45 protein-coding genes and 1 other RNA gene (1 of these 46 running past the window's edge) are annotated in these 57,671 nt (G+C 59.7%); 28 read left to right on the forward strand and 18 right to left on the reverse strand.

Annotation, left to right across the window (positions count from 1 at the left end; translation table 11 throughout):
- Nucleotides 1-113 precede the first annotated feature (113 nt).
- Nucleotides 114-905, forward strand: a complete 792-nt coding sequence (locus tag AC1RQB_RS14715) for a CPBP family intramembrane glutamic endopeptidase (RefSeq protein ID WP_063343039.1) — start codon at nucleotides 114-116, stop codon at nucleotides 903-905.
- A gap of 104 nt (nucleotides 906-1,009) precedes the next feature.
- The gene (locus tag AC1RQB_RS14720; protein ID WP_008072983.1) at nucleotides 1,010-2,575 is read left to right on the forward strand and encodes a methyl-accepting chemotaxis protein; all 1,566 of its coding nucleotides are present in this window, start codon (nucleotides 1,010-1,012) and stop codon (nucleotides 2,573-2,575) included.
- Nucleotides 2,576-2,781: 206 nt separating this feature from the next.
- Here the strand turns inward: AC1RQB_RS14720 and AC1RQB_RS14725 are convergent, their stop codons facing one another.
- Entirely contained in the window at nucleotides 2,782-3,459 is a 678-nt protein-coding gene (locus AC1RQB_RS14725; RefSeq protein ID WP_063343038.1) for an alpha/beta family hydrolase, read from the reverse strand.
- Nucleotides 3,460-3,567: 108 nt separating this feature from the next.
- On the opposite strand from AC1RQB_RS14725, the gene ccoN (AC1RQB_RS14730) reads away from it, so the two are divergent.
- From ccoN (AC1RQB_RS14730) to ccoP (AC1RQB_RS14765), 8 genes are all read left to right on the forward strand, one after another.
- Nucleotides 3,568-4,992, forward strand: a complete 1,425-nt coding sequence (ccoN, locus tag AC1RQB_RS14730; RefSeq protein WP_008072986.1) for a cytochrome-c oxidase, cbb3-type subunit I — start codon at nucleotides 3,568-3,570, stop codon at nucleotides 4,990-4,992.
- Nucleotides 4,993-5,002: 10 nt separating this feature from the next.
- Nucleotides 5,003-5,611, forward strand: a complete 609-nt coding sequence (gene ccoO / locus AC1RQB_RS14735) for a cytochrome-c oxidase, cbb3-type subunit II (protein WP_008072989.1) — start codon at nucleotides 5,003-5,005, stop codon at nucleotides 5,609-5,611.
- A gap of 21 nt (nucleotides 5,612-5,632) precedes the next feature.
- Nucleotides 5,633-5,833 (forward strand): cbb3-type cytochrome oxidase subunit 3, encoded by a 201-nt coding sequence (locus AC1RQB_RS14740; protein WP_032830511.1) that lies wholly within the window; start codon nucleotides 5,633-5,635, stop codon nucleotides 5,831-5,833.
- Nucleotides 5,830-6,783, forward strand: a complete 954-nt coding sequence (ccoP, locus tag AC1RQB_RS14745; protein WP_063343037.1) for a cytochrome-c oxidase, cbb3-type subunit III — start codon at nucleotides 5,830-5,832, stop codon at nucleotides 6,781-6,783. Before AC1RQB_RS14740 ends, ccoP (AC1RQB_RS14745) begins: the two co-directional genes overlap by 4 nt.
- A gap of 483 nt (nucleotides 6,784-7,266) precedes the next feature.
- Nucleotides 7,267-8,709, forward strand: coding sequence for a cytochrome-c oxidase, cbb3-type subunit I (ccoN, locus tag AC1RQB_RS14750; protein ID WP_007905436.1), 1,443 nt, complete (start codon nucleotides 7,267-7,269; stop codon nucleotides 8,707-8,709).
- A complete protein-coding gene (gene ccoO, locus AC1RQB_RS14755) occupies nucleotides 8,709-9,317 on the forward strand; it encodes a cytochrome-c oxidase, cbb3-type subunit II (protein WP_007905434.1) in 609 nt (202 codons plus the stop codon). The genes ccoN (AC1RQB_RS14750) and ccoO (AC1RQB_RS14755) overlap by 1 nt, the downstream gene beginning before the upstream one ends.
- Before the next feature lie 5 nt (nucleotides 9,318-9,322).
- A complete protein-coding gene (locus tag AC1RQB_RS14760; RefSeq protein ID WP_003175465.1) occupies nucleotides 9,323-9,508 on the forward strand; it encodes a CcoQ/FixQ family Cbb3-type cytochrome c oxidase assembly chaperone in 186 nt (61 codons plus the stop codon).
- Nucleotides 9,505-10,488, forward strand: coding sequence for a cytochrome-c oxidase, cbb3-type subunit III (ccoP, locus tag AC1RQB_RS14765; protein WP_008075160.1), 984 nt, complete (start codon nucleotides 9,505-9,507; stop codon nucleotides 10,486-10,488). The genes AC1RQB_RS14760 and ccoP (AC1RQB_RS14765) overlap by 4 nt, the downstream gene beginning before the upstream one ends.
- Nucleotides 10,489-10,568: 80 nt before the next feature.
- Here ccoP (AC1RQB_RS14765) and AC1RQB_RS14770 read toward each other — a convergent pair whose 3' ends face one another.
- Nucleotides 10,569-11,564, reverse strand: a complete 996-nt coding sequence (locus AC1RQB_RS14770) for a metallophosphoesterase family protein (protein WP_241824478.1) — start codon at nucleotides 11,562-11,564, stop codon at nucleotides 10,569-10,571.
- An 891-nt stretch (nucleotides 11,565-12,455) separates the two neighbouring features.
- Between AC1RQB_RS14770 and ccoG the strand changes: the two genes are divergently transcribed.
- The 8 genes from ccoG to AC1RQB_RS14810 all read left to right on the forward strand — a co-directional run bounded on the left by ccoG (nucleotide 12,456) and on the right by AC1RQB_RS14810 (nucleotide 20,978).
- On the forward strand, nucleotides 12,456-13,871 hold the full coding sequence (gene ccoG, locus AC1RQB_RS14775; protein WP_207267369.1) for a cytochrome c oxidase accessory protein CcoG: 1,416 nt from the start codon (nucleotides 12,456-12,458) through the stop codon (nucleotides 13,869-13,871).
- Between the two features lie 11 nt (nucleotides 13,872-13,882).
- A complete protein-coding gene (locus AC1RQB_RS14780; RefSeq protein WP_008007039.1) occupies nucleotides 13,883-14,422 on the forward strand; it encodes a FixH family protein in 540 nt (179 codons plus the stop codon).
- A 135-nt stretch (nucleotides 14,423-14,557) separates the two neighbouring features.
- Nucleotides 14,558-17,008, forward strand: a complete 2,451-nt coding sequence (locus tag AC1RQB_RS14785; RefSeq protein WP_063343035.1) for a heavy metal translocating P-type ATPase — start codon at nucleotides 14,558-14,560, stop codon at nucleotides 17,006-17,008.
- 22 nt (nucleotides 17,009-17,030) lie between these two features.
- Nucleotides 17,031-17,249 carry a cbb3-type cytochrome oxidase assembly protein CcoS gene (gene ccoS / locus AC1RQB_RS14790; RefSeq protein ID WP_008075166.1) on the forward strand — a complete coding sequence of 73 codons (219 nt, stop codon included), beginning with the start codon at nucleotides 17,031-17,033 and terminating at the stop codon, nucleotides 17,247-17,249.
- Nucleotides 17,242-17,925, forward strand: coding sequence for a sulfite exporter TauE/SafE family protein (locus AC1RQB_RS14795; RefSeq protein WP_063343034.1), 684 nt, complete (start codon nucleotides 17,242-17,244; stop codon nucleotides 17,923-17,925). The genes ccoS and AC1RQB_RS14795 overlap by 8 nt, the downstream gene beginning before the upstream one ends.
- A 214-nt stretch (nucleotides 17,926-18,139) precedes the next feature.
- The gene (hemN, locus tag AC1RQB_RS14800) at nucleotides 18,140-19,522 is read left to right on the forward strand and encodes an oxygen-independent coproporphyrinogen III oxidase (protein ID WP_063343033.1); all 1,383 of its coding nucleotides are present in this window, start codon (nucleotides 18,140-18,142) and stop codon (nucleotides 19,520-19,522) included.
- 93 nt (nucleotides 19,523-19,615) lie between these two features.
- Complete coding sequence (gene fnr / locus AC1RQB_RS14805; RefSeq protein WP_008075169.1) at nucleotides 19,616-20,350, forward strand: fumarate/nitrate reduction transcriptional regulator Fnr; 735 nt, start codon at nucleotides 19,616-19,618, stop codon at nucleotides 20,348-20,350.
- A 79-nt stretch (nucleotides 20,351-20,429) separates the two neighbouring features.
- A complete protein-coding gene (locus tag AC1RQB_RS14810) occupies nucleotides 20,430-20,978 on the forward strand; it encodes an adenine phosphoribosyltransferase (protein ID WP_063343032.1) in 549 nt (182 codons plus the stop codon).
- Nucleotides 20,979-21,115: 137 nt separating this feature from the next.
- On the opposite strand, the gene AC1RQB_RS14815 is transcribed toward AC1RQB_RS14810, so the two are convergent.
- The 4 genes from AC1RQB_RS14815 to dnaX all read right to left on the reverse strand — a co-directional run bounded on the left by AC1RQB_RS14815 (nucleotide 21,116) and on the right by dnaX (nucleotide 26,010).
- Nucleotides 21,116-22,264: an acyl-CoA dehydrogenase family protein gene (locus tag AC1RQB_RS14815; protein WP_063343031.1), complete on the reverse strand. Its 1,149-nt coding sequence runs from the start codon at nucleotides 22,262-22,264 to the stop codon at nucleotides 21,116-21,118.
- A gap of 189 nt (nucleotides 22,265-22,453) precedes the next feature.
- Nucleotides 22,454-23,056, reverse strand: coding sequence for a recombination mediator RecR (recR, locus tag AC1RQB_RS14820; RefSeq protein WP_008075173.1), 603 nt, complete (start codon nucleotides 23,054-23,056; stop codon nucleotides 22,454-22,456).
- Nucleotides 23,057-23,516: 460 nt separating this feature from the next.
- Complete coding sequence (locus AC1RQB_RS14825) at nucleotides 23,517-23,855, reverse strand: YbaB/EbfC family nucleoid-associated protein (protein WP_007905413.1); 339 nt, start codon at nucleotides 23,853-23,855, stop codon at nucleotides 23,517-23,519.
- Between the two features lie 67 nt (nucleotides 23,856-23,922).
- On the reverse strand, nucleotides 23,923-26,010 hold the full coding sequence (gene dnaX / locus AC1RQB_RS14830) for a DNA polymerase III subunit gamma/tau (protein WP_063343030.1): 2,088 nt from the start codon (nucleotides 26,008-26,010) through the stop codon (nucleotides 23,923-23,925).
- A gap of 144 nt (nucleotides 26,011-26,154) precedes the next feature.
- Between dnaX and AC1RQB_RS14835 the strand changes: the two genes are divergently transcribed.
- Nucleotides 26,155-26,898 (forward strand): substrate-binding periplasmic protein, encoded by a 744-nt coding sequence (locus AC1RQB_RS14835; protein ID WP_063343029.1) that lies wholly within the window; start codon nucleotides 26,155-26,157, stop codon nucleotides 26,896-26,898.
- Nucleotides 26,899-27,021: 123 nt separating this feature from the next.
- Here the strand turns inward: AC1RQB_RS14835 and AC1RQB_RS14840 are convergent, their stop codons facing one another.
- Nucleotides 27,022-28,731 carry a putative bifunctional diguanylate cyclase/phosphodiesterase gene (locus AC1RQB_RS14840; RefSeq protein ID WP_008072450.1) on the reverse strand — a complete coding sequence of 570 codons (1,710 nt, stop codon included), beginning with the start codon at nucleotides 28,729-28,731 and terminating at the stop codon, nucleotides 27,022-27,024.
- Nucleotides 28,732-29,128: 397 nt separating this feature from the next.
- On the opposite strand from AC1RQB_RS14840, the gene AC1RQB_RS14845 reads away from it, so the two are divergent.
- Entirely contained in the window at nucleotides 29,129-29,449 is a 321-nt protein-coding gene (locus AC1RQB_RS14845) for a helix-turn-helix domain-containing protein (protein WP_008072451.1), read from the forward strand.
- Nucleotides 29,450-29,620: 171 nt separating this feature from the next.
- Here the strand turns inward: AC1RQB_RS14845 and ffs are convergent.
- The 6 genes from ffs to AC1RQB_RS14875 form a co-directional block, all read right to left on the reverse strand.
- An RNA gene (gene ffs / locus AC1RQB_RS14850) (signal recognition particle sRNA small type) lies at nucleotides 29,621-29,717 on the reverse strand.
- A 286-nt stretch (nucleotides 29,718-30,003) separates the two neighbouring features.
- Nucleotides 30,004-31,167, reverse strand: coding sequence for a zinc-binding metallopeptidase family protein (locus AC1RQB_RS14855; protein WP_063343028.1), 1,164 nt, complete (start codon nucleotides 31,165-31,167; stop codon nucleotides 30,004-30,006).
- Nucleotides 31,168-31,351: 184 nt separating this feature from the next.
- Complete coding sequence (gene ligA / locus AC1RQB_RS14860; protein WP_063343027.1) at nucleotides 31,352-33,709, reverse strand: NAD-dependent DNA ligase LigA; 2,358 nt, start codon at nucleotides 33,707-33,709, stop codon at nucleotides 31,352-31,354.
- A 156-nt stretch (nucleotides 33,710-33,865) separates the two neighbouring features.
- Nucleotides 33,866-34,717, reverse strand: a complete 852-nt coding sequence (gene zipA, locus AC1RQB_RS14865; RefSeq protein WP_008067907.1) for a cell division protein ZipA — start codon at nucleotides 34,715-34,717, stop codon at nucleotides 33,866-33,868.
- A 258-nt stretch (nucleotides 34,718-34,975) separates the two neighbouring features.
- Nucleotides 34,976-38,464 carry a chromosome segregation protein SMC gene (gene smc / locus AC1RQB_RS14870; protein ID WP_063343026.1) on the reverse strand — a complete coding sequence of 1,163 codons (3,489 nt, stop codon included), beginning with the start codon at nucleotides 38,462-38,464 and terminating at the stop codon, nucleotides 34,976-34,978.
- A 2-nt stretch (nucleotides 38,465-38,466) separates the two neighbouring features.
- Nucleotides 38,467-39,126, reverse strand: a complete 660-nt coding sequence (locus tag AC1RQB_RS14875) for a GntR family transcriptional regulator (RefSeq protein ID WP_063343025.1) — start codon at nucleotides 39,124-39,126, stop codon at nucleotides 38,467-38,469.
- Nucleotides 39,127-39,392: 266 nt separating this feature from the next.
- Here AC1RQB_RS14875 and xdhA point away from each other — a divergent pair, with 266 nt between their 5' ends.
- The 4 genes from xdhA (at nucleotide 39,393) to guaD (ending at nucleotide 45,564) form a co-directional block, all read left to right on the forward strand.
- Nucleotides 39,393-40,847 carry a xanthine dehydrogenase small subunit gene (xdhA, locus tag AC1RQB_RS14880; RefSeq protein WP_063343024.1) on the forward strand — a complete coding sequence of 485 codons (1,455 nt, stop codon included), beginning with the start codon at nucleotides 39,393-39,395 and terminating at the stop codon, nucleotides 40,845-40,847.
- Complete coding sequence (gene xdhB, locus AC1RQB_RS14885; protein ID WP_063343023.1) at nucleotides 40,840-43,236, forward strand: xanthine dehydrogenase molybdopterin binding subunit; 2,397 nt, start codon at nucleotides 40,840-40,842, stop codon at nucleotides 43,234-43,236. Before xdhA ends, xdhB begins: the two co-directional genes overlap by 8 nt.
- Before the next feature lie 136 nt (nucleotides 43,237-43,372).
- Nucleotides 43,373-44,218, forward strand: a complete 846-nt coding sequence (gene xdhC, locus AC1RQB_RS14890; RefSeq protein WP_063343022.1) for a xanthine dehydrogenase accessory protein XdhC — start codon at nucleotides 43,373-43,375, stop codon at nucleotides 44,216-44,218.
- A 41-nt stretch (nucleotides 44,219-44,259) separates the two neighbouring features.
- Nucleotides 44,260-45,564, forward strand: coding sequence for a guanine deaminase (guaD, locus tag AC1RQB_RS14895; RefSeq protein WP_063343021.1), 1,305 nt, complete (start codon nucleotides 44,260-44,262; stop codon nucleotides 45,562-45,564).
- A 179-nt stretch (nucleotides 45,565-45,743) separates the two neighbouring features.
- Here the strand turns inward: guaD and AC1RQB_RS14900 are convergent, their stop codons facing one another.
- Entirely contained in the window at nucleotides 45,744-46,508 is a 765-nt protein-coding gene (locus AC1RQB_RS14900; RefSeq protein ID WP_063343020.1) for a GntR family transcriptional regulator, read from the reverse strand.
- Between the two features lie 357 nt (nucleotides 46,509-46,865).
- On the opposite strand from AC1RQB_RS14900, the gene AC1RQB_RS14905 reads away from it, so the two are divergent.
- On the forward strand, nucleotides 46,866-48,056 hold the full coding sequence (locus AC1RQB_RS14905) for a benzoate/H(+) symporter BenE family transporter (RefSeq protein ID WP_008074079.1): 1,191 nt from the start codon (nucleotides 46,866-46,868) through the stop codon (nucleotides 48,054-48,056).
- A 148-nt stretch (nucleotides 48,057-48,204) separates the two neighbouring features.
- Here the strand turns inward: AC1RQB_RS14905 and AC1RQB_RS14910 are convergent, their stop codons facing one another.
- Nucleotides 48,205-48,549 carry a YggL family protein gene (locus AC1RQB_RS14910; protein WP_007896965.1) on the reverse strand — a complete coding sequence of 115 codons (345 nt, stop codon included), beginning with the start codon at nucleotides 48,547-48,549 and terminating at the stop codon, nucleotides 48,205-48,207.
- Nucleotides 48,550-48,783: 234 nt separating this feature from the next.
- On the opposite strand from AC1RQB_RS14910, the gene dacB reads away from it, so the two are divergent.
- Nucleotides 48,784-50,244 carry a D-alanyl-D-alanine carboxypeptidase/D-alanyl-D-alanine endopeptidase gene (dacB, locus tag AC1RQB_RS14915; protein ID WP_008074080.1) on the forward strand — a complete coding sequence of 487 codons (1,461 nt, stop codon included), beginning with the start codon at nucleotides 48,784-48,786 and terminating at the stop codon, nucleotides 50,242-50,244.
- Between the two features lie 169 nt (nucleotides 50,245-50,413).
- Here dacB and AC1RQB_RS14920 read toward each other — a convergent pair whose 3' ends face one another.
- Together AC1RQB_RS14920 and rlmKL are read right to left on the reverse strand one after the other, a co-directional pair.
- Complete coding sequence (locus tag AC1RQB_RS14920) at nucleotides 50,414-52,804, reverse strand: sensor domain-containing diguanylate cyclase (RefSeq protein ID WP_063343019.1); 2,391 nt, start codon at nucleotides 52,802-52,804, stop codon at nucleotides 50,414-50,416.
- Between the two features lie 142 nt (nucleotides 52,805-52,946).
- Nucleotides 52,947-55,217: a bifunctional 23S rRNA (guanine(2069)-N(7))-methyltransferase RlmK/23S rRNA (guanine(2445)-N(2))-methyltransferase RlmL gene (gene rlmKL, locus AC1RQB_RS14925; RefSeq protein WP_063343018.1), complete on the reverse strand. Its 2,271-nt coding sequence runs from the start codon at nucleotides 55,215-55,217 to the stop codon at nucleotides 52,947-52,949.
- Between the two features lie 530 nt (nucleotides 55,218-55,747).
- Between rlmKL and rmf the strand changes: the two genes are divergently transcribed.
- Nucleotides 55,748-55,963 carry a ribosome modulation factor gene (gene rmf / locus AC1RQB_RS14930; protein ID WP_003223300.1) on the forward strand — a complete coding sequence of 72 codons (216 nt, stop codon included), beginning with the start codon at nucleotides 55,748-55,750 and terminating at the stop codon, nucleotides 55,961-55,963.
- Nucleotides 55,964-56,265: 302 nt separating this feature from the next.
- On the opposite strand, the gene AC1RQB_RS14935 is transcribed toward rmf, so the two are convergent.
- Nucleotides 56,266-57,285 carry a quinone-dependent dihydroorotate dehydrogenase gene (locus AC1RQB_RS14935; RefSeq protein WP_008074083.1) on the reverse strand — a complete coding sequence of 340 codons (1,020 nt, stop codon included), beginning with the start codon at nucleotides 57,283-57,285 and terminating at the stop codon, nucleotides 56,266-56,268.
- 230 nt (nucleotides 57,286-57,515) lie between these two features.
- Between AC1RQB_RS14935 and AC1RQB_RS14940 the strand changes: the two genes are divergently transcribed.
- Nucleotides 57,516-57,671, forward strand: partial view of a CmpA/NrtA family ABC transporter substrate-binding protein gene (locus tag AC1RQB_RS14940; RefSeq protein WP_063343017.1) — the 5' end (the start) only. The gene runs 1,056 nt beyond the window's last position; 156 of the gene's 1,212 nt are visible here — the first part of the coding sequence; the start codon lies at nucleotides 57,516-57,518; its stop codon lies beyond the right edge, outside the window.

Raw genomic sequence — 57,671 nt, forward strand, 5'->3', positions numbered from 1 at the left:
CCCCCCCCCCCCCCCCCCCCCCCCCCCCCCCCCCCCCCCCCCCCCCCCCCCCCCCCCCCCCGCTCCCACAGGGAATGAGGCAATCCGCAAAATTTCGGACACAAGGACTTCAAATGATCGCTCTGCCATGGACTTATCTGGCACTTCTCTCCATTGGCTACGGCCTGGCGTTGATCTACGGCCATCTCGGTTGGCTGTCCGCTATCTCTTTTGCGTTGCTGCTGTTCGCCGGTTTCGCCGTTCGCCAGCAACAGGTTCCCGTTGGCCGTTACCTCGGCCACGGTCTGTTCATTGTCATGGCGGTGGCGCTGGCAATGCACTGGCTTCCCGGTTTCTTCAACGGTCGCGCGATTGATCCCCAGCGTTTTACCGACGATGCCGTGCCGTTTGCGATGTACCTGAATCAGGACAAACCCCTGATCGGTTTCTGGCTGTTGCTGATTTGCCCATGGATTGTCCGCCGGCGCTCGTTGCGGCTGTCCGTTTATGCCACCGCCCTCGCCCTGATCGTAAGCGCCGTACTGGCCTTGGGCGGTGCGCTGTTGCTGGGCGTGATCAGTTGGGCACCGAAGTGGCCGGATCAGGCCTGGTTGTGGGTACTGAACAATCTGTTGCTGGTGACGCTGGTGGAAGAAGCGTTGTTTCGCGGCTACATCCAGGGCGGTCTGAGCCGGCAGTTCAAACACCTGTCTTACGGCGACAACCTCGCGTTATTGCTCGCCTCAATGCTGCTCGGCCTCGCTCATCTGGGTGCCGGTTGGCAATGGGTGTTGTTGGCGGGCCTCGCGGGGGTCGGTTATGGCCTGGCTTACCGTTTCGGCGGATTGGGCGCGGCCATCGCCACCCACTTTGGTTTGAATCTGCTGCATTTCGGACTGTTCACTTATCCGATGCTCGCTGGCTGACGCAATGGTCGTTTTGCGACGCGCCACTGATCCATGAAAAAAACATTTCAATAAATGCCTGACGATGCCGACAACCTTTCAAAGCCTTGCGGATTGAAAAAGCCATGCGTAACAACCAGCCCATTACCCAACGCGAACGGACCTTCCCGGCTCAGCAACGGTTGATTTCCACCACCGATGCCAAGGGCGTGATCACCTACTGCAACGACGCTTTCGTCGAAATCAGCGGGTTTTCTCGTGAGGAACTGATCCGTGCGCCGCATAACCTGGTCCGTCACCCCGACGTCCCGGCTGCGGTGTTCGCGCACATGTGGGACACACTGAAACAAGGCTTGCCATGGATGGGCATTGTCAAGAATCGCTGCAAGACCGGTGACCACTACTGGGTTAACGCCTATGTCACACCGGTGTTCGACGGCAATCAGCTGGTCGGTTACGAGTCGGTGCGGGTCAAACCCACCGCCGAGCAGATCCGCCGCGCCGAAGCACTCTACCAACGCATCAACCAAGGCAAGTCAGCCATTCCTCAAAGCGACAAATGGCTGCCGGTACTTCAGGACTGGCTGCCGTTCATTCTGGTCAGCCAGTTGAGCTTCATGATCGGCGCCACCCTGACGTCCCAATGGGGCTTCGCCCTCGCCGCCGGCCTTTCGGTGCCGTTGGGCTTGATGGGCTTGAGCTGGCAACAGCGCGGTATCAAGCGTTTGCTGCGCCTGGCCGAGCAGACCACGTCCGACCCGCTGATCGCGCAGATGTATACCGACAGCCGTGGCGCCCAGGCACGCTTGGAGATGTCGATCCTCAGCCAGGAAGCACGCCTGAAAACCTGCCTGACCCGCCTGCAGGACACCGCCGAACACCTGACCGAGCAAGCGAAACAGTCTGACACCCTGGCCCACAACAGCTCCACCGGCCTGGAACGTCAACGCGTGGAAACCGAGCAAGTGGCGACCGCTGTGAATCAGATGGCCGCCACCACTCAGGAAGTCGCCAGCCACGTGCAGCGCACCGCCGACGCCACTCAGGAAGCCAATCGCCTGACCGGTCGCGGTCGCGACATCGCCGGGGAAACCCGCGAAGCCATTCAGCGCCTGTCGGTAGTGGTCGGTGAAACCGGCCTGACGGTCACGCAACTGGCCAAGGACAGCGACGAAATCGGCGGCGTGGTCGATGTGATCAAAGGCATCGCCGACCAGACCAACCTGCTGGCCTTGAACGCTGCGATTGAAGCCGCGCGTGCCGGCGAGATGGGCCGTGGTTTTGCGGTGGTGGCCGACGAAGTGCGTCAACTGGCGCAACGCACCAGCGAATCCACCGGGCAAATCCATGCCCTGATCGCCAAGCTGCAGCAAACCGCCAGCACCGCGGTGCAAACCATGGAAACCGGGCATCGCCAGGCCGAAGAAGGTGTGGCGCGGGTATTGGAAGCGGATCAGGCGCTGGTGGGCATCAGCGAAGCGGTGGCCAACATCACCGACATGACCACCCAGATCGCTGCCGCCACCGAAGAGCAAAGCGCCGTCGCCGAAGAAATCAGCCGCAACATCAGCAACATCTCGCAACTGGCTGACCAGACCTCGGAACAGGCACAGCACTCGGCGCTGTTGAGCGAAGAACTGACCAAGACCGCGAATACCCAGTATTCGTTGGTGGAGCGGTTTAATCGCTGATTTATGCTGGAAAGACAAAAACCCGGAAGGTGAATACCTCCGGGTTTTTTATTGCCAATGAGAAAGTGATGTTGTCCGGTAGACCGCTTTCGCGAGCAAGCCCGCTCCCACAGTAGATCTCAGTCGTTCACGGCATTTGCGTACGCCTACGATCAAATGTGGGAGCGGGCTTGCTCGCGAAGAGGCCCTGACGACCACTGCAAATTTCACTGGAGAAATGCCGCAACCTTCCCCGCCGCAGCCGCCAAATGCTGCTCATGAGTAAACCCCGAAGCCTTCAACGGCTTCAAATCATGATCCGCTGCCTCAAGCCAGAACACCTCGATACCCGGCGCCAACTCATACCCTTCGACCGCAGCCCGATTACCCAGCGCATCCCGCTCCCCCTGCACAATCAACGTGCGAGTCTTCAGCGCCGCCAAATGCTCGACCCGCGGTTTTTCCGGTTTGCCCACCGCATAAAACGGATACCCCAGGCACACCAACGCATCCGCGCCCGACTCATCGGCCAACAAACTCGCCATCCGCCCGCCCATGGACTTGCCGCCAATGGCCAGACGCCCAGCGACATGGCGTCGCACCACGGCATACACCTCACGCCAGCATTCCTGCAATTTGGGCGCCGGGTTCGGGGGACGTTTAGCGCCATCGATACGCCGCTGCGCCATGTAGGGAAACTCGAAACGCAACACGTTGACCCCATGCGCGGCAAGGCGCTCAGCCATGTCGCTCATCCAGCCGCTGTCCATCGGCGCACCGGCACCGTGAGCGAGAATCAGCGTCGCCGAGGCCGGCGCTGTGGCTGCATTCCACAACCATCCATGATCCCGCACACACTGCGCCCATTGATCCCCGTCAATACTGGCCTTGTGCTCTTTGTCCATGCTTGCCTCGCTTTTAGTCTGCCTATAACTCCAGACGAAGGGAGCGTTGCCTTGCGGCTTACTCGCAAAGGCAGGCTCTCACTTCGGCTGAACCGTGGATGGGGAACCATGAACACTTCTATCAGTACCGCCTACAACTACAAGGTGGTCCGCCAATTCGCCATTATGACGGTGGTGTGGGGCATCGTCGGCATGGGGCTCGGGGTTTTTCTCGCTGCCCAGTTGGTCTGGCCCGAACTCAACTTCAACCTGCCGTGGACCAGCTTCGGCCGTCTGCGCCCGCTGCACACTAACGCGGTGATCTTCGCTTTCGGCGGTTGCGCCCTGTTCGCCAGTTCGTTCTATTCGGTACAACGCACCTGCCAGACCCGATTGTTCGCGCCGAAGATCGCCGCGTTCTGCTTCTGGGGCTGGCAACTGGTGATCCTGCTGGCGGCCATCAGCCTGCCACTGGGTTACACCAGTTCCAAGGAATACGCCGAGCTGGAATGGCCGATCGACATCCTGATCACCATCGTCTGGGTTGCTTATGCCGTCGTGTTCTTCGGCACGATCATGCAGCGCAAGACCAAACACATCTATGTCGGTAACTGGTTCTTCGGTGGTTTCATCATCACCGTGGCGATCCTGCACATCGTCAACAACCTGGAATTGCCGGTGAGTTTCACCAAGTCCTACTCGCTGTACGCCGGTGCGACCGATGCCATGGTGCAGTGGTGGTACGGACACAACGCCGTAGGCTTTTTCCTCACTGCCGGTTTCCTCGGGATGATGTACTACTTCGTGCCGAAACAGGCCGAGCGTCCGGTGTATTCCTATCGCTTGTCGATCGTGCACTTCTGGGCGCTGATCACCCTGTACATCTGGGCCGGCCCCCACCACTTGCACTACACCGCACTGCCGGACTGGGCGCAATCGTTGGGCATGGTGATGTCGCTGATCCTGTTGGCGCCGAGCTGGGGCGGGATGATCAACGGCATGATGACGCTTTCGGGCGCCTGGCATAAGTTGCGCAGCGACCCGATCCTGCGCTTCCTCGTGGTGTCGCTGGCGTTCTACGGCATGTCGACCTTCGAAGGGCCGATGATGGCGATCAAAACAGTCAACGCCCTCTCCCACTACACCGACTGGACCATCGGCCACGTTCACGCCGGCGCGCTCGGCTGGGTGGCGATGATTTCCATCGGTGCGCTGTACCACATGATTCCGAAAATCTTCGGCCGCACACAGATGCACAGCATCGGCCTGATCAATGCGCACTTCTGGCTCGCGACCATCGGCACCGTGCTGTACATCGCCTCGATGTGGGTCAACGGCATCGCCCAGGGCCTGATGTGGCGCGCCGTCAACGAGGACGGCACGCTGACCTATTCCTTCGTCGAAACCCTGGTGGCCAGCCACCCAGGCTTCGTCGTGCGACTGGTGGGCGGTGCGATCTTCCTCAGTGGCATGTTCCTGATGGCTTACAACACTTGGCGCACGGTGCGGGCCTCGCAGCCTGCCGAAGCCGCCGCTGCCGCGCAGATAGCCTGAGGAGTCCGCCATGAAACACGAAACAATCGAGAAAAACGTCGGCCTGCTGATGTTGCTGATGGTGCTGGCCGTGAGCATCGGCGGCCTGACCCAGATCGTCCCGCTGTTCTTCCAGGACGTGACCAATAAACCGGTGGAAGGCATGAAGCCCTACACCGCGTTGCAACTGGAAGGTCGCGACATTTACATCCGCGAAGGCTGCGTCGGTTGCCACTCGCAGATGATCCGCCCGTTCCGCGCCGAGACCGAACGCTACGGCCACTACTCGGTGGCCGGTGAAAGCGTGTGGGATCACCCGTTCCTGTGGGGCTCCAAGCGCACCGGGCCGGACCTGGCACGCGTTGGCGGTCGCTACTCCGAAGACTGGCACCGTGCGCACTTGTACAACCCGCGCAACGTGGTGCCGGAATCGAAGATGCCGGCCTATCCATGGCTGGTGGCCAATCAGGTCGATAGCAGCCACACCGAAACCAAGATCCGCGCCATGCGCACCCTCGGCGTGCCGTACACCGATGAAGACATCACAGGTTCAGTCGCCTCACTCCAGGGCAAAACCGAAATGGACGCATTGGTCGCTTACCTGCAAGTGCTCGGCACATCCATCAAGAGCAAGAGGTGAGCCATGTCCATGCCCTTTGAAATCGTAAGCGTAATGAGCAGTGGGATGATCCGCGGCCTGGGCACGGTCGTGGTGTTCGTGGCCTTCGTCGGCCTGACCCTGTGGGTGTTCAACCGCAAGCGCAATCCGGAATTCGCCGAAGCACGCCTGCTGCCGTTCGCCGATGAACCGCTACCCGAAGACGCCACCCAAGAACCTGAAACAAGGAGTACCCGGCCATGACCACCTTCTGGAGTACGTGGATCTGCGTACTGACCATCGGCAGCCTGATCGGCCTGACCTGGCTGCTGATCGGCACCCGCAAGGGCGAAACCAAGGGCAGCGTCGACCAGACCATGGGCCACAGCTTCGACGGCATCGAGGAGTACGACAATCCGCTGCCGCAGTGGTGGTTCATGCTGTTCGCCGCAACCTTGGTGTTTGCCGTCGGTTATCTGGTGCTTTACCCGGGCCTGGGCAACTGGAAAGGCATCTTGCCCGGTTATGAAAACGGCTGGACCGGTGTCCACGAATGGGAAAAGGAGATGAACAAGGCTGACGCGAAGTTCGGGCCGATCTTCGCCAAATTTGCTGCCATGCCAGTCGAAGAAGTGGCCAAGGACCCGCAAGCGCTGAAAATGGGCGGTCGTCTGTTTGCGTCCAATTGCTCGGTGTGCCACGGCTCGGATGCCAAGGGCGCGTTCGGTTTCCCCAACCTGGCGGACAACAACTGGCGCTGGGGCGGCGATGCCGAAATGATCAAAACGACAATCATGGGCGGTCGCATGGCCGCGATGCCGGCCTGGGGAGAAATCCTCGGCGACGCCGGCGTGAAGAACGTTGCTGCTTATGTGCGCCATGACCTGGCCGGCCTGCCTTTGCCTGCCGACAACGGTGCCGACCTGCATGCCGGACAGCAGGCGTTCAGCACTATGTGCGTAGCCTGTCATGGGGCAAACGGCCAGGGCACTGAAGCCATGGGGGCGCCGAACCTGACGCAACCGGCCGGATTTATCTACGGTACAAGCCTGGCGCAACTGCAACAAACGATTCGTCATGGCCGCCAGGGCCATATGCCGGCGCAGAACGAACTGCTCGGCAACGATAAAGTGCAATTGTTGGCCGCTTATGTGTACAGCCTGTCGCACGGCTTGAATACAGAGCGTTTGCAGGCTGAAGGCAAAAGCGAATAAATCTCGTCTGCTCTACTGCCGCATTCACCCGGATGCGGCAGTTCCCTGCTCCTTTGCGACGCATTGTCGCACCCTCCCTTGGTCTTCCTTTCGGTTCACCGGATTCGGGTCTAAGCTTCCCTGCGATGCAGACTGGCCAGCACCGGTTCCAGGTCGATTCAACCCGATGTGTTCGACGAATTTGCTCGATGACAGGCCGCAAAGGCTGGTAGACACCGGCTATCGTCCCCGTTGCCCGCTGTCACCCGATCGTCGTGTTTGAACATACCCCGTTACAACTGACCTGAACCCCTCGCCTCTTTGATCCGTTGCGACATTTTGCCCGAGGGCAATTTTGTCCTTACGCGGCGCATGGAAAGGCCGCAGAATCAGCTTTTGAAAGCATTGACCTACGTCATGGCGCGTTGCAATGACCCCCCGCTTTCTACATACTTGCGGCCGATTTTTACTCCTAATAAAACACCCAAACCGTGGAACCTTAGAATGAGCACAGCAATCAGTCCGACTGCTTATAACTATAAGGTAGTCCGCCAGTTCGCCATCATGACGGTGGTCTGGGGGATCCTTGGCATGGGGCTCGGTGTCTTCATCGCCTCGCAACTGGTCTGGCCGGAGTTGAACTTCGGTCTGGCATGGACGAGCTTTGGACGCCTGCGCCCGCTGCACACCAACCTGGTGATTTTCGCCTTCGGTGGTTGTGCTCTGTTTGCCACTTCCTATTATGTCGTGCAGCGAACCTGCCAAACGCGACTGATTTCCGACAGCCTCGCGGCCTTCACCTTCTGGGGTTGGCAAGCGGTGATCGTCGGCGCGATCGTTACCTTGCCGATGGGCTTCACTACCACCAAGGAATACGCGGAACTGGAATGGCCTCTGGCTATTCTGCTGGCCATCGTCTGGGTCACCTACGGTCTGGTGTTCTTCGGCACCATCGTCAAGCGCAAGACCAAGCACATCTATGTCGGTAACTGGTTCTACGGTGCCTTCATCGTCGTGACCGCGATGCTGCACATCGTCAACCACGCGTCCCTGCCGGTCAGTTTCTTCAAGTCCTACTCGGCTTACTCGGGTGCGACTGATGCGATGATCCAGTGGTGGTACGGCCACAACGCGGTAGGTTTCTTCCTGACCACCGGCTTCCTGGGGATGATGTACTACTTCGTTCCGAAGCAGGCCGAGCGTCCGATCTACTCCTATCGTCTGTCGATCGTGCACTTCTGGGCGCTGATCACCCTGTACATCTGGGCCGGTCCGCACCACCTGCACTACACTGCACTGCCGGACTGGGCTCAGTCCCTGGGCATGGCGATGTCGATCATCCTGCTGGCACCCAGCTGGGGCGGCATGATCAACGGCATGATGACCCTGTCGGGCGCCTGGCATAAGCTGCGCACCGACCCGATCCTGCGTTTCCTCGTGGTATCGCTGGCGTTCTACGGCATGTCGACCTTCGAAGGCCCGATGATGGCCATCAAGACCGTCAACTCGCTGTCGCACTACACCGACTGGACCATCGGCCACGTACACGCCGGCGCTCTTGGCTGGGTAGCGATGATTTCGATCGGCGCGATCTACCACATGATCCCGAAACTGTTCGGTCGTACGCAGATGCACAGCATCGGCCTGATCAACACGCACTTCTGGCTCGCGACCATCGGTACCGTGCTGTACATCGCCTCGATGTGGGTCAACGGCATCACCCAAGGCCTGATGTGGCGTGCAATCAACGACGACGGCACCCTCACCTACTCGTTCGTTGAAGCGCTGCAAGCCAGCCACCCAGGTTTCATCGTTCGCGCCCTCGGCGGTGCGTTCTTCGCCAGCGGCATGCTGTTCATGGCCTACAACGTATGGCGTACCGTACGTGCCTCGAACCCGGCTGAAGCCAAAGCTGCTGAACAGATTGCTGTAGTTGGAGCTCACTGATGAAGCATGAAGCAGTCGAGAAGAATATTGGCCTGCTGGCCTTCTTCATGGTTATCGCCGTTAGCGTCGGCGGCCTGACTCAAATCGTTCCGCTGTTTTTCCAGGACGTCACCAACAAGCCGGTTGAGGGCATGAAGCCTCGCACCGCCCTTGAGCTGGAAGGCCGCGACGTGTACATCGCCAACGGTTGTGTCGGCTGCCACTCGCAGATGATCCGCCCGTTCCGTGCTGAAACCGAACGTTACGGCCACTATTCGGTCGCCGGTGAAAGCGTTTGGGACCACCCGTTCCTGTGGGGTTCCAAGCGTACCGGTCCGGACCTGGCCCGTGTCGGCGGTCGTTACTCCGATGACTGGCAGCGTGCGCACTTGTACAACCCGCGCAACGTAGTGCCTGAGTCGAAAATGCCGGCCTACCCGTTCCTCGTGGAAAACAAGCTCGACGGCAAAGACACCGCCAAGAAAATGGAAGTCTTGCGCACGCTCGGCGTCCCTTACACCGACGAAGACATCGCCGGTGCCAAGGATGCTGTGAAGGGCAAAACCGAAATGGACGCGCTGGTGGCCTATCTGCAAGGCCTGGGCACCATCATCAAAAGCAAACGGTGATTTAGATGGATATCGGGATGATTCGTGGCCTGGGCACCGTTGTTGTGATGGTGGCCTTCATCGGTCTGGCGCTGTGGGTGTTCAGCCCCAAGCGCAAGTCGGAGTTTGAAGACGCGACCTTGCTGCCTTTCGCGGATGATCCCGAAGCCATCAAGCACGTCGAGCAAGCTTCTAGGAGTAACAAAGAATGACTACGTTCTGGAGTCTGTACGTCACAGTCCTCAGTCTCGGCACCATCTTCGCCCTGACCTGGCTGCTGCTGTCCACCCGCAAGGGCCAGCGCAGCGAATCCACCGATGAAACGGTCGGCCACTCCTTCGACGGGATCGAGGAGTATGACAACCCGCTGCCGAAATGGTGGTTCATGCTGTTCGTGGGCACCATCATCTTCGCCCTCGGCTATCTGGTGCTGTACCCGGGCCTGGGTAACTGGAAAGGCCTGTTGCCGGGTTACAACTACCTCGATAACGAGAAGCAGACCGCGTTCGCCAACGGCCAGACCGGCTGGACCGGCGTTCACGAATGGGAAAAGGAAATGCTCAGGTCGGACGCCAAGTTCGGCCCGATCTTCGCCAAGTTTGCTTCCATGCCGATCGAAGAAGTCGCCAAAGACCCACAAGCCCTGAAGATGGGTGGCCGCCTGTTCGCCTCCAACTGCTCGGTCTGCCACGGTTCCGACGCCAAAGGCGCCTACGGCTTCCCTAACCTGACCGACGCCGACTGGCGCTGGGGCGGTGATGCGCAAACCATCAAGACCACCATCATGGGCGGTCGTCATGCCGTGATGCCGGCCTGGGCTGCAGTGATCGGTGAACAAGGTGTCAGCGATGTTGCCGCTTACGTGCTGACCAACCTCGATGGCCGCAAGCTGCCGGAAGGCGCCAAGGCTGACCCGGTTGCCGGCCAGAAACTGTTCGCTGCCAACTGCGTGGCGTGCCACGGTCCGGCAGGCAAAGGTACGCCAGCGATGGGCGCACCTGACCTGACCCACCCGGCGGCGTTCATCTACGGTTCGAGCTTCGCTCAACTGCAGCAGACCATCCGTTACGGCCGTCAGGGCCAGATGCCTGCGCAAGAACAGCTGCAAGGCAACGACAAGGTTCACCTGCTGGCCGCTTACGTCTACAGCCTGTCTCACGGTGAGAAAGCGCCGGAAGCGGACGCCCAGTAAGGCAAACGCTTGATCGCAACAACAAACGGCCCCGCCCATGTGAATTGGCGGGGCCGTTTTCATTTCAGCCTCAAACCTGCTTACTTCAAGACAGGAATGACCCTCACGGCTTCACGGCTGGGCCAGTTACTGTTGTGTACTGCGCTGATTTTCAGAGACTGTCGATCATCGGTAAAACTGGCAATAAGATAGGTTTGCTGGGAAGCAGACCCACCCATGAATACGGGCACTTCGCCAAACAGCTCCCATTTTCTGGAGTACATATGCATACCTACCCCCCAGTGATCATGCCCGCCAAATACAGCGGTCACCTTGTAGTGGTTGATCATCTGTTTAAATCGGGAAATCTGCGCATCATTGCCAGCCCAGTCATAGACCTTGTGCATATTGAGAATAATGATTTTTCCCTGTGCTCTCGCGCTTTTCAGATCACGCTCAAGCCAGTCCAGCGCATCAGTAATTTCAAAGGACGTTCGAGCCAACGGATTACCGGAAGTAAAATTGACTGTATAGGTCGGCTCATTATTCAATTGAACCAAGTGCACATCACCAAAACCCTTTGAGTAGGCGAGACTGCCGTAATAAATTTTCCCAAGCCCCGAACTTCTTGCCGCCAAGTCCATGGACACCCCATTTCCCCAATAGCGTGTCTTGAGATCATTGATACTCCCGGCTGCACAGTTATTCAAAAAACAATCATCTACATTATTGGCATAATCATGATTCCCCAGACCATAGTCATAGAGCCCCAGCAGTTTCTTCTCAAAAACCTCCCTCATGTACGAACGCTCGCCGCCATGACCAAACGCCGTGATATCTCCATTAATCATTACAGGTATACGGTGAGCGCCGCCATTAAGGCTTCTGAAGCTCGCGATATCGGAATACTGCAACTCGATCAGTTCTCTTGACCGAGCTTCCTTGTTGGGATCCTGCTCACCCTTATCAGTAAGATCACTCCAGGGATATTGCGAGTCCGAGGCAAATATCATGTGTTGTGGTGCTTCTGCAAAAGCAACACTTGAGCCCCAGCAATTAACTAACACCAAGGCAAGGCATGCCAGCCACTTATTCATTGATAACTTCATTGAAATCCATTTCCATTGATATTGATTAGCCACTCTTCGCAGCCATTACATTGAAGCCGCAAAATACAATACGCCCTGTCAACTCGCAAACAAATGAAACTTTCAAACCAATAAAATATATGTCTGACATTTCGTTAGTTAAGAATAAAAATATGAACGCACTCTAACGAGTGCCGAGCATGCAGCTATACCCAAAAGTCAATTGACCTGCATCACGTTTTGTCTCACGGTGAGAAGGCTCCAGCGGCAGACCCAGTAAGGCAAACGCTTGATGCAACAAAAACGGCCCCGCCAATGAGAATTGGCGGGGCCGTTTGCATTTCGACGCTTTCATAATTTGAGACGAATGCTCAATAGACTCGGACTTCAGCGCCCAGTAGCTTCCCTTTTCACCCTGACGAGCAACGTGAGGGCCACCGTTCAACAGATGCATTTCAAGGAAGAACCCTATGCGAGAGTCTGACTACGATTGCGTGCTATCCCACGAGGATTTCACTTACGTTATCAACGATGTTGAGGGCACACCCTCAGACAACGAAAGCACGAAACCGGCCACCGAAGACGTCGGTAGAAAAAAAGACAGCGGGCTGGACAGCCTGGGAGACGGAAGGCTGCCTTGATGCCTTCTCAGAACAAATGAGCCGCTGCGCTCCAAGGAGCGGCTCACGAGAGGTGATTCATGGATCGTCTATAGTCAATTGATCTGGATCATGACTTGTTGCATCTGCTACACCATCCACGCCTTCCCCCCAACGCGACCAAAGGTCGCACCCTTGATCTAGAGCGACAGGCGTATCATTGCGCCACTGCAACACCTCTTTTTGACCGCGGTCGGCACGTACTGACCGAGGCATTTTTCCACTGCCGTGGGATGCAACGATGAGCAATCAGATTCCGGTACACGACGTCACTCCGCCTGCCAAGAACGCGAACAACAGCGTCGACCTCTACGCCTCTCGAGAAAAGATCTACACCCGCGCCTTCACCGGCCTGTTCCGCAATTTGCGGATGATCGGCGGGGCCGGGCTGTTTCTGCTGTATTTCGGCACGGTGTGGTTGAACTGGGGCGGTCATCAGGCCGTCTGGTGGAACCTGCCGGAGCGTAAATTCTTCATTTTTGGCGCGACCTTCTGGCCTCAGGATTTCATCCTGCTCTCGGGCATTCTGATCATCAGTGCCTTCGGCCTGTTTTTCATTACCGTGTATGCCGGTCGGGTCTGGTGTGGCTATACCTGCCCGCAAAGCGTCTGGACCTGGATCTTCATGTGGTGCGAAAAGGTCACCGAAGGCGACCGCAACCAGCGTATCAAGCTCGACAAGGCGCCGATGAGCGCCAACAAATTCCTGCGCAAGTTCAGCAAGCACACAATGTGGCTGCTGATCGGCTTCGTGACCGGCATGACCTTCGTCGGTTACTTCTCGCCGATTCGCGAACTGGTGCTCGACTTCTTTACAGGCCAGGCGGATGGCTGGTCGTATTTCTGGGTCGGCTTCTTCACCCTCGCCACCTACGGCAACGCCGGCTGGTTGCGCGAGCAGGTGTGCATTTACATGTGCCCGTACGCACGCTTCCAGAGCGTGATGTTCGACAAGGACACACTGATCGTTTCCTACGACCCGCGCCGTGGCGAAAGCCGTGGCCCGCGCAAGAAAGGCATCGACTACAAGGCTCAGGGCCTGGGTGACTGCATCGATTGCACCATGTGCGTCCAGGTCTGCCCCACCGGTATCGACATTCGTGACGGCCTGCAAGTCGAATGCATCGGCTGCGCGGCGTGCATTGACGCCTGCGATAGCATCATGGACAAGATGGATTACCCGCGCGGCCTGATCAGCTACACCACCGAACACAACCTGTCCGGGCAAAAAACCCATAAACTGCGCCCACGCCTGATCGGCTATGCCACGGTGCTGCTGGCGATGATCGCGTTGCTGATGACCGCGTTCTTCATGCGTTCGCTGGTCGGTTTCGACGTCAGCAAAGACCGCGTGTTGTATCGCGAGAACGCCGAAGGCCGGATCGAAAACGTCTACAGCCTGAAGATCATGAACAAGGACCAACGCGACCACACGTACGTGCTGGAAGCCACCGGCCTGCCGGATCTCAAGCTGCAAGGCAAGCGCGAGATCAAAGTCGCCGCCGGTGAGATTTTCAGCCAGCCGGTCGAACTGTCCAGTGCACCGGAACAATTGCCGTCGAGCACCAACGAGGTGAAATTCATCCTCAAGGATGCCGATGACGCCAACGTCCACGTTGAAGCCAAGAGCCGATTCATCGGCCCACAAATTCGTTGAGAGAAGTGATCATGCCCGCAGCAACTGCCGCAAGTCCCTGGTACAAGCACCTTTGGCCGTGGATTATCATCGCCATCCTGGCCTGCTCGGTGACCTTGACCCTGTCGATGGTGACCATAGCGGTGAACAACCCGGACAACCTGGTCAACGACAACTATTACGAGGCTGGCAAGGGCATCAACCGTTCGCTGGACCGCGAACTGCTGGCCCAGACTCTGCAACTGCGAGCCAGTGTGCATCTGGATGACGTGACCGGCGAAGTCGACCTGCGCCTGAGCGGCAACAGCACGCCTGCAACCCTTGAGCTGAACCTGATTTCACCCACTCAGCCGGAGAAGGATCGCAAGATCACCCTGGCCCGCAGCGAAACCGAACAGGGCCGCTACATCGGCCAGTTGAGCGACAAGATTGAAGGTCGTCGCTTCGTCGAATTGCTGGGTGTGCAGGATGACAAGATCTGGCGCATGTTCGAAGAAGAACAGGTCAGCCATGCCAAGGATCTGCTGCTGGGCGATGAGCCGCTGCAGGGTGCGGAAGACCTGAAAAAATAAGCCTTACCCTGATCGTTCCCACGCTCTGCGTGGGAACGCAGCCAGGGACGCTCTGCGTCCCGGCCGAAGCGGACGCGGAGCGTCCGCAGAGGCATTCCCACGCGGAGCGTGGGAACGATCATCGGAACACGCCTCATGACCAATCCAACCCCCTGCTACCACTGCGCCCTGCCCGTCCCGGCCGGCAGCCGCTTCACCGCCGCTGTCCTCGGCGATACCCGCGAGTTCTGTTGCCCGGGTTGCCAGGCAGTGGCCGAGGCCATCGTGGCCGGTGGGCTGGAAAGCTATTATCAGCATCGCAGCGAAGCCTCGGCCAACCCCGAAGCCTTGCCGGTGCAGTTGGTCGACGAACTGGCGCTGTACGACCGCGCCGATGTGCAACAACCCTTTGTCCGCCACGAAGGCGAACTCGCCGAAACCACTCTGTTGATGGAAGGCATCAGTTGCGCCGCCTGCGGCTGGCTGATCGAAAAGCATCTTCGTAGCCTGCCAGCGGTGGCCGAAGCACGCTTGAACCTGTCCAACCACCGCCTGCATGTGCGCTGGGCCGACGCGCAATTACCACTGAGCCAGGTGCTCAGCGAATTGCGCCACATCGGTTACGCCGCCCACCCCTATCAGGCCGACCGCGCCAGTGAACAACTGGCCAGCGAAAACCGTCTGGCGCTGCGTCAACTCGGTGTCGCCGGGCTGCTGTGGTTCCAGGCGATGATGGCAACCATGGCCACCTGGCCGGAATTCAACATCGACCTCAGCCCCGAGCTGCACACCATCCTGCGCTGGGTCGCATTGTTTCTAACCACGCCGATCGTGTTCTACAGCTGCGCGCCGTTCTTCAAAGGGGCGATGCGCGACTTGCGCACCCGTCACCTGACCATGGACGTCTCGGTGTCGCTGGCGATCGGCAGTGCCTATATCGCCGGGATCTGGACCTCGATCACCGGGGTCGGCGAACTGTATTTCGATGCGGTGGGGATGTTTGCACTGTTCCTGCTGGCCGGGCGTTATCTGGAACGTCGTGCCCGGGAACGCACCGCCGCCGCGACCGCTCAGCTGGTCAATCTGTTGCCCGCCTCCTGCCTGCGGCTGAGTGCCGACGGCCAGAGCGAACGGATTCTGCTCAGCGAGTTACGCGTAGGCGATCAGGTGCTGGTGCATCCCGGTGCGATCCTGCCGGCCGATGGCAAGATCCTCGACGGTCAGTCGAGCATCGACGAATCCCTGCTGACCGGCGAATACCTGCCACAACCACGGACCCCGGGCGATGCCGTCACCGCCGGCACCTTGAACGTTGAAGGTGCGCTGACCGTGGAAGTCCTGGCGCTGGGGCAGGACACGCGACTGTCGGCCATCGTCCGCCTGCTGGATCGCGCCCAGGCCGAAAAGCCACGACTGGCGGAAATCGCCGACCGCGCCGCGCAATGGTTTTTGCTGTTGTCGCTGATTGCCGTCGCGGCCATCGGCCTGCTGTGGTGGGAACTGGATTCTTCGCGAGCATTCTGGATTGTCCTGGCGATGCTGGTTGCCACGTGCCCGTGCGCCTTGTCGCTGGCCACGCCAACCGCCCTCACCGCCGCCACCGGCACGCTGCACAAGCTCGGTCTTTTGTTGACGCGCGGCCATGTGCTGGAAGGCCTGAACCAGATCGACACGGTGATTTTCGACAAGACCGGCACCCTCACCGAAGGTCGCCTGGCCTTGCGTTCGATCCGGCCACTTGGAGCCTTGACCAGCGATCAATGCCTGAGCCTCGCCGCCGCCCTGGAAAACCGCTCCGAGCACCCGATTGCCCGGGCATTTGGCCGCGCGCCGCTGGCCGCCGAAGAAGTTCACAGCACGCCGGGCCTGGGCCTTGAGGGGCTGGTCGGCGCCCAACGCCTGCGCATTGGCCAACCGGGGTTTGTCTGCGAACTCAGCGGCGCTCAAACACCACTAATGCCCGATGAGCCCGGCCAATGGCTGTTGCTCGGCGACAGCCAGGGGCCGCTGGCGTGGTTCGTACTCGACGACCGGTTGCGCGCCGACGCGCCTGCCCTGCTGGCGGCCTGCAAGGCTCGCGGCTGGCGCACGCTGCTGCTGTCCGGCGACAGCTCGCCGATGGTTGCCAGCGTCGCTGCCGAGTTGGGCATCGACGAGGCCCGAGGCGGTTTGCGTCCGGACGATAAATTGCAGGTGCTGCAACAACTGCACAAGGAAGGCCGCAAGGTGTTGATGCTCGGTGACGGGGTCAACGATGTGCCGGTGCTGGCCGCCGCCGACATCAGCGTGGCGATGGGGTCGGCCACCGATCTGGCGAAAACCAGTGCCGACGCGGTGCTGTTGTCGAACCGCCTCGACGCGCTGGTGCAAGCCTTCAGCCTGGCCCGTCGCACCCGTCGGGTCATCATCGAGAACTTGCTGTGGGCAGCGCTGTACAATGGCCTCATGTTGCCGTTCGCCGCCCTCGGCTGGATCACTCCGGTATGGGCAGCGGTTGGCATGTCGATCAGTTCGTTGACCGTGGTGCTCAATGCCCTGCGCCTGACTCGCCTGCCGAGCTCGCAGCCTGCCAGCACCACGCCAGAAACCCGCCCGCTGCCGGCCTGAGCCGCGCGGGCATGGAGTCCAGATGCCAGCTCTCTACGTGATGATCCCGGCCGCACTGCTGATCGTGGCCATCGCTATCTATATCTTCTTCTGGGCAGTCGACAGCGGTCAGTACGACGATCTCGACGGCCCGGCCCACAGCATCCTGTTCGACGATCAGGACCCGAACCACAAGGCAGCGGTCGACGAGGCCGGCGGCCATCCGGCCAAACCGGACGACAAGGCGCCGCCCCATGCTTGAGTTGACGCCACTGTTGGTGTCTGCGCTGATCCTCGGCTTGCTCGGCGGCGGGCATTGCCTGGGCATGTGCGGCGGCTTGATGGGCGCGTTGACCCTGGCGATCCCCAAGGAACAACGCAGCCGACGCTTTCGATTATTGCTGGCCTATAACCTGGGGCGCATTCTCAGCTACGCCGCGGCCGGCCTGCTGATCGGCCTGGCCGGTTGGGCCGTGGCCAATAGCCCGGCGGCGATGTTCATGCGCATTCTCGCCGGGCTGCTGCTGATCGCCATGGGCTTGTACCTGGCCGGCTGGTGGAGCGGCCTGACCCGTATCGAAAGCCTCGGTCGCGGCCTGTGGCGGCATATCCAGCCGGTGGCCAACACATTATTACCCGTGTCGAACCTGCCCCGCGCCCTGCTGCTGGGCGCGCTATGGGGCTGGCTGCCATGTGGGCTGGTTTACAGCACATTGCTGTGGTCGGCGAGCCAGGGCAATGCGCTGGACAGTGCATTGCTGATGCTGGCATTCGGGCTAGGCACCTGGCCGGTGCTGCTCGCCACAGGGCTTGCCGCCGAGCGCGTCACGGCGCTATTGCGCAAACGCAGCATCCGCATGACCGGTGGCTTGCTGGTGATGGTGTTCGGTATCTGGACCTTGCCAGGGCCGCATCAACATTGGCTGATGGGGCATTAGATCGGCAGTGGCCCCATCGCGGGCAAGCCCGCTCCCACAGGATTTGAGGATTGCCCAATTCGGTGATCCAAACACAACCCTGTGGGAGCGGGCTTGCCCGCGAAGAGGCCCTCACCGACAACCCAAATCCCGACCCTTGATGCAAATCAAGATGCCTTTGCGCACTTCTCCCTAGACTCGCCGACATTGCCAGCCTATCCGGGGGAATGCCCGCATGCTCGACGCCATTCGTTGGGACACAGATCTGATCCGCCGTTACGACCTGGCGGGACCGCGCTATACCTCGTACCCGACCGCCGTGCAATTCGACAGCCAGGTCGGCACCTTCGACCTGTTTCATGCCCTGCGCGACAGCCGTAAAGCCCAGCGCCCGCTGTCGCTGTATGTGCACGTGCCATTCTGCGCGAACATTTGCTACTACTGCGCCTGCAACAAAGTCATCACCAAGGACCGTGGCCGCGCCCTGCCCTACTTGCAGCGCCTGGAACAGGAAATCCAGCTGATTGCCTGCCACCTCGACCCGACGCAAAAAGTCGAGCAACTGCATTTCGGCGGCGGCACACCCACCTTTCTCAGCCACGACGAACTGCGCCAGTTGATGGCTCAGCTGCGCAAGCATTTCAATCTGCTGGACGACGATTCCGGCGACTATGGCATCGAAATCGACCCTCGCGAAGCTGATTGGTCGACCATGGGCCTGCTCCGGGAACTGGGTTTCAACCGGGTCAGCATTGGCGTTCAAGACCTCGATCCGGCGGTACAACGGGCGGTCAATCGTCTGCAAAGCCTGGAAGAAACCCGTGCGGTGATCGATGCTGCCCGAACCCTGCAATTTCGCTCGATCAACATCGATCTGATCTACGGCCTGCCCAAGCAGACGCCCGAGAACTTCGCCCGCACCGTCGACGAAGTCATCAGCCTGCAACCGGACCGGCTCTCGGTGTTCAACTACGCCCATCTGCCGGAACGCTTCATGCCGCAACGGCGGATCAATGGCAACGATCTACCGGCACCGGCACAGAAGCTGGAAATGCTCCAGCGCACCATCGAACAACTGACGACTGCCGGTTACCGCTACATCGGCATGGACCATTTCGCCCTGCCTGACGATGACTTGGCGATTGCTCAGGAAGAATCGACGCTGCAACGTAACTTCCAGGGCTACACCACACATGGTCATTGCGATTTGATCGGCCTGGGGGTATCGGCAATCAGCCAGATCGGCGATTTGTACTGCCAGAACAGCAGCGACCTGAACCAGTACCAGAACGCATTGGCGTCCGCTCAACTGGCCACCAGCCGTGGCCTGATATGCACCGCTGACGATCGCTTGCGCAGAGCCGTGATTCAGCAGTTGATTTGCCATTTCAGCCTGGAATTCCTGGAAATCGAGCGAGTCTTCAATATCGATTTTCGTGGTTATTTCGCCGAGCTTTGGCCACAGCTGTTGGATATGGCCGAAGATGGGCTGATCGAGTTGGACAACGAGCGGATCACCGTACAGCCCGCAGGCCGGCTGCTGGTGCGTTCGGTGTGCATGGTTTTCGATGCGTATCTGGAACACACCAATCGTCAACGCTATTCACGAGTGATCTAAGGCCTTGCGGTTAAATTGTCGCAGGCTGGCCCGAATGTCCTCCCGTGAGTTACCCTTACGGCTTATGTGTGTTTTCCCACAAGGATTAAAGAAATGTCCGAGCCAGTAAAGCTGCGCGCTCATAGCCAGGCCCATTGCAAGGATTGCAGCCTGGCACCTCTCTGCCTGCCACTTTCTTTGAATCTGGAAGACATGGATGCGCTGGACGAAATCGTCAAACGAGGCCGCCCGCTGAAAAAAGGCGAATTCCTGTTTCGTCAGGGCGACACGTTCGATTCCGTTTACGCAGTACGCTCCGGCGCCCTCAAGACCTTCAGCCTGAGCGATGGCGGCGAAGAACAGCTCACTGGCTTCCATTTGCCGAGTGAACTGGTCGGCCTGTCGGGCATGGACACTGAAAAGCACCCCGTCTCGGCGCAAGCCCTGGAAACCACTTCGGTGTGCGAAATCCCTTTCGAACGCCTCGATGAACTGGCTCTGCAACTGCCGCAACTGCGCCGTCAGTTGATGCGGGTGATGAGCCGCGAGATTCGTGATGATCAGCAAATGATGTTGCTGTTGTCGAAGAAAACTGCCGACGAGCGCATCGCCACTTTCCTGGTCAACCTGTCGGCCCGTTTCCGCGCTCGGGGCTTCTCGGCCAACCAGTTCCGGCTGAGCATGTCGCGCAACGAAATTGGCAATTACCTGGGCCTGGCGGTGGAAACCGTGTCGCGGGTGTTCACCCGCTTCCAGCAAAACGAACTCATCGCCGCCGAGGGCAAGGAAATACATATCCTCGACCCGATCCAGCTCTGCGCCCTGGCCGGCGGCTCGCTCGACGGCTGATCCTGGCAATGGCGGCTGAGCGAAACGGTTCAGCCGCCGTTATACTGAGACGTTTGCAGCCTGCCAGGACACTTCGACGATGGTCTTCGACTCCTTCGACATCAAATCCCTCATCCGCCCCGTGATTGACTTTCCCAAGCCGGGCGTGATCTTTCGCGACATTACCCCGCTGTTCCAGTCGCCCACGGCCCTGCGCCTGGTGATGGACAGCTTTGCCCATCGTTATGTCGAAGCCGACTTCACCCATATCGGCGCCATGGATGCCCGTGGCTTCCTGATCGGTTCAATCCTGGCCTATCAGTTGAACAAACCGCTGGTGCTATTCCGCAAGCAGGGCAAGCTGCCGGCCGACGTGTTGGCCGAGGGTTATCAGACCGAGTACGGCGAAGCCTTTCTCGAAGTCCACGCCGACAGCCTGTGCGAGGGTGACTCGGTGGTGATGTTCGATGACCTGATCGCCACCGGCGGCACGCTGATCGCGGCGGCGAACCTGATTCGGCGCATGGGCGCGCGGGTGCATGAAGCGGCGGCGATCATTGACTTGCCGGAACTGGGTGGTTCGCAGCGGCTGGAAGACATGGGGATTCCTACTTTCTGTCTGACGCAGTTTGCCCTTACCGATAAATAAGCAGCGTCTGTACTGACGCCATCGCGGGCAAGCCCGCTCCCACAGTGATTTTTGTCGTATACAAGATTTGTATTTAACGACAATCCCTGTGGGAGCGGGCTTGCCCGCGATGGCGTCAGCCGCAACACCGCAAAAACTCAAAGCCCCATCTGCTTACTGATAATCTCGTTCATCACTTCCCGCGTCCCGCCGCCGATCGACAGAATCCGGTTATCGCGATACAGCCGTTCCACCAGGCTCTCGCGCATATAACCCAGGCCACCGAGGATCTGCACGGCGTCGTTGGTAATGCGATCAGCCGTGTCGGTAGCAAAATTCTTGGCCATGGAAATCTCCTTGATCACGCTCTGCCCGGCGGCCATTTTCGCTGCCTGGCGGTAGGTGAACTCCCGTGACACCTCCAGCGCCGTGGCCATTTCCGCGAGCCGGTGCTTGAGCACCTGGAACTTGCCGATGGGTTTGCCGAAGGCTTCACGCTGACGAGCCCACTTCAGACTCTCCTCCAGCGCCATTTGCGCGGTCATGTTGGCCATCAGTGCCAGGGCCAGACGCTCACTCTGGAAGTTGCCCATGATGCAGGCGAAGCCCATGTTTTCGGCCCCGATCAGATGGCTCGCCGGCACCCGGCAATCATCGAAAAACAATTCGGCGGTGTCTGACGCCCACCAGCCCATTTTCTTCAACTGACGACCGACGGTGAAACCGGGTGTGCCCTTCTCGATCAGCAGCAAACTGATGCCGCCAAAACCCGGCTCGCCGGTGCGCACCGCGACGGTGTAGAAATCCGCACGAACGCCACTGGTAATGAAGGTTTTGCTGCCGCTGACCCGGTAAAAGTCGCCGTCTCGCACGGCGCGGGTTTGCAGGTTGGCGACGTCGGAGCCGCCGCTGGGCTCGGTGACAGCCAGGGCGCTGATCTTCTCGCCCGCCAGCACCTGAGGCACAACGCGATCGCGGACTTCGGGCCTGGCCCACTTGAGGATCGGCGGCAGACCAATGTCCAGCGAGCCAAGCCCCGCGACCAGACCACCGGAACCACAGCGCATCAGCTCTTCACTGGCAGCGATCTTGGCAAACAGGTCCCCTTCATGGCTACCGCCCAAGGCTTCGGGATAACCAATACCCAGAATCCCCGCCGCGCCGGCCTTTAGGTAGAGTTCACGAGGGAAGCTTTCGGCTTCTTCCCACTGGTCGATGTCCGGAAGAATCTCACGTTCGACGAAACGTCTGACGCTGTCGCGGACCAATTGGTGGCTGGGGTCGAAGTATTCCTGGAAGACAGGCATCGGCGAACTCCACTGAAGGTTCAGCGAAGTTAACCGAGCGCTTGCTTGGTTTTCAAGTGGACTGTGTGAATCAAGGAAACCGAGGCGAGCCATTCGCGAGCAAGCCCGCTCCCACAGGGGATTTGCGGCGTACACAAATCAAATGTGGGAGCGGGCTTGCTCGCGAAGACGTCAGTCCAAACAGCACCGTTACAGCGAAATCGGCTTACGCCCGGCAAACGAATGCGCCAATGTCCCGCCGTCCACCAGTTCCAGCTCGCCACCCAACGGTACGCCATGGGCGATGCGCGAGGCGATCAGGCCTTTGTTGCTCAGCAACTGGGCGATGTAATGTGCCGTGGCCTCGCCTTCCACCGTCGGGTTGGTGGCGAGGATGACTTCGGCAAACGTGCCCGCTTCTTCGATCCGCGCCATCAATTGTGGAATGCCGATGGCATCCGGCCCCAATCCGTCGAGGGGTGACAGATGGCCTTTGAGCACGAAGTAGCGACCGCGAAAACCGGTCTGCTCCACCGCATAAACGTCCATCGGACCTTCCACCACACACAGCAAGGTGTCGTCGCGGCGTGGATCGGCGCATTGCGGGCACAGATCGTCTTCGGTCAGCGTGCGGCACAAGCGGCAGTGGCCCACTCCTTCCATGGCCTGGCTCAGTGCCTGGGCCAGTCGCGAACCGCCGCTGCGATCACGCTCAAGCAGTTGCAACGCCATGCGCTGGGCAGTTTTCTGACCCACGCCCGGCAAAATTCGCAGGGCGTCGATCAGTTGGCGAATCAAAGGGCTGAAGCTCATGGGGAAAAGTCCGACATAACAACGAGACGCGGTTTATACCCGCGCCTCTGTTTAGCGTCAAATAACAGCGTCAATTACTCAGTCCACGCAACCCGCACCACCCGTTTGCCGAAGTTGCAGGACGATTTGGTTGAGGCTCGATGCTTGTGACATGTGAGCGTCTCCTTGATCGATGAATTTCGGCTGTAATAGGGGGCAGACCTTTGTGGCGGTGTCGGGTTCGCAGTTTCGTCAGTTGTACCGAGGTGACTTCATCGCGGTCAGCCACGCCCCCACGGGATTCAGGTGATCCCTGTGGAAGCGGGCTTGCTCGCGAAGGCGATGTGTCAGGCAACATCAATGTTGACTGTGCCGCCGTCTTCGCGGGCAAGCCTCGCTCCTACAAAGAGGGGCCAGAAACAAAAATGCCAGGCGCGATGCCTGGCATTTTTTTGTAACCCATCCGACGCGCGTTGGCGAATCAGAATGGCAGTTTCATACCCGGTGGCAATTGCATGCCAGCGGTCACGCCGGACATTTTGTCCTGGCTGTTGGCTTCGATCTTGCGCACGGCGTCGTTGACGGCTGCGGCGAATACCGCTTCCAGCATTTCCTTGTCGTCTTCGCTCAGGCCTTCGACCAGGCTTGGGTCGATGGTTACGCGCTTGACGTCGTGACGACCGGTCATCACCACGGTGACCATGTCGCCGCCGGCCTTACCGGTGACTTCGGCGTTGGCCAGCTCTTCCTGCATCTTGGCCATTTTTTCCTGCATCTGCTGCGCCTGCTTCATCAGGCCGGCCATGCCACCTTTCATCATGGGAATCACCTCAAAAGTACTTGGATAAAAACAGCGCCCGGCGAATGTGGCCAAGCGCCTTCAGTTATTAGCCCTGACTGACCAGGGCCTCGACAGGTTCAATAGTATCGTGACGGACCACCGCCCCGAACTGCTGCATCATTTGCTGGATGAACGGATCGCCGTGGATCGATTCCTCGGCCTCACGCTGACGATTGGCGCGACGCCTGGATGAGGCCTGAGCCGGGGTTTCCTGCTCGGGCTTGATCAGCTCCATGCTCAGGGTCAGCGTGCGCCCGTGGAGCTGGTTCAGTGCATCGTTGAGGCGACGTTGTTGTGTCGCGTTGAACAAGGCACTGTGGGCCGGGTCCAGGTGCAACAACCAATTGTCGCCATCGACGGCGATCAGCGTGCAGTTGGCGGCGATGCTGGCGGTCATGCCGGATACCGGCAGCTTCGGGAACAACTCCAGCCATTGCAGGGCCAGGCCGGTGGCCGGCATCGCGGCCGGTTCAGGTTCGGGTTCCGGCGCAGGTTCGGCGGTGTGCTCGCTGGCCAGGTCGTCGAGGTAGCTGTAGGCCGAATCCATGTCTGGCTCGATGTAGTCCTCGTCCAGCGGCGGCTCGTCGTCCTGATCCAGGCTTGGCGTAGCGGCATCGACTTCGGCCACGGACGGTTCCGGGATCGGCGCAGCAGCCCATTCCGGCGCATCCGGCACCACACTGTCCGGGGTCGGCATGGGCATCGGTGGCAATTCGGGTTGTTCGCCAGCCGTTTCCAGCACCGGCTCGACGGCGGGCTGCTGGACAACTTCGGGCTCTACCGGGTCGTTCCACGGCAGATCGACGACTTCTTCGACCGCTACGGGTTCGACAACAGGTTCGGGCTCGGGCTCGACCACAGGCGCGACCGGCTCAGGCGCAGCTACCGGGACAGGGGCTGGTGCAACCACAGGCGCAACCGGAGGCGGTGTAACGGCCGTAGCGACTACCGGCGCAACAACCGGCGCGGCAGCCACTGAATTTGCGGAATCAACTGTGGCCTGGCTGATCCCCACTGGCTTTAGCGGTTGCCTCGGCGCGTCCGCAGTGTCTGCCGGTCGGAACGCAAGCATTCGCAGCAGGACCATTTCGAAGCCGCCGCGCGGGTCCGGTGCCAGCGGCAAATCCCGCCGACCGATCAGGCCCATCTGGTAATAGAACTGCACGTCTTCGGCCGGCAGCGCCTGGGCCAGCGCCAGGACCCGATCACGGTCGCCATGGCCATTGTCGACGCCTTCAGGCAGGGCCTGGGCGATGGCGACACGGTGCAGCACATTGAGAATTTCCGAGAGCACGCCGTTCCAGTCAGGGCCTTGTTCGGCCAGATGACGCACGGCTTCGAGCAACGCCTTGGCGTCGCCTTCGATCAGCGCATGCAAAACGTCGTAGACCTGGCCGTGATCGAGAGTACCGAGCATGGCCCGCACGTCGGCGGCCATGACCTTGCCTTCACCGAAAGCGATGGCCTGATCGGTCAGGCTCATGGCGTCGCGCATCGAACCGTCGGCGGCGCGGCCCAGCAGCCACAGCGCGTCGTCTTCGAACGGCACGTTCTCGACGCTCAGCACGTGAGTCAAATGCTCGACCACCCGCTCCGGCGTCATGTTCTTCAGGGAGAACTGCAGGCAACGCGAAAGAATCGTTGCCGGAAGTTTCTGCGGATCGGTGGTGGCCAGGATGAACTTGACGTAGGGCGGCGGCTCTTCAAGGGTTTTCAACAGCGCATTGAAGGAATGGCTGGAGAGCATGTGCACTTCGTCGATCAGGTAAACCTTGAAGCGCCCGCGGCTCGGCGCGTACTGCACGTTGTCGAGCAGCTCGCGGGTGTCTTCGACCTTGGTCCGGCTCGCGGCGTCGATCTCGATCAGGTCGACGAAGCGGCCTTCATCGATTTCGCGGCACACCGAGCACTCGCCGCAGGGGGTCGAAGTGATACCTGTTTCACAGTTCAGGCATTTGGCGATGATCCGCGCGATGGTGGTCTTGCCGACCCCGCGGGTACCGGTAAACAGGTACGCGTGGTGCAGCCGCTGGCTGTCCAAGGCATTGATCAGAGCCTTGAGCACATGGGTCTGGCCGACCATTTCGCCGAACGAGCGCGGACGCCATTTACGTGCAAGAACCTGATAACTCATCGAAAACCGTCGCAACGAAGGAACAGAAGCGGCTAATGCTAGCGGAGCAAGGCCAAAATTGCATCCGGTGTGCTCGTCTATTCTGGCTAAGCTGCACTTTGAGGGGCTTTTATTGGCTCAGGTTTGAGCCGTACCGGAGCGTTTATGCGTTTTGCCTTGGGGGCACTGCTGTTGGTCAGCCTGAGCGTCGCAGCCGCCGAGGCGCCGTTGCGCTTTGTCGTGTCCGACAGCTGGGCCATGCCCATGGTGCAACTCGAGCGCGGGCGGCCGATCCAGGGCATTTTGTACGACATGATGCTCAGCTTGGCGACACAAGTCGGCATGCCGGCAGAATTTCATGTGTTGCCTCGGGCGCGAGTGCAAAACGCCATGGACCATGGCGAAGTCAATATCCGCTGCCATGTCTCACCGTCCTGGTTGCCGAACCTGTCCGGGGACTACAGCTGGAGCGTGCCACTGCTGGTCCAGCGCGACTTGCTGATTGGTTGGCGCGACTCACCCACATCCGTCAACCTGGCGAGCCTGGCGCGACAGTCGATCGGCACCGTGCGCGGCTATAACTACCCGACTCTGCAACCCTTGTTCGATTCCGACCGGCTGCACCGCGAAGACGCGCGCAATCAGGAACAGGTGCTGGAAAAACTGCTGGCCGGACGCTACCACTACGCTGTGAGCAACCAATGGACCCTGGACTGGTTCAACCAGCGCCTGCTACCCGACCGACAACTGCAAAGTGTAGCGCTGGTGCATGAACAAACCGTCGGTTGTTATATGCGCAATGACCCCAAGGTGCCCGTGCAGCGCATCTTGAACACCTTGCTGCAAATGAAAACGTCCGGGGAGATCAATGACATCATCCGGCTCTATACCGGCAATCCTGGTCAGTAGCAGCTGCCGAAGGCTGCGTTCGGCTGCGCAGCAGTCGTGAGAAGAGGCCACGCGGTCTTTCTGTTAAACCGTGTACTCAGGATTTACGACGGCTGCGCCGCCGAACGCAGGCTTCGCCAGCTGCTACAGGGCGCCGGCTGTCTGCTCGAGTGCCTGCCATTGCAACGGGGCGACAAACCCCGCCACCCAGTCCGGCACCTCACCGGGCGGCATCGGGCGCGCGATGAAATAGCCTTGAGCGACTTCGCATCCCAGTCGCAACAGCAATTCACCGTGCTCAACGCTTTCCAGCCCCTCGGCAATCACCTGCCGGCCGAACGCGCGTGCCAGGCCAATCACCGCTGTGGTCAGGGCCAGGTCGTCACGATCATTCAGAATGTCGCGCACGAACGACTTATCAATCTTGATGGTTTGGGTACGTAAACGCTTGAGGTAACTCAGGGACGAGTAACCCGTGCCAAAGTCACCCAGGGAAAACTGCACCCCCAACGCCTGACAGGCCTGCAAACAGGCACTGACATGCTGGATATTCTCGATCGCCACCGACTCGACGATTTCCAGATCGAGCATCTGCGGGGCGACCTGGGCATGTCGAGCGAGTACGTGCTTGAGCCGGTCGACGAAGTCCGTGCGCTGAAAATGTCGCGCCGCGATATTGATACTGATCGGCCAGCCCTGCCCCGCTTGCTGCCAACGGTGCAACTGCGACAGAACCTGATCCATCACCCATTCACCGATATCGATGATCAGGTCGGTGTCCTCCACCAGCGGCAAAAACTCCCGGGGTGGCACCATGCCGTTTTGCGGGTGCTCCCACCGCAACAACGCTTCGAAACCGACGACCACGCCACGGCGCATGTTCACTTTGGGCTGAAAATGCAAACGCAACTCACCGGCGACCAGCGCCTGACGCACCCGCTCGACGGTCTGGTGAGTAGCCTTGACCTCCTGATCCCGAGAGACATCGAATAGATGAAAGCGGTTTCGCCCGCTCTGCTTGGCCACGTACATTGCCTGATCGGCATGACGCAGCAGGGTTTCGGCATCTTCGTTGTCGTGGGGAAACAGGGTTACGCCAATACTGGCAAACACATTGATGTCCTTGCCATGCAGCGTGTAAGGCGCCGAAATCGCCCCCAACACGCGATTCAGCGCTGCGCACAATTCCGGCAGATCACGCACATAACGCAGCACCAGCACGAACTCGTCGCCGGCCAGTCGCGCCACCACGTCTTCGCCGCGCACAATGTCGCGCAAACGCTTGGCCACTTCCACCAGCAACATATCGCCACTGGCGTGACCGTAACCGTCGTTAACCGCCTTGAACCCGTCGAGGTCAAGCATGCACACCGCCAACGGAATGTTTTCATGCCGGGAGAATTCCAGCGCCTGATCGAGTAAATCCGACAGGAAGGCGCGATTGGGCAGCCCGGTCAACACGTCATGCCCGACCCGCCATTGCAAGGATTGCAGGAGTTGGCGTTTTTCGCTGATGTCGAAACGAATCGACAGGTATCGGTGAACGCGGCCGGTGGCATCGTCGAGCACCGGCACCATGGTGCTGTCGACCCAATACAGGCTGCCATCCTTGGCGCGATTACAGATTTCGCCCTTCCAGATATTGCCCAGGGCGATGGAGCGCCACATGGCGGCGAAGAAATCGGCGGAATGCAGGCCGGAGTTCAGCAGGCGATGGTTCTGCCCCAGCAGTTCCTCGCGGCTGTAGCCGGACACGGCGCAGAACTGATCGTTGACATAGGTAATCCGGCCGTCCAGATCGGTCTCGGAAAAAATCGCGGCTGCATCCACGGCCCTGCGGTATTTCTCATCCATGAGTCAGGCTCGCTGTCGCTAGCGGTGGTACCGCTCGACCAGCGCAGGATGCCCGGAAGAGGTGTTTTGAGACGTACTGCGCAGAGACACGTTATCACTCCATGAACAGCATTTGATGACCCCGGACCGCCGAAGATCCAGGGCAAAGTAGCAACACCGACTCTGGTAATATTTCGCGAGGCTTCAGACCGTCAGCGGACTTTGTGCAGACCCGGCAGGGAACGCAATGCTGGCTTTTTCATATCGCCTAAACTTCAGAAAGCAGATCACCCCAAAACCCTTCGAAGCGGCGATTCTACGAAATGCATCACATTTTGCAAAGCAAGGTGATGGATCATGCAGTTGCCTAATGCAAAAATCTATCGTTAAGTTCTTGATTCTAAATGGGAATTGAGCGATGCAAATTTCAAGTTTGGGTCCGGCCATCCGACGCTACCGTAAGGTCGCAGGGCTTACTCAGGCTGAACTCGGCGAAAAAACCGGTTTTGACCCCAAAACCATCAGTCGCTTCGAAACCGGCACCTATACCCCCAGCGTGGAAGCATTGTTTTTGCTTGCCGACGTGCTGGGCGTGAAGCTGAAAGCCTTTTTCGCAGATCTGGAAGACGAAGATGAACAGCGGGCATACCTGTTCAGCGTCATACACAAAGCCACCCCGAAGGATCTGGGAAAGCTGATCGCAGCGGTTGACCAGGCCTTGTCCAAGCCTAGTAAATGAAGAAAGGAGGCCGATCTGTCTAATGCGACAGAGCGGCCTCCTTTTTTTATCCCGCGCTTTAATTCGGAAACGACGAAACACCGCCCTGGATGAGCTCCATGGCAGGGAAAATAAAACAGTATTTTTAAATAGAAAACACGAAAGAGGGTTCGTGCTGCGTTATGGAGGCAACCCCACCAGCCACACCCCGGCACACAATGTCACCGCTGCGGCTGCTCCCTTCCAGGCCTGACCGGGTTCACGGCTGATCGTTGCGGGGGGACCGATGGGGTCACCATAACGACGCTCACCTGACGGCGAGCCGCGCCATTGTACCTATCTGAGACGAAGTTACAACCGTTCGGGCAGATTAAAAAATATGAGCCGCTTCAAGGACATGCGCTGCCCCTGAAACACCGCGACCTGTAGCAGCTGCCGAAGGCTGCGTTCGGCTGCGCAGCAGTCGTGAAATCAGGCAACCCGGTTTTCAGATAAGCCGCGAACACCGGGTTTACGACTGCTGCGCTGCCGAACGCAGGCTGCGCCAGCTGCTACAAGGCTGCGATCTTTTGATCCTATTGCACCAACACCTCATCCGCCCTGCCACCCTCTTGCTGGATCACCAGGTGAATGAAGTGCAGCTTGGCAATCACCGTCGGCGGCAGGACGAACGGATAGAAATCCGGCTGGCCCATGCTGCGCGACAATTCGTTGAGCATGCCGGCCAGTTCGATCCATGCGTTGACGAACGACAGGAACGCCGGGCCGCCAGGGTGCTGCGGGTCGAATAACGTGCTCGGCGGAAACGGCTGGTAATCGAAATCCATTTCCTGCGCACTCATGCCAAAACCCAGGGCGGTGTCCACTGCATCCATCATGTGCAGGTAGTGAGCCCAGGTTTCTGCCCAGTCCTCCCAAGGGTGCATGGTCGCGTAGGCGCTGACGTAATGTTGCTGCCAGTCGAGCGGCGCGCCTTGCTGATAATGCTGCTCAAGGGCCTCGGCATAGCTTGCTCGCTCGTCACCGAACAGACCGCGGAACGGCTCCAGCCAATGACTGTTGGCGACCAGGCGGTCCCAGTAGTAATGCCCGACCTCGTGACGAAAGTGCCCGAGCAGCGTGCGATAAGGTTCGCGCATCTGCACGCGAACCTGCTCGCGATGGGCGTCGTCGGCTTCCTTGATATCGAGGGTGATCAGACCGTTGGCATGCCCGGTGGTCGGCGGCTTGCCTTCGAGGTCGATACCGATGAAGTCGAAGGCCAGACCGATGTCTTCGTCCATGGATTTTGGAATGACTGACAAGCCCAGGCTGATCAACTGCGCCACCAGACGACGCTTGGCAATTTCCACTTTGCGCCAGCGCTCGTGGTTCTCGGGGATCGACAGGTCAGGGATGGTGCGATTCAGGCTACAGGCAATGCACAAGGCATCGTGATCATTGGCCGGCAGCAGCCAGTTGCACGCAGCCGGAGAATCGAGATTGGCGCAGCGGCGGAACACTCCAGCTTCGGGATCGGTGTCGAGCAACCAGGTATCCGCTTGCGGGCCGGGCTGCAGCGACGACAAGCGACTCTGCTGTGGCTGATAGCCCAGCGCTGCCGAACAGGCCAGGCACTGGCTGTTGCGAAAGAACAGCGACTGCCCACAGCGGCAATGCCAGACCTTGCTGTTGCGCGAACGCTCGCCCATGAAGGGTGCGGCGATGCGTGAACTGAGCTGTTCGAAGAAGCGGTACATGGCGATCTCTCCCTGGGGCCTGCGAAGACTAGATCATTCTTGTACCGTGATCGTTCCCACGCTCTGCGTGGGAATGCCGCCTCGGACGCTCCGCGTCCGTTGTGACGCAGAGCGTCACGGGATGCGTTACCACGCAGAGCGTGGGAACGATCAACAGCTGCCGAAGGCTGCGATCCTGGCGATCTTAAACGTCGATACCGTGTTTCTTCAGAAACTCGACAAACGCCTCTTCATCCAGCACCTTCAACCCCAGCTCATTGGCCTTGGCCAACTTCGAGCCCGCGCCCGGCCCGGCGACCACGCAATGGGTCTTGGCCGACACGGAACCGGCCACCTTGGCACCGAGGCTTTCAAGTTTGTCCTTGGCAATATCGCGACTCATCAGCTCCAGCGAACCGGTCAGCACCCAGGTCTGCCCGGCCAGCGGCAACCCTTCGACGACTTTCTTTTCACTCTGCCAATGCATGCCGAAATCGCGCAGCTGCTTTTCGGCAGCTTCGGCGAGCTGACGATTTTCCGTGCCCGCAAAGAACTCGCGAACCGAAGTCGCCTGTTTCTCCGGCAGCGCCTGACGCATGTCCAGCCAATCAGCGCTCATCACCGCTTCGAGTGAGCCGAATTTGTCGGCGAGCTTCTGCGCCCCGCCCGGCCCGACCGAAGGGATGTGCAATTTGTCGAGGAAGCCGCCCAGCGTGGTACTGGCAGAAAATTCGGCACCCAACTCGCCCTGATCCTGAATCTGCATACCGTGCTTGAGCAGATCCACGATCACCTGCCGGTTATGCGCATCTTCAAAGAAGCTGTGAATCTCGTGAGCCACTTCCAGCCCGACATCCGGCAAGTACGTGAGCACTTGCGGCAACGCCTGTTGAACCCGCTCCAGCGAGCCGAGAGAACGCGCGAGTACCTTGGCCGTCTCTTCGCCGACATCGGGAATGCCCAAGGCGTAGATGAACCGCGCCAGACTCGGCTGCTTGCTGTCTTCGATAGCACCGAGCAGGTTCTTGCTCGACAGTTCGGCAAAGCCTTCCAGGTCAACGATCTGCTCGAACGTCAGGGCATAGAGATCGGCCGGCGAACTCACCAGACCTTCGTCCACCAATTGCTCGACGCTCTTCTCGCCCAGCCCTTCGATGTCCATGGCGCGGCGCGAAACGAAGTGAATGATCGCTTGCTTGAGTTGCGCACCGCAGGCCAGACGCCCGACGCAGCGATACACCGCGCCTTCGCTGATGGTCTCGCGCCCCTTGCTGCGCTTGACCAGTTGCGTACGCTCGACATGAGAACCGCAGACCGGGCACTGCTCGGGAATCTGCACCGGCCGGGCATGCTCCGGACGACGCTCGGCGACCACTTGCACCACTTGCGGGATCACATCACCGGCGCGACGAATGATCACCGTATCGCCGATCATCAGGCCCAGCCGCGCCACTTCATCCATGTTGTGCAAGGTCGCATTGGCCACGGTGACGCCAGCCACCTTGACCGGTTTCAAGCGCGCCACCGGCGTCACGGCACCGGTGCGCCCCACCTGGAACTCCACATCGAGCAGTTCGGTGAGCTCTTCCATGGCCGGGAATTTATGGGCAATCGCCCAACGCGGTTCCCGGGCGCGAAAGCCCAGTTCACGCTGGGACGCAATGCTGTTGACCTTGAACACCACGCCGTCGATTTCATACGGCAGCGCATTACGGCGTTCGCCGATGTCACGGTAGTAATCCAGGCATTCAGCGATGCCATTGGCCAGTTTCAGCTCATGACTGATCGGCATGCCCCAGGCTTTGAGTTGCTGCAGATTGCCGATGTGCGTGTCGGCGATATCGGCCGAAATCTGGCCGATGCCGTAGCAGCAGAATTCCAGCGGACGGTTGGCGGTAATCTTCGAATCCAGCTGCCGCAAGCTGCCCGCCGCCGCATTACGCGGGTTGGCGAAGGTCTTGCCGCCGACTTCCAGTTGCGTGGCGTTGAGCCGCTCGAAACCGGCCTTGGACATGAACACTTCACCCCGCACTTCCAGGGTCGCCGGCCAACCGGTGCCATGTAGCTTGAGCGGAATATTGCGCACGGTGCGCACGTTGACGCTGATGTCTTCACCAGTGGTGCCATCGCCGCGTGTGGCGCCGCGCACCAGCACACCGTCCTGGTACAGCAGACTGACCGCCAGGCCATCGAGCTTGGGTTCGCAGCTGTACTCCACCGCTGCGCCAGCGCCAAACAAATCGCCGACCGGCAAGTCCAGCCCTTCCGTCACCCGGCGATCGAATTCGCGCATGTCGGTTTCTTCGAACGCGTTGCCCAGACTGAGCATTGGCACTTCGTGACGCACCTGAGTGAACGCCGACAGCGCCGCGCTGCCGACACGCTGGGTCGGCGAGTCGCTGGTGATCAATTCGGGATGGGCCGCTTCGAGGGCCTTGAGCTCGTGGAACAAGCGATCGTATTCGGCATCCGGAATGCTCGGTTCATCCAGCACGTGGTAACGATAGTTGTGCTGATCGAGCTCGGCGCGCAGCTCTAGAATGCGGTTTTTGGCGGCGGTCATGGGTGTTCTCTCATAAAGCAAAAGAGCAGCCGAGGCTGCTCTATCTCATCTCATCAAGATCAAGAGATCGCAGCCTCGTTTCACTCGACAACTCCTACAGAAAATCGCGAACCCTGTAGGAGCTGTCGAGTGAAACGAGGCTGCGATCTTTTGACTTTAACGCTTCTGGGTCAAAGCGCGACGCTCGAACTCAACGATGCGCTGACGGTAATGCTCGATCGTTTGGGCAGTCAGCACGCTGCGCTGGTCGTCTTTCAGTTCGCCGTTCAGCTCCTGGGACAGTTTGCGAGCAGCAGCCACCATCACGTCGAAAGCTTGCTTGGGATGACGCGGGCCTGGCAGACCGAGGAAGAAGCTCACCGCCGGGGTGCTGAAATGATCGATGTCATCCAGATCGAAGACACCCGGCTTGACCGCGTTGGCCATGGAGAACAGGACTTCGCCGTTACCGGCCATGCTTTCGTGACGGTGGAAAATGTCCATCTCGCCGAAACGCAGACCGCTTTCCAGAATGTTCTGCAGCAGTGCCGGGCCCTTGAAGCCAGCCGGGTCGCGGCAGATCACGCTGATCACCAGTACTTCTTCGGCTTGCGGCTGATCTTTCTCGGCCGAGCTGGCAGGCTTGGTGTCATCCGGGAAATCGTCGTCACGGCTGTTGAAGCTCGGGCCGCCGTCCAGATCCAGATTGAGATTCAAGTCGCCTTGCGACGGCTCGCCATGGCCACGCTTGCCGCGCTTGGAACCCGACTCGCGAGGTTCACGGGCAGGCATGCTCACCGACGGCAGATCATGCTCGTCCAGTTGCGGTTCTTTATGGGTATCCAGCACGCGGGGCGGGCCCAACAGCTCGGCGCTGGTGTCCTCATCCGGCAAATTGGACAAACTTCGGTCAAGACGGAACTTCAGTTTTCCCTTGCCGCCGCGCATGCGACGCCAGCCATCGAAAAGAATACCGGCAATGACAATAATGCCGATGACGATCAGCCACTCGCGCAGACCGATTTCCATGTAATCCCGTGCCTCTATAAAAAATGCTGAAAAATAAGGGGTTTACATTGTGCAAACCGCTTTAAAACGTGGCGCCAACTCTATGTTCTGACAGGCGTTTTGCCCACGTATACGAAAAATTGACATTAAACTAGCACGACCAAAGGCAACTTTACACCGTCTCTCACAGTGGCTTGCGCGAATTATGTCGATTGGCCAGCAAGTTAAGGCAGGTAAAAAGCCCTACAGCTCAACAATACTTGCCCTACACGCAATGACTCAGGCGTCCACCATGGCCATCGCCTCCTCCACATCCACTGCCACCAGACGCGAACAACCGGGCTCGTGCATCGTCACCCCCATTAATTGATCGGCCATTTCCATAGCGATCTTGTTGTGGGTGATGTAGATGAACTGCACCGTCTGCGACATTTCTTTGACCAGTCGTGCGTAGCGTCCAACGTTAGCGTCATCCAATGGCGCGTCAACCTCATCGAGCATGCAGAACGGCGCCGGATTCAACTTGAAGATGGCAAATACCAGGGCCAATGCGGTCAGGGCTTTTTCGCCACCGGAGAGCAAATGGATGGTGCTGTTCTTCTTTCCTGGCGGCTGCGCCATGATCGTTACCCCTGTATCGAGTAGATCTTCGCCCGTCAGTTCCAAATACGCGCGTCCTCCACCGAAAACTTTTGGGAAAAGGGCCTGTAAACCGCCATTGATCTGATCAAAGGTATCTTTGAAGCGGTTTCGGGTTTCCTTGTCGATCTTGCGAATGACGTTCTCAAGCGTGTCCAGCGCTTCCACCAAATCGTCGTTCTGAGCATCCAGATAACGCTTACGCTCGGATTGTTGCTGGTATTCGTCGATGGCTGCGAGGTTGATCGCCCCGAGGCGCTGAATCCGCGCGGCAATGCGCTCGAGTTCTTCTTCGGCGTCTTTCTCGTTGGCCCCGGCCAGCAGCGTGGCGAGCACGCCGTTGAGGTCGTAGCCGTCTTCGAGCAATTGATCCTGCAAAGTCTTGCGTCGCACCGTCAGCGCTTGCCATTCCATGCGCTGCTGCTCGAGCTGGCTGCGAATCAACTGGGATTGCTGCTCGGCCTGAGTGCGGCGCTTCTCGGCATCGCGCAGTTCGCGGTCAGCATCTTCCATGGCCATTTGCGCGGTCTTGAGTTCTTCGTCAACTGTCATGCGCTTGTCGAGCAGCTCTTCGAGCTTCAGCCGCAGCTCTTCCAGTGGCGCCTCGCCCTCTTCCAGATTGAGGCTCAACTGTTCGCGCTTCTCAGTCAGGCGCTCGGACTGCATTTCCAGCCGTTCAAGGGCCTGACGAGTGGAGTCGTGTTGCGCCTTCAGCGAACCGAGGCGCACCGCCAATTGATGCGCATGATCCTTATGCTGCCGGGCTTCCTGACGCACCCGGTCGAGGCGTTCGCGCAGGCTGTCGCGCTGGGCCAGCAGCAACTCACGCTGTTCGGTGTCCAGCGCCATGCTGTCGAGGGCTTCCTGCAATTGCAGGCGCGCTTCGCCGATGTTTTCGTGTTCCAGGGCGCGCTGTTCACTCAACTCAGTGAGTTCTTCATCAAGACGGGTACGGCGTAACGTCAACTGCTCGACCTTGGCTTTGCCGGCGGACAGCTGGGCTTTCAATTCGCCTTGTTGACGGGCTTCGTCTTGCAGCAAACGGCGCAAATGTTCGCGGCCGTTTTCCTGCTGACGCTGTTGCGCCCTGAGATTCTGAAGTCGGGTTTCCAGGGTTTCGACCGTGGCTTCGCGCTCTTCGCGTTCAAGGCCCAAGCGCTGGATTTCCTGGCCACGGGCGAGTACGCCGCTTTCCGCTTCGCTGGCCCGGCGCACACGTAAAAAGTGTCGGCCGACCCAGTAACCGTCGCGGCTGATCAGGCTTTGCCCGGCAGCCAATTGCCCGCGCAATGCCAAGGCTTGCTCAAGGCTGTCGACCGGTTTGACCTGTCCCAGCCATGGCGACAAATCAATCTGCGCCTCGACCTTGTCGAGCAAACTGCCAGGCATGCGCACGCCATCGGTGGCCGGGCTGAGCAGGCGCAAATCGCCTTGGGCAAACCCGGCCAGATCGAAATCACCGAAGTCATCCACCAGCACCGCTTGCAGATCGGCGCCGAGCACGGTTTCTACCGCCAGTTCCCAACCGGCCTCGACCTTCAGGCCTTCGGCCAGACGCGGACGATCCGCCAGATGCTGTTCGCGCAGCCATTCGGCAGTGCCGGTGCCCGGATCGAGTGCAGCTTGCTGCAAGGCCTCAAGCGATGCGAGACGCCCGTTGAGTCGCTGCAAATCACCTTGGGCTTGCTGCTGCGCCGAAAGCGCTTGCTGCAACTCCTGACGCAGTTGCTCAAGGCGTTCGACCTGAGCTTCTTCGCTGGCCTGCAAGTCTTCGAGCGTGGCCTCAGACGCAGCCAGCTGCTCGCTGAGTTCCATGATCGCCGCGTCTTCCGGATCCGCCGATAGCAACGCACGCTCTTCACCAAGACGCTTCTGACGATCGGCCAAACGTTCCAGGCTGGTTTCCAGCTGCTGGATCCGCGACTGCTGAACTTCAGCCTGACGACGTGGCTCGGCGGCGGTGAGGTTGAAGGTGTCCCACTGCTCCTGCCAACCGTGCATGGTGGTTTCGGACTCTTCCAATGCCGCGGCGGCTTCTTCGGCGGCGGCGCTGGTGACTTCCTGTTCCGGCGTGAGCATGTCCAGCTCTTCGCCCAAGGTCAGCAGCAAGGTGCGGTCGTGGCCCAAGTGAGATTCGGTTTCCAGCCGCGCACGCTCGGCTTCTTTCAGGTCGTCCTGCAATTGGCGCAAACGCTGCTGACCGTGCTGAATGCTCTGCTCGACCCGGGCGATGTCGCCGCCGACCGAATAGAAACGCCCCTGCACCAGATTGAAGCGTTCGGACAGGTCGTGATGACCGTCGCGCAGGCGTTCGATGGCCGCGTCGGCATTGCGCTGCTCGGCCACCAGGGCTTCAAAGGTGATTTCCTGGGTGCCGATGATCGACTCGCGCTGGCCGACCTGTTCGTTCAACGCCTGCCAGCGCAGAGCCGACAGCTGGGCCTTGAGCTGGCGCTCTTCGCCTTTGTACTCCTGATACTTCTTGGCGGCCTCGGCCTGGCGGTGCAAGCGTTCAAGCTGACGCTCGAGCTCTTCGCGCAGGTCGGTCAGGCGGGCAAGGTTTTCGTGGGTGCGGCGGATACGGTTTTCAGTCTCGCGCCGACGTTCCTTGTACTTGGAAATACCGGCGGCTTCTTCGATGAAATTGCGCAGGTCTTCGGGCTTGGACTCGATCAGCTTGGAGATCATCCCCTGCTCGATAATCGAATAGCTGCGCGGGCCAAGACCGGTGCCGAGGAAGATGTCGGTGATATCGCGGCGACGGCATTTGGCGCCGTTAAGGTAGTAAGTGGTCTGACTGTCGCGGGTCACTTTGCGGCGAATGGAAATTTCCGCATAGGCCGCCCATTCGCCGAGCAGGGTGCCGTCGGAGTTATCGAACACCAGCTCAATGCTCGCCTGACTCACCGGTTTACGGCTGGTCGAGCCGTTGAAGATGACGTCGGTCATCGACTCGCCGCGCAGGTTCTTGGCCGAGCTCTCGCCCATCACCCAACGCACGGCGTCGATGATGTTCGACTTGCCGCAGCCATTGGGACCGACCACCGCCGCCATGTTACTGGGGAAGTTTACCGTGGTCGGGTCGACGAAGGATTTGAACCCCGCCAGTTTGATGCACTTGAGCCGCACGCTTAAGCGACCGTCAGGGCAGAAATCACCAGATCGCAACTGCGCTGGGCATACGCCGTCAGCACTACGCGGATCTGAGGAAAGTCACGAGCCAGCACGGCAGCGAGCAAGCGTTCGAACAGCTCGAGGAACTCGCTCATCGAGGCCTTGCGCTGATCCAGCGCGAGAAAATACGCGCGGCTCATGGCCGGCTGCAGATTCTCGACGGTTTCCTGCAAGTACGGGTTGTTGGCGAACGGATAGGCGGCGCGCATCACGCTGAAGCTGTCATCGACGAACGTGCGGATGTCCTGGCGTTCGTAGCTGGCGGTCAGGCGCTGCTGGATCTCCATGAACGGCGCCATGTCGGCCTGGACTTGCCAGCCGCTGGCCACGGCGTTGCCGAGCAGAATGTACAACTCGCTCATCAGCGTGCACAGGCTTCGTACCTTGTGCGCCGTGAGTTCGGTCACGTGGGCGCCACGTCGCGGCAAAATCGCGATCAAGTGGCGGCGCTCGAGGATCAGCAAGGCCTCACGGACTGAACCGCGGCTGACGTTGAGCGCCAGCGTGACCTTCTGTTCCTGGATGCGCTCCCCCGGCTTCATTTCGCCGCGAATGATACGTTCGGCGAGGTGGTGAGCGATTTGCTCGGCGAGGCTGTCCGGCGCCTTGAACGTCATGGTTGTCCTTCAAACTCTTCGATCTGCACAAGCGGCGCAGTGTAGCGCAATTGATGGGTCATGGCGGAGTGCCCACCCAGCGGTTTTTGGCACGATTCACGCAAACAGCAAGCTATCCCGTGAGGGTCAATAATGAAGGAACGAGTCGTTGATCGACAAAATGCTATTTCCTGACCTTTAAGTCAGAAAATCATTGACCGAAAAGTCAGACCTGATAAATTCGGCTCATGTCGGTTAACAACAATAATGAGTTTGCGAGGCCTTCCGTGATCCAGTTTTTACTAAACCAGGAACTCCGTAGCGAGCACGCCCTGGACCCGAACCTGACCGTGCTCAACTATCTGCGCGAACATGTGGGCAAACCCGGCACCAAAGAAGGCTGCGCCAGCGGTGACTGTGGCGCCTGCACCGTGGTGGTCGGCGAGCTGCAGACGGACGACGATGGCCGCGAACACATTCGCTATCGCAGTCTCAACTCGTGCCTGACGTTCGTCTCCTCCTTGCACGGCAAGCAACTGATCAGCGTCGAAGACCTCAAACACCAGGGCGAACTGCACAGCGTGCAAAAAGCCATGGTCGAGTGCCATGGCTCGCAATGCGGTTTCTGCACCCCGGGCTTCGTCATGTCGCTGTTCGCGCTGCAAAAGAACAGCGACCAGCCCGACGCCCATAAAGCCCACGAAGCGCTAGCCGGCAACCTCTGCCGTTGCACCGGTTATCGGCCGATCCTGGCCGCCGCCGAGCAATCTTGCTGCGGCAAACAACCCGACCAATTCGATGCTCGCGAAGCGGAAACTATCGCTCGCCTGAAAGCCATCGCCCCCACCGATATCGGCGAACTCAACAGTGGCGACAAGCGCTGCCTGGTGCCGCTGACCGTGGCCGATCTGGCCGACCTCTACGACGCTTATCCACAGGCCCGCCTGCTGGCCGGCGGCACTGATCTGGCGCTGGAAGTCACCCAGTTCCACCGCACCTTGCCGGTGATGATTTACGTCGGCAACGTCGCCGAAATGAAACGCATCGAACGCTTCGACGATCGCCTGGAAATCGGCGCCGCCACCGCCCTCTCCGACTGCTACGACGCCTTGAAGGCCGAGTACCCGGACTTCGGCGAATTGCTGCAGCGCTTCGCGTCCTTGCAGATCCGCAACCAGGGTACCCTCGGCGGCAACATCGGCAACGCCTCGCCGATCGGTGACTCACCACCGCTGCTGATCGCCCTCGGCGCGCAGATCGTCCTGTGTAAAGGCGAAACTCGCCGCACCATGGCGCTGGAAGATTACTTCATCGATTACCGGGTGACCGCGCGCCAGGAAAGCGAGTTCATCGAAAAGATCATCGTGCCGCGCGCCAGCGTTGAACAACTGTTCCGCGCCTACAAGGTATCCAAGCGTCTGGACGATGACATTTCCGCCGTTTGTGCAGCGTTCAACCTGCGCATCGACACCGGCGTGATCGCCGACGCCCGCGTTGCTTTCGGCGGCATGGCGGCCATTCCAAAACGCGCCAAAAACTGCGAGGCCGCCCTGCTCGGTGCGCCGTTCAACAACGCCACCCTCGAGCGCGCCTGCGCTGCATTGGCCGAAGACTTCACGCCACTCTCGGACTTCCGCGCCAGCAAGGAGTATCGCCTGCTCAGTGCGCAAAACCTGCTGCGTAAATACTTCATCGAACTGCAAACACCGCACATCGAGACTCGGGTGACCGCTTATGTCTAATCATCACGCTGTAGAGAAGACCCAAGCCGAACTGGCTGAATTGTTCGCCAAGGACCTGACCACCGGAGTCGGCCGCAGCGTCAAGCACGACAGCGCAGACAAGCATGTGTCCGGTGAAGCGCAGTACATTGACGACCGGCTGGAATTTCCCAATCAGTTGCACGTTTACGCACGGCTGTCAGACCGCGCCCACGCGAAAATCATCAGCATCGACACCAAGCCTTGTTACGCCTTCGAAGGCGTGCGCATCGCCATCACCCACGAAGATGTGCCAGGCCTGAAAGACATCGGCCCGCTGTTGCCGGGCGATCCGTTACTGGCCATCGATGACGTGCAGTTCGTCGGTCAACCGGTACTGGCCGTTGCGGCGAAAGACCTGGAAACCGCGCGCAAAGCAGCGATGGCCGCGATCATCGAATATGAAGATCTGGAACCGGTTCTGGACGTGGTCGAAGCGCTGCGCAAACGCCATTTCGTGCTCGACAGCCACACCCACCAGCGTGGCGATTCGGCCACCGCGCTTTCTACTGCCGAACATCGCATTCAAGGCACGCTGCACATCGGCGGCCAGGAACACTTCTATCTGGAAACCCAGATCTCTTCGGTGATGCCGACCGAAGACGGCGGGATGATCGTTTATTGCTCGACCCAGAACCCCACCGAAGTACAGAAACTAGTGGCGGAAGTGCTGGACGTGTCGATGAACAAAATCGTCGTTGATATGCGCCGCATGGGCGGTGGTTTCGGCGGCAAGGAAACCCAGGCGGCAAGCCCGGCGTGCCTGTGCGCGGTGATCGCGCACCTGACCGGTCAGCCGACCAAAATGCGCCTGCCGCGTGTAGAAGACATGCTGATGACCGGCAAGCGTCACCCGTTCTACGTGGAGTATGACGTGGGCTTCGACAGCACTGGCCGCCTGCACGGCATTGCGCTGGAACTGGCCGGCAACTGCGGTTGCTCACCGGATTTGTCGGCATCGATTGTCGACCGCGCGATGTTCCACGCCGACAACTCTTATTACCTGGGCGACGCGACTATCAACGGTCACCGCTGCAAGACCAACACCGCGTCGAACACCGCTTACCGTGGTTTCGGTGGCCCGCAAGGCATGGTCGCCATCGAAGAAGTGATGGACGCGATTGCCCGGCATCTGGGCCTCGATCCGCTGGCCGTGCGCAAGGCCAACTACTACGGCAAGACCGAGCGCAACATCACCCATTACTACCAGACCGTCGAGCACAATATGCTCGAGGAAATGACTGCCGAACTTGAAGCCAGCAGCCAGTACGCCGAGCGCCGCGAAGCAATCCGTCGCTACAACGCCAACAGCCCTATCCTGAAAAAAGGCCTGGCGCTGACCCCGGTGAAATTCGGTATCTCCTTCACCGCCAGTTTCCTCAACCAGGCCGGCGCGCTGATCCACATCTACACCGACGGTAGCATCCACCTGAACCACGGCGGCACTGAAATGGGCCAGGGTCTGAACACCAAGGTTGCGCAAGTCGTGGCTGAAGTGTTCCAGGTGGAAATGGACCGCGTGCAGATCACCGCGACCAACACCGACAAGGTGCCGAACACTTCACCAACCGCGGCCTCCAGCGGTGCCGACTTGAACGGTAAAGCGGCGCAGAACGCGGCTGAAATCATCAAGAAACGCCTGGTGGAATTTGCCGCGCGGCAATACAAGGTCAGCGAAGAAGATGTGGAATTCCACAACGGTCACGTGCGGGTCCGCGATCACATCCTGACGTTTGAATCGCTGATCCAGCAGGCGTATTTCGCCCAGGTGTCGCTGTCGAGCACCGGCTTCTACAAGACCCCGAAAATCTACTACGACCGCAGCCAGGCGCGGGGTCGGCCGTTCTACTACTACGCCTTCGGTGCAGCCTGCGCCGAGGTGATCGTCGACACCCTGACCGGCGAGTACAAGATGCTGCGCACCGACATTCTTCACGATGTCGGCGACTCGCTGAACCCGGCGATCGACATCGGTCAGGTCGAGGGTGGTTTCATCCAGGGCATGGGCTGGCTGACCATGGAAGAACTGGTGTGGAACAACAAGGGCAAACTGATGACCAACGGCCCGGCCAGCTACAAGATCCCGGCGGTGGCAGACATGCCGTTGGACCTGCGGGTGAAGCTGGTGGAAAACCGCAAAAATCCGGAAGACACGGTGTTCCATTCCAAGGCCGTGGGTGAGCCGCCGTTCATGCTTGGCATTGCCGCGTGGTGCGCGATCAAGGACGCCGTGGCCAGTTTGGGTGACTACCAGCATCAACCGAAAATCGACGCACCGGCGACCCCGGAGCGGGTGTTGTGGGGCTGTGAGCAGATGCGCCAGTTGAAGGCGGTGAAAGCTGAGGAAGCTGAATCCGAGGTGGTGGTTTGATCGTTCCCACGCTCTGCGTGGGAATGCAGCCCGCGGCGCTCTGCGCCGCATTGTGAACAGCGGACGCGGAGCGTCCAGAGATGCATTCCCACGCAGAGCGTGGGAACGATCTTGAGAAGTTGTAGGGGTGAAAAACATGTACAACTGGATCGACGCCCTCGCCGACCTGCAAGCCCGGGGCGAACCCTGTGTGTTGGTGACCATCATCGAAGAGCTCGGCTCGACGCCGCGTAATGCCGGCTCGAAGATGGTCATCAGCGCCGCGCAAACATTCGACACCATCGGTGGCGGGCATCTGGAATACAAGGCCATGCAGATCGGCCGCGAGATGCTGGCCAGCGGCCGACAGGACACCCATCTGGAACGCTTCAGCCTCGGCGCCAGCCTGGGCCAGTGCTGCGGTGGCGTGACCGTATTGCTGTTCGAACCGATGGGCCAGGTCCAGGCGCAGATCGCTGTGTTTGGCGCCGGCCACGTCGGCCGGGCGCTGGTGCCGCTGCTCGCCAGCCTGCCCTGCCGGGTGCGCTGGATCGACTCGCGGGAAGCTGAATTCCCCGATCAGATCCCCCACGGCGTGCGCAAAATCGTCACTGAAGAACCGCTGGATGAAGTGGATGACTTGCCCGCCGGCAGCTACTGCATCGTCATGACCCACAACCACCAGCTCGACCTTGAACTCACCGCCGCGATTCTCAAGCGCAATGACTTCGCTTACTTCGGCCTGATCGGTTCGAAGACCAAACGGGTGAAGTTCGAACACCGCCTGCGTGACCGCGGCTTCGACAGCACCGTGCTGCAACGCATGCGCTGCCCGATGGGCATCGGCGAAGTCAAAGGCAAGTTGCCTGTGGAAATCGCCATCTCCATCGCCGGCGAAATCATCGCCACCTATAACGCGAATTTCGGCCAGCACACCGCCAGCGCCGGATCATCGATCGCCAAACTGCTGCCTGCTTCACGCCGCAGCCAAGCTTTGAACTGAAAGCTTCGAACTGAACAGCTTCGAACTAATTGAGAACCCCCATGCCTCTGACTCGCAAAGCCTACCGCGCCGCCATTCTGCACAGCATCGCCGATCCTGCCGAAGTGGGTATCGAAGCCTCGTACGAATATTTCGAAGACGGCCTGCTGGTGGTCGATAGCGGCCAGATCAGCGCCATCGGCCACGCCAGCGAATTGCTGCCGACCCTGCCGGCCGACATCGAGATCACCCATTATCAGGACGCGCTGATCACCCCGGGCTTCATCGATACCCACATCCACCTGCCGCAAACCGGCATGGTCGGCGCCTATGGCGAACAACTACTGGACTGGCTGAACACCTACACCTTCCCCTGTGAAAGCCAATTCGCCGACAAGAACCATGCGGACCAAGTCGCGGACATTTTCATCAAGGAACTGCTGCGCAATGGCACCACCACTGCACTGGTGTTCGGCAGCGTGCATCCGCAGTCGGTGAACTCGTTCTTCGAGGCCGCCGAACAGCTGGACCTGCGAATGATCGCTGGCAAGGTGATGATGGATCGCAACGCGCCGGACTACCTGACCGACACCGCCGAATCGAGCTACGTCGAAAGCAAGGCGCTGATCGAGCGCTGGCACGGCAAGGGTCGCTTGCACTACGCGGTCACTCCGCGCTTTGCACCAACCAGCACCCCGGAACAACTGACCCTCGCCGGCCAGTTGCTCAGCGAATACCCGGATCTGTACATGCAGACCCACATCAGCGAAAACCTCAAGGAAATCGAGTGGGTCAAGGCGCTGTTCCCGGAGCGCAAGGGCTACCTGGACGTCTACGATCACTACCAATTGCTCGGCGAGCGCTCGGTGTTCGCTCATGGCGTGCACCTGTGCGATGACGAGTGTGCGCGGCTGGCGGAAACCGGCTCGGCGATTGCGTTTTGCCCGACCTCGAACTTCTTCCTCGGCAGCGGTCTGTTCAACCTGCCGATGGCCGAGAAGCACAAACTCAATGTCGGTCTCGGTACCGACGTCGGTGGCGGCACCAGCTTCTCGCTGCTGCAAACCCTGAACGAAGCCTACAAAGTCATGCAACTACAAGGCGCGCGGCTGAGCCCGTTCAAGTCGCTGTACCTGGCCACCCTCGGCGGCGCCCGCGCACTACGTCTGGAAGACAAGATCGGTACCTTGCAACCGGGCACCGACGCGGACTTCCTGGTGCTGGACTACAACGCCACGCCACTGCTCAGCTATCGCCTGAAACAGGCCAATAACATTGCCGAGACGTTGTTTGTATTGATGACGCTGGGGGATGACCGGACTGTTCTGCAGACGTATGCGGCGGGGAATCTGGTGCATCAGCGTTAAGCTATTCCGGGCATAAAAAATCCCCCGCAATCGTTGGTTGCGGGGGATTTTTTTTGATCGTTCCCACGCTCCGCGTGGGAATGCAGCCCGGGACGCTCCGCGTCCCAATCCAGAGCCGAACGCAGAGCGTCCGTTGAGGCATTCCCACGCGGAGCGTGGGAACGATCAGCGTCAGGAAGTCAGAGCTTGGCAGTCGAGCGCCCAGGCTTCTTGGTCTGCAACAAATGCGAAAACACCGCATGCAAATCATCCGACGCACTTTCTTCGTCAAGGTTGAGTTTGCTGTCGATGTGGTCCATGTGATGCATCATCAGGTCCACCGCCAGCGTCGCGTCCCGTGCTTCGATGGCGTTGATCAACTGAGTGTGTTCATCGTAGGAACAGTGGGAACGGTTGCCGCTCTCGTACTGGGCGATGATCAACGAAGTCTGGGACACCAGGCTGCGCTGGAAGCTGATCAGCGGCGTGTTTTTCGCCGCTTCGGCCAGCTTCAAGTGAAATTCGCCCGACAGACGGATTCCGGCACCACGATCGCCCCGGGAGAAACTGTCGCGTTCGTCGTTGACCATCTGCCGCAAGTCGGCAATCTCCTCGGCAGTGGCATGCTGAACCGCCAATTCAGTGATCGCCCGCTCCACCAGACGCCGGGCCATAAACACCTGACGGGCCTCATCGACACTCGGGCTGGCCACGACAGCACCGCGATTCGGTCGCAGCAACACCACGCCTTCATGGGCCAGACGCGACAGCGCGCGGCGAATGATGGTGCGGCTGACCCCGAAAATTTCCCCCAGCGCTTCTTCGCTCAACTTGGTGCCGGGCGCCAGACGCTGTTCGAGGATGGCCTCGAAGATATGCGCGTAGACAATATCGTCCTGGGTACCGCTGCGGCCGGCTTTGCCTGCTCGCGGTTGTTTCTTGAGGGGTTGCAACTGTTCGTTCATGGGCACTCGAGTCGGGAGAACTGCGGCGAATTGACCGTGACTGTAATACGGCACAGTGGGTCGCTGGCAAGTATCGCGTAAAAAACACCGCGATTGTACACAATGGAAGGTGGCAACACGACTGTACGGCTGTTTGTCGCCTTCGCTGTATTGCAACGACCGGTTACTTTTCAGTTTAGGCTTGAACGCAGAATCCGCAGCCTGAACACAATCCCTTGTGGGAGCGTGGCTTGCCCGCGAAGGCGCCGTGTCATTCAGCATTGATGTCGACTGGCACTACGCCTTCGCGGGCAAGCCACGCTCCCACAGGGTTCAGCGTCGCTTCGGACATCTTCATGTATAAGGAACACCGCTGTCATGACCGACGCCACGCACACGCAGCTTCGCCCTCTGACTGACACATCACCCTCGGCCATCGTCGCCGGGTTCATTGCCATGATGACCGGCTACACCAGTTCACTGGTGCTGATGTTCCAGGCCGGGCAAGCAGCGGGCCTGACCAGCGGACAGATTTCGTCGTGGATCTGGGCGATTTCTATCGGTATGGCGGTGTGCTCGATCGGCTTGTCCTTGCGCTACCGCACCCCGATCACCATCGCCTGGTCGACCCCCGGCGCGGCGTTGCTGATCACCAGCCTTGGCGGTGTCAGCTACGGCGAGGCCATTGGCGCCTATATAACTTGCGCGGTGCTGGTGACCCTCTGCGGCCTGACCGGCAGTTTCGAACGGCTGGTGAAAAAGATTCCGGCCTCATTGGCGGCGGCATTGCTGGCGGGGATTCTGTTCAAGATCGGTAGCGAGATTTTCGTCGCCGCCCAGCACCGCACCGCGCTGGTCCTGGGGATGTTCTTCACCTATCTGGTGGTTAAACGCCTGTCGCCGCGCTACGCCGTGCTCGCCGCGCTGTTGATCGGCACTGTGCTGTCAGGATTTATGGGGTTACTGGATTTCAGTGGCTTCCACCTGGAAGTCGCGACACCGGTCTGGACCACGCCGCATTTCTCCCTGGCCGCGACCATCAGCATCGGCATTCCGCTGTTCGTGGTGGCGATGACCTCGCAGAACATGCCGGGTATCGCCGTATTGCGCGCCGACGGCTACAACGTGCCAGCCTCGCCACTGATCACCACCACCGGCATTGCCTCGTTGCTGTTGGCGCCCTTCGGCTCCCATGGGATCAACCTGGCTGCCATCAGCGCGGCGATCTGCACCGGGCCGCATGCCCATGAGGATCGTAACAAGCGCTACACGGCCGCCGTCTGGTGCGGGATTTTCTACGGGATTGCCGGGGTGTTCGGCGCGACGCTGGCGGCGTTGTTTGCCGCATTACCTAAAGAGCTGGTGCTGTCGATTGCCGCGCTGGCGCTGTTCGGCTCGATCATCAATGGGTTGAGCATTGCCATGGCGCAAGTGCAGGAACGGGAAGCAGCGCTGATTACCTTTATGGTCACGGCGTCGGGGTTGACCCTGTTTTCCATCGGTTCGGCGTTCTGGGGGATTGTGGCGGGGGTGTTGACGTTGGTTATCTTGAATTGGCGTGGAGCCTAAAAGATCGCAGCCTCGTTTCACTCGACAGCTCCTACAGGGCAACGCATTCGATGGTAGGCGCTGTGTAGGAGCTGTCGAGTGAAACGAGGCTGCGATCCTTTGATCTTCAAAAAAAACGGCGACCCTTGGGTCGCCGTTTTTTAGAACATCAAGCTACCGGATTGATCGGCTTTTCCGGGTACCAGACGTCGATCAGCGGGCTGACGGTTGCTTCGGTCAGTTCGCTGCGGCCTTTGAGCCAGGCTTCAACAGCGGCGCGCTGCTCTTCGGAGACCGAGCCACGCTTTTGCAGGCAAACCAGACCGAAGTCGTCGCCGCCAACATAGCCCAGACCGTTGGCTTCCATGGCTTCTTTCAGGAACGCGTCGAGGAAAGCATCAATGGCTTCATCAGCCAAATCTTCTTTGAAATCCAGGTTCAGTTCGAAACCCAGCTCTTGAAATTCATCGACGCACAGTTTTTTGCGCAGACGCTGGGAACGGTTAGTCGCCATTGGAACAATCCTCAAAAGTATTAACGGGCCGCACTTTAGCAGTTTAAGGCGCCGATTGCCCGTCTCAGAATGCCGCAACACCTACCGCCGGTAAAAAAATAGCGGATTAGACGACCGGGGTACGGCACAAGCTGTTACACCTTGGGGCATAATGCCGACACTTTCATGACCGCTGAGGGAATTTATCTCCATGCCCTCGTCTTTTTTCCCCTCGGCTGTAGGGTTTTATTTCAAATGATCAAATCTTTGCGTCCATTGCTGCTGGCCAGCCTTCTTCTGCCCCTGGCCCTCCCCGTTTCCGCCGCCTCGATCAACACCGCCCTGTCGCCCAACGTCGAAAAGGCCCTTAAGGCCAGCAAACTGCAAGACAGTGCCCTGTCGCTGGTGATGATCCCGCTCAACGGCCCGGGCACCCCAACCATTCATAACGCTGATGTTTCGGTTAACCCGGCCTCGACCATGAAGCTGGTGACCACGTACGCCGCGCTGGAAATGCTCGGCCCGAACCACCAGTGGAAAACCGAGTTCTACACCGACGGCACCCTCAGCGGCGGCATCCTCAACGGCAACCTCTACCTCAAGGGTGGCGGCGATCCGAAGCTCAACATGGAAAAACTCTGGCTGCTGATGCGCGATTTGCGCGCCAACGGCGTGACCCAGGTCACCGGCGACCTGGTGCTGGATCGCGGCTTCTTCGTGCAACCGCAACTGCCTGAATTCAATGACGACGGCAACGACGATAACAAGCCGTTCCTGGTCAAGCCCGACGCGCTATTGGTCAACCTCAAGGCCCTGCGCTTCGTGGCCCGCAACGACTCGGGCAAGGTCCTGGTGTCGGTCGAGCCGCCGATTGCCAGCATCCGCATCGACAATCAGGTCAAGGCGCTCAACTCCAAGCAATGCACCGGTGGCGTGCGTTACAACCCGGTGCCCCAGGCTGATGGCAGCGTCACCGTGACCGTCGGCGGTCAGCTGGGCGAAGGCTGCAGCTCCCAGACCTACCTGTCGCTGCTCGACCACGCGACCTACACCGCTGGCGCTGTGCGGGCGATCTGGAAGGAATTGGGCGGCAGCATCCAGGGCCAGGATCGTCTGGCACCGACGCCGAGCAACGCCAAGGTGCTGGCCCGGGCCTACTCGCCAGACCTGGCGGAGATCATTCGCGACATCAACAAATACAGTAACAACACCATGGCTCAGCAGTTGTTCCTGAGCCTGGGCCAGAAGTTCCGCACGGATGCCGACGGTGATGATGCCAAGGCAGCCCAGCGCGTTGTGCGTCAGTGGCTGGCGAAGAAAGGCATCACTGCGCCACACCTGGTGATGGAGAACGGCTCCGGCCTGTCCCGCGCCGAGCGCGTGAGTGCCCGTGAAATGGCCGCGATGCTGCAAGCCGCCTGGCGCAGCCCGTATTCCGCCGAGTTCATCAGCTCGATGCCAATCGCCGGCACCGACGGCACCATGCGCAAACGCCTGAAGACCACCGCGATGCGCGGTGAAGCCCACGTCAAGACCGGCACCCTGAACACCGTACGCGCCATCTCCGGCTACAGCCGCGACATCAATGGCAATACCTGGGCGGTGGTGGCGATCCTCAACGACAAGGCACCGTTTGGCGCCTCCTCGGTGCTGGATCAGGTGCTGCTGGATTTGTACCGCCAGCCGAAACTGCCGGAAACGGCTTCGGTGTTGTAACCCCCCAATCCGATCGTTCCCACGCTCTGCGTGGGAATGCAGCCGGTGACGCTCTGCGTCACTGCCAAAGCGGACGCGGAGCGTCCATTGAGGCATTCCCACGCAGAGCGTGGGAACGATCACACAACCCCCTCGCCACAATTCGCTCCCACAGGGTCCGCATGCTGTCTTAGCTCATCTGCCCCTCAACCCGATCCCTTCCCGCCTGCTTCGCCGCATATACCCCTGAGTCCGCCCGCAACAGCAGCGCATCCGCGCCCTCTCCGGCCCGCCAACTGGCAATCCCGAAACTCGCGGTGACGATCCCGACCTCGTCGATCGGCGCACTGCGCAACCCTTGCCACAACTCCACGGCCAGCACGAGGGCCTGTTCGCCGTCGATATCCGGGCAAAGCACCATGAACTCTTCACCGCCCAGGCGACAGAACACATCGGTGCGCCGCAAGCGACCGCCAATGCGCTCGCACACGGCCTGCAATACCCGATCACCCACGGCATGACCGTGCTGATCGTTGATGCGTTTGAAGTGATCGATGTCGAGCATGATCACCGACAACTCGCCACCGCCGCGCTCGACCCGAGCCATTTCGGTGGTCAGGCGCTCCTGGAAGTAGCGACGGTTATGGATCCCGGTCAGGGAGTCGGTCACCGACAGTGCGCGCAATTCCTCTTCCACTCGCTTGAGGTCGGAGATGTCGGAAATGTAGCCATGCCACAGAACACCGCCACCAGGCAGTTCCTCCGGCGTCGCTTCGCCGCGGACCCAACGCAGACCGCGCTCAGGCAATTGCACGCGGTACTCTTCACGCCAGGGGCTGAGGGTGTCCGCCGAGGCCAGGATCGAAGCGCGGACCCGGCGCGTGTCCTGAGGATGAATCCGCGCGAACACCGCTTCGGCGTTGAGCAACAGCACCTCCGGCTCGAGTTCGTAGATATCGCGCATACCGTCGCTGGCGTAGATCACGCTGAAGCGCCCATCGAATTCCATCTTGAACTGGTAGATCCCGCCGGGCACATGGGCGCTGAGTTTCTTCAACAACAGGTCACGTGCCGCCAGGGCCTCGTGGACGCGCTTGCGTTCGGTGATATCGATACAAATCGCCAGGTGCCCGACCCACAAGCCATGCTCGTCGAGTACCGGGGTCGCCAGCATGTTCACCGTCAAGTGACTGGCGTCGTGGCGCACCAGCGTCCACTCACGGGCTTCGTGACCGCCCTCTTCCCCGCCTTCGACCAGCATCGCCTGACACGTCGGGATGGGCTTGCCATAGCGCGCGCTCAACTCGGCCGAGCGCGCTTCGAGTTCCCGGGGCAGGTGCAGGCTTTCCAGGGTCATATGGCCTACGACCTGAGCACTGGTGTAACCGAGCATTTGCTCTGCACCGGCGTTGAAGGTGCTGATCACCCCGCGCAAGTCGGTGGCGATGATTGCCACCTGAGTCGCAGCATCCAGCACACCGCGCAACTGGCCATGGGTGCCTCGCAACTCTTGCTCACGGTCGTGAAGTTCCTGGGTCCGCAGCTCCACCATTTTCAGCGCTCGCTGGCGCTGGCTGACCAACACATAGAGAAACACACTGAGCAGCAGGCTGAGCAAACCGCCGAGTACCACCAGGCTGGCCACCGAGGAATGGTTGGCTTTCAGGAACGCGGCGCTGGGACGCATATCCACTTGATAGTCATGGTCGGCCAGACGTAGCAAACGCGTGGAGGACAAGCCACTGGCCCCTGCCGTGTTGGTCGACTCGTACAATACTTCGTGCTGATCCGCGGTGGACAAATCGAGGATACGCACCGAGAGAGAGTCCTGATTCCCTTCCGGCAGCCCGTCCGCCAGCAGCTGACGCATGCTGATCACCGCCATGACATAGCCGGCGGGCGCAGCATTGAGGATGTTCTGATGGATGACCGGAGCCACTAGCAACACGCCCCGCGAATAGGCGGGCTCGATGCCTACCAGATGCAACGGTTGCGACACGGCCATACGGCCATTGCGATCGGCGCGTTCCAGGGTCGAACGGCGCAGGGGCTGGGCCAGCAGGTCGTAACCCAGCGGCGTGGGCATTCGGCTTTGGGTTTGGGTGTAGAGCACGGGCACGTACTCATCTCGCAAGCCGGCTGATTGCAACTGACCATCGGCGTTGAGTTCGCGAAAGGTGAAATCGCTCAATCCCTCTGCGCTCACCGCGCGTTCAAGTAGCGGTCGTTCGGTGCGGGAAACCCGAGGGGCCCAGGAGTAGGCCTGGGTGCGACGCAAAAGAGGTTTGGCGTAACCGTCAAATTCCTCGCGGGACACCGATTCGGAATTGACGAAGAACCGACGCAGGCCGTCAAGGCGCTGCTCCTGATCTTCGAAACGTTCTTCGATACGGCTGTAACGTTCACTGGTGAGCAGCTGGAAACGTTGCCGCAATTGCTGATGAAACTGATTGAACGTCGCCCAGGCCAGCAATCCCGTGAGAACACCGCCGACAAGCAATGCCAACAGTGCGACCAGCCAGGCCGAAACATCTTCGCGGATAAAACCCAGGATCTTGGGGCGCACGGCGTGCAGCGACATAGATACAACTCAAAACGCCAGGTGCCGGAAAAGCCCATTGGCCATGCATTGAGTTATAGCTATTAGCCACTAATTTGACCAGCACTGAAAGAACCCAAGAGCCTTTAAAAATCAAGGCTCTGGATCCAATCAGGCTCAAGTGTCAGCGAGCAGTGATCTTCCACGCACGGTGGATCTTGCCATTACGGGCGAAATCCGGATCGATTGTCTGGGCGGTGATTTCTTCAACGGCATAACGCTCGGTGAGGTTTTCCTCGAGCTGGAACTTGCGGAAGTTGTTGGAGAAGTACAACACCCCGCCCGGCGCCAGACGTGCCATCGCCAAGTCGATCAACTGCACCTGATCACGCTGCACGTCGAAGATCCCTTCCATGCGCTTGGAGTTGGAGAAGGTCGGCGGGTCGATGAAGATCAGGTCGTACTCGTCACGGCAGGCATCGAGCCAGACCATCACATCGCCCTGTTCCAGACGGTTTTTGTCGGAAAAACCGTTCAGCGACAGGTTGCGACGCGCCCAATCCAGATAGGTTTTCGACAGGTCGACGCTGGTGGTGCTGCGCGCACCGCCCTTGGCTGCATGAACGCTGGCGGTCGCGGTGTAGCAATACAGGTTGAGGAAGCGCTTGCCGGCCGCCTCTTTCTGGATTCGCATGCGCATCGGCCGGTGGTCGAGGAACAGCCCGGTGTCGAGGTAGTCGGTGAGGTTCACCAGCAGCTTCACGCCGCCTTCGTTGACCTCATTGAACTTGCCCTGTGCGCTCTGGCGTTCGTACTGCTTGGTGCCGCTCTGACGCTCGCGACGTTTGACCACCACGCGGTTCTTGTCGATGTTCAACGCTTGCGGGATCGCCGCCAGGGCATCGAACATCCGTGCCGAGGCTTTTTCCGGATCGATGGATTTCGGAGCGGCGTATTCCTGAACGTGGACCCAGTCGTGATACAGGTCGATGGCCATGGAATATTCCGGCATGTCGGCATCGTAGACGCGGTAGCAGTCGATACCTTCACGCTTGACCCACTTACCGAGGGCCTTGAGGTTTTTTTGCAGACGGTTGGCAAACATCTGCCCGCCTTCGCTCAAGCGCGGTTGCTCGATCACCACCGGGGCCGGCTTGATCGGGTTGCCGTTCTTGTTGTACTTCTCGTATTTGCCCGGTGCTTCGATGTTCGATGGAGCGTCGGATTCGGCCTGTTCGCGCTCGATCTGGCGCTGTTCCGGGGTGCGACGCTCACCGGTGACGAATTGGTCCGGCGTGACCTTGATCAGCAGCAATTTGCACGGCAAGGCGCCGTTCCAGAACGAGTACTGTTTGTGGCTGCGGATGCCCATGCGCTTGCCCAGGTCCGGGGCGCCGGTGAACACCGCCGCTTCCCAGTTCAGGCACGCCTGACGCAGACGTTCGCCGAGGTTCTGGTAGAGGTAGAGCAGGCTCGCCTCATCGCCCAGACGCTCGCCGTACGGAGGGTTGCAGATCACCAGACCTTTCTGGTTCTGGTCCGGGCGCGGCTCGAACGTCGCGACTTCGCCCTGGTAGATCTTGATCCACTCGCTCAGGCCGGCACGTTCGACGTTATTGCGGCCCGGTTGAATCAGGCGCGGGTCAGCTTCGTAACCGCGAATCCACAGCGGTGGCTTGGCCAGGCCAGCTGCGGCGCGTTCGGTGGCTTCTTCGTGAAGTTTTTTCCATAGCGCCGGCACGTGACCGAGCCAGGCGGTGAAGCCCCACTGCTCACGACGCAGGTTCGGCGCCATGTCGGCGGCGATCATCGCGGCTTCGACCAGGAACGTACCGACACCGCACATCGGGTCAGCCAGTGCGCCGCCATCGGCGGCAATCCGTGGCCAGCCGGAACGGATCAGAATCGCCGCCGCGAGGTTTTCCTTCAGCGGCGCCGCGCCTTGCTGCAAGCGGTAACCGCGCTGGTGCAAGCTATGGCCGGAAAGGTCGAGGGACAAAATCGCTTCGCCACGGTCCAGACGCAGGTGAATGCGCAGGTCCGGGTTGAGCTTGTCGATGGACGGACGATCGCCCTGGGGGGTGCGCAGTTTATCGACGATTGCATCCTTGACCTTCAAGGCGCCGAAGTGCGTGTTATCAATGCCCGAACCGTGACCGCTGAATTCGACGGCCAGGGTGCCATCGTTGAGCATGTGGTCTTGCCACTCGATATCCAGCACGCCGTGGTAGAGGTCTTCGGCGTCCTTCATCGGGAAGCGCTTGAGCACCAGCAGCACGCGGTTCGCCAGACGCGACCAGAGGCACAGGCGATAGGCGGTTTCCATGGTGGCCATGCCGCGCACAGCCGAGGTGTGCTCACGTGCTTCCTCAAGGCCAAGCCCGACGGCTTCCTCGATGAGCAGGCCTTCAAGGCCTTTGGGGCAAGTGAGGAAGAGTTCGAAACGATCGGACATGGTAATTCCAGAGCCTTTAGCTAAGTGAACCGGCAACGCATTGCCGATCCGGTTTTCAATCAGGCGTTTTTCTAACAGAACGCCCGCGTGGCACGAAGGTGTGCCGTCCCACCCTGACTGCTCGGGTTAAAAGAGCTTAGATGCCAGGGCAGATAAAAAAGTTGATGCAACAAAATGTCATAAGTCGACCCTTCGTCGAATAGTCCCCAAGTGAACGGGTGTCATTCTCGTTAAAGGCCTCAACCCTCTCATCCCGCGCAGGGCCGATCATACCGGGCTTTGGCCAATGAACACGGGACAAATATCGTGTTACTTATGGCCATAGCATCTTTATGGTTACGTTCTTATGACAAAACGATCATTCCCTCGGTGTGACGCATTGGTTAGAACTCAACTCAGGTTGACGTCGCAACGGCGTCAACACCTTGGCTCGCGACGCCGGCAGCGAGCCGCCAACGGCAGGATTTTTCTGCCTGACCTCGATTGAGGTCGACGCGATAAAAACAGTCAACAAGTGAGGGAAACACCCTATGAGAAGACTTAAGCGTGATCCGTTGGAAAGAGCATTTTTGCGCGGATATCAATATGGCGTTGGTGGTAAATCCCGTGAGCTTTGCCCTTTTACTCTACCGTCGGTACGCCAAGCCTGGATCAATGGCTGGCGAGAAGGACGCGGCGACAACTGGGACGGTATGACCGGCACTGCGGGAATCCACAGACTCAACGAACTTCACGCCGTCGGCTAATACAGGGCACACACTCCGACACGACAATCTGATTACGCAACGACTTAACCACGCACGTCCCATCCGGACGGCGGGCTTCGGCCCAGGGGCTCCTTCGAGGAGCCCTTTTTTATGCCCATATATCCGTTACAAGAGCGCTTTTGTGGCGAGGGAGCTTGCTCCCGCTCGGCTGCGAAGCAGTCGTAAACCCTGCAACCGTGTTTTACCTGACACACCTGATTGACTGGTTTTGGGGCCGCTTCGCAGCCCAGCTGGAGCAAGCTCCCTTGCCACAGTTAATCCTCATCGCCGCAGATGAATCTTCAGCGCAGGGCCGCTATGGCATCCACCGATTCACGAATCAGCGCCGGGCCTTTATAGATAAAGCCAGAGTAAATCTGCACCAAACTCGCACCCGCGGCGATTTTCTCAGCCGCGTGCTTGCCTTCAGTGATACCGCCCACGGCAATGATCGGCAAGCGACCGGCCAATTCCGCCGCCAGCACCTTCACAGTGTGAGTGCTCTTGTCGCGAACCGGTGCGCCAGACAACCCGCCCGCCTCGTCACCATGCTCCATGCCTTCGACGCCAACGCGGCTCAGGGTGGTGTTGGTGGCAATCACCGCGTCCATCCCGGTTTCGATCAACGCTTGAGCGACTTGAACGGTTTCTTCATCAGTCATGTCCGGCGCGATCTTGATCGCCAACGGAACATGCTTGCCGTGACGCAGGGCCAGTTCCGCCCGGCGGGTGGCCAGGTCGGCGAGCAATTGCTTGAGCGAATCGCCGAATTGCAGGCTGCGCAGGCCCGGGGTATTCGGTGAACTGACGTTGACCGTCACGTAGCTGGCGTGGGCATAGACCTTGTCCAGGCAGATCAGGTAGTCATCGACCGCACGTTCAACCGGGGTGTCGAAGTTCTTGCCGATGTTGATGCCCAGCACGCCCTTGTACTTGGCCGCCGCCACGCGAGCGAGCAAGTGATCGACGCCGAGGTTATTGAACCCCATGCGGTTGATGATCGCCTCGGCGTCCGGCAAGCGGAAAATCCGTGGTTTCGGGTTGCCCGGTTGCGGTCGCGGCGTAATGGTGCCGATTTCGACGAAACCGAAACCCAATTGGGCAAAACCATCGATCGCCGCACCGTTCTTGTCCAGACCGGCCGCCAAACCCACCGGGTTCGGGAACTCCAGGCCCATGACCGTTACCGGCAGTTTCGCCGGTGCCTTGCACAGCAAACCGTTAAGGCCCAAACGCCCGCCCGCGCCGATCAGGTCCAAGGACAGATCGTGGGAGGTTTCCGGGGAAAGTTTGAACAGCAGCTGACGGGCCAGGGTGTACATGGGCAGGCTTGACTCGGTTGGCGATGAGAGGCGGCGATTATAGCCGTGCATCGGGCCCACAGGCGAGGCGCGCAACAAAATCAGCCGGCGATGGCATATGCCTTGCACCAATTACAGGCATCAGCACTCATGCCAACGGCGGGATGAGTGGAAGGACAATGGCGTCGTCACCCGGCTTTGCCCACGCAAGGGCCTTGGGACGACGCTTTTTTTTGGAAGGTGCGAAATCGATGAACGAACCATCAGCCGGCCCTCTGGCCTGGGTCAACGGCAGCGATGCCCCGGAAAAGACTGAAATCAACCTCGGCTTCATGGCCCTGAGCGACTGCGCCTCAGTGGTAGTCGCCGCCACTCAGGGCTTTGCCCAACCTTATGGCCTGACTCTG

The sequence above is a fragment of the Pseudomonas sp. GW822-FHT02E03 genome (genome assembly GCF_058802325.1).

Coding starts and splice junctions, on each gene's coding strand:
- AC1RQB_RS14900 (WP_063343020.1), bottom strand. CDS start 46,508: ATGAACGAACAGTTGCAACCCCTCAAGAAACAACCGCGAGCAGGCAAA.
- AC1RQB_RS14785 (WP_063343035.1), top strand. CDS start 14,558: ATGACCAATCCAACCCCCTGCTACCACTGCGCCCTGCCCGTCCCGGCC.
- AC1RQB_RS14720 (WP_008072983.1), top strand. CDS start 1,010: ATGCGTAACAACCAGCCCATTACCCAACGCGAACGGACCTTCCCGGCT.
- zipA (WP_008067907.1), bottom strand. CDS start 34,717: ATGGAAATCGGTCTGCGCGAGTGGCTGATCGTCATCGGCATTATTGTC.
- AC1RQB_RS14760 (WP_003175465.1), top strand. CDS start 9,323: ATGGATATCGGGATGATTCGTGGCCTGGGCACCGTTGTTGTGATGGTG.
- xdhC (WP_063343022.1), top strand. CDS start 43,373: ATGTACAACTGGATCGACGCCCTCGCCGACCTGCAAGCCCGGGGCGAA.
- ccoN (WP_007905436.1), top strand. CDS start 7,267: ATGAGCACAGCAATCAGTCCGACTGCTTATAACTATAAGGTAGTCCGC.
- AC1RQB_RS14815 (WP_063343031.1), bottom strand. CDS start 22,264: ATGCCTGTCTTCCAGGAATACTTCGACCCCAGCCACCAATTGGTCCGC.
- AC1RQB_RS14875 (WP_063343025.1), bottom strand. CDS start 39,126: ATGACGTTCAAGGCGCCGGACAGCCTCGCCGAGCAAATCGCTCACCAC.
- guaD (WP_063343021.1), top strand. CDS start 44,260: ATGCCTCTGACTCGCAAAGCCTACCGCGCCGCCATTCTGCACAGCATC.
- xdhB (WP_063343023.1), top strand. CDS start 40,840: ATGTCTAATCATCACGCTGTAGAGAAGACCCAAGCCGAACTGGCTGAA.
- AC1RQB_RS14905 (WP_008074079.1), top strand. CDS start 46,866: ATGACCGACGCCACGCACACGCAGCTTCGCCCTCTGACTGACACATCA.
- ccoG (WP_207267369.1), top strand. CDS start 12,456: ATGAGCAATCAGATTCCGGTACACGACGTCACTCCGCCTGCCAAGAAC.
- dnaX (WP_063343030.1), bottom strand. CDS start 26,010: ATGAGTTATCAGGTTCTTGCACGTAAATGGCGTCCGCGCTCGTTCGGC.
- AC1RQB_RS14725 (WP_063343038.1), bottom strand. CDS start 3,459: ATGGACAAAGAGCACAAGGCCAGTATTGACGGGGATCAATGGGCGCAG.
- AC1RQB_RS14935 (WP_008074083.1), bottom strand. CDS start 57,285: ATGTACACCCTGGCCCGTCAGCTGCTGTTCAAACTTTCCCCGGAAACC.
- AC1RQB_RS14845 (WP_008072451.1), top strand. CDS start 29,129: ATGCAAATTTCAAGTTTGGGTCCGGCCATCCGACGCTACCGTAAGGTC.
- ccoP (WP_063343037.1), top strand. CDS start 5,830: ATGACCACCTTCTGGAGTACGTGGATCTGCGTACTGACCATCGGCAGC.
- AC1RQB_RS14825 (WP_007905413.1), bottom strand. CDS start 23,855: ATGATGAAAGGTGGCATGGCCGGCCTGATGAAGCAGGCGCAGCAGATG.
- hemN (WP_063343033.1), top strand. CDS start 18,140: ATGCTCGACGCCATTCGTTGGGACACAGATCTGATCCGCCGTTACGAC.
- AC1RQB_RS14855 (WP_063343028.1), bottom strand. CDS start 31,167: ATGTACCGCTTCTTCGAACAGCTCAGTTCACGCATCGCCGCACCCTTC.
- dacB (WP_008074080.1), top strand. CDS start 48,784: ATGATCAAATCTTTGCGTCCATTGCTGCTGGCCAGCCTTCTTCTGCCC.
- ccoN (WP_008072986.1), top strand. CDS start 3,568: ATGAACACTTCTATCAGTACCGCCTACAACTACAAGGTGGTCCGCCAA.
- fnr (WP_008075169.1), top strand. CDS start 19,616: ATGTCCGAGCCAGTAAAGCTGCGCGCTCATAGCCAGGCCCATTGCAAG.
- rmf (WP_003223300.1), top strand. CDS start 55,748: ATGAGAAGACTTAAGCGTGATCCGTTGGAAAGAGCATTTTTGCGCGGA.
- AC1RQB_RS14810 (WP_063343032.1), top strand. CDS start 20,430: ATGGTCTTCGACTCCTTCGACATCAAATCCCTCATCCGCCCCGTGATT.
- AC1RQB_RS14920 (WP_063343019.1), bottom strand. CDS start 52,804: ATGTCGCTGCACGCCGTGCGCCCCAAGATCCTGGGTTTTATCCGCGAA.
- ccoO (WP_007905434.1), top strand. CDS start 8,709: ATGAAGCATGAAGCAGTCGAGAAGAATATTGGCCTGCTGGCCTTCTTC.
- AC1RQB_RS14835 (WP_063343029.1), top strand. CDS start 26,155: ATGCGTTTTGCCTTGGGGGCACTGCTGTTGGTCAGCCTGAGCGTCGCA.
- AC1RQB_RS14910 (WP_007896965.1), bottom strand. CDS start 48,549: ATGGCGACTAACCGTTCCCAGCGTCTGCGCAAAAAACTGTGCGTCGAT.
- ccoS (WP_008075166.1), top strand. CDS start 17,031: ATGCCAGCTCTCTACGTGATGATCCCGGCCGCACTGCTGATCGTGGCC.
- AC1RQB_RS14840 (WP_008072450.1), bottom strand. CDS start 28,731: ATGGATGAGAAATACCGCAGGGCCGTGGATGCAGCCGCGATTTTTTCC.
- recR (WP_008075173.1), bottom strand. CDS start 23,056: ATGAGCTTCAGCCCTTTGATTCGCCAACTGATCGACGCCCTGCGAATT.
- ccoP (WP_008075160.1), top strand. CDS start 9,505: ATGACTACGTTCTGGAGTCTGTACGTCACAGTCCTCAGTCTCGGCACC.
- AC1RQB_RS14795 (WP_063343034.1), top strand. CDS start 17,242: ATGCTTGAGTTGACGCCACTGTTGGTGTCTGCGCTGATCCTCGGCTTG.
- AC1RQB_RS14780 (WP_008007039.1), top strand. CDS start 13,883: ATGCCCGCAGCAACTGCCGCAAGTCCCTGGTACAAGCACCTTTGGCCG.
- rlmKL (WP_063343018.1), bottom strand. CDS start 55,217: ATGTCCGATCGTTTCGAACTCTTCCTCACTTGCCCCAAAGGCCTTGAA.
- AC1RQB_RS14715 (WP_063343039.1), top strand. CDS start 114: ATGATCGCTCTGCCATGGACTTATCTGGCACTTCTCTCCATTGGCTAC.
- ligA (WP_063343027.1), bottom strand. CDS start 33,709: ATGACCGCCGCCAAAAACCGCATTCTAGAGCTGCGCGCCGAGCTCGAT.
- ccoO (WP_008072989.1), top strand. CDS start 5,003: ATGAAACACGAAACAATCGAGAAAAACGTCGGCCTGCTGATGTTGCTG.
- AC1RQB_RS14770 (WP_241824478.1), bottom strand. CDS start 11,564: ATGAATAAGTGGCTGGCATGCCTTGCCTTGGTGTTAGTTAATTGCTGG.